The organism is Streptomyces beigongshangae (genome assembly GCF_019710745.1).
GTDB lineage: Bacteria > Actinomycetota > Actinomycetes > Streptomycetales > Streptomycetaceae > Streptomyces > Streptomyces beigongshangae.
Genome location: NZ_JAHKJW010000004.1, coordinates 171,004 through 227,958, shown reverse-complemented (window position 1 = coordinate 227,958; position 56,955 = coordinate 171,004). Strand labels below are relative to the sequence as shown.

Here is a 56,955-nt window from a genome sequence, read left to right as displayed (position 1 = left end):
TTCCAGTGCAAGCCGCGGTTCCTGCTGCCGGCGTTCCCGCTGCTGCTGCCCCTGGCGTGCGCGCTGGCGCGGACGGCGAGAGCCCGGCCGTGGCACGCGACCCTGGTGGTCGGCGCCCTGGCCGGGCTCTCGTTCGCGTACGGGGCGTACCTGGTCGTGCTCGCCGACAGGCCGCTGTGAGGACTGCTGACTACTGGACTACTGGACTACTGGTCCTCTTCGGGCTTCTCGGTCCCGTCGATCTCCTGCTCCAGGCCGAGCTGCTCGACGAGCCACTTGTCGAACTCGATGGCGGCCCGCACCCAGCTCACCGTCGACGACACGAAGTGCTCCAGGCTCACGCCCGTGCCGATCAGCATCTGCGCCTCGCCGATCAGGCGGACGGTGCCGTCGTCGTGCGTGTGGCTGTAGACCTTGGGCCACAGCGTGCGCCGGTTCCAGTCGTCGATCGATTCGAGGATCTGCTGCTTCTCCTCGATCTGGTGCGGCCGGTCGTAGAACGTCCGCACCGAGAAGACCTGCTGGTCACCCTCGCCACGGAACATGAAGTACGTACGGAACTGCTCCCACGGCGCCGCGAGGTCACCCTCGTCGTCGACGACGTACTTCAGCTCCATCTGGTCCAGGAGCTGCTTCACAAGGTCCTGGTCCGGGACGACGGGGCCGGCCGGTCCGCCGGGGTTCGGCTCTGGCTGGCCCCCGAAGTTCGGAATCGAGGACGGGTCGATGCTCACCGTGATTTTCCCTTCGTACGGATTCCGCCATCCTCTCCCATGCGGGGCGGGGGCCCGCAACCCCCGCCCCGGCCGGTGACGGAATTCCGCTCAGAGCGTCTTGCCCGGCGCCGGGCCGGTCACCGGGCCTTCCTGCGGTTCCGCGCCCGGGGCCGTCGCCGGGCCGACGATCAGGTCCGTGCCGAACGCGTCCACGCGGACCGTGTCGCCGTCCTTGACCTCGCCCGCCAGGATCTCCTTGGCGAGGCGGTCGCCGATGGCGGTCTGGACGAGGCGGCGCAGGGGCCGGGCCCCGTACGCCGGGTCGTTGCCCTCCAGCGCCAGCCAGGCCAGCGCCGCGTCCGTGACCTCCAGGGTGAGCCGGCGCTCGGCGAGCCGCTTGGCGAGGCGGCCGACCTGGAGCTTCGCGATGCGCTCCAGTTCCGGTCCGGTCAGGGCCGAGAAGACCACGAGGTCGTCGAGCCGGTTGAGGAACTCCGGCTTGAAGGAGGCCCTGACCACCTCCAGGACCTGTTCCTTCTTCTGCTCCTCGCTCGTCAGGGGGTCGATCAGGAACTGGCTGCCCAGGTTGGAGGTGAGGACCAGGATGGTGTTGCGGAAGTCGACCGTGCGGCCCTGCCCGTCGGTGAGGCGGCCGTCGTCCAGGACCTGGAGCAGGACGTCGAAGACCTCCGGGTGGGCCTTCTCGACCTCGTCCAGGAGGACGACGCTGTACGGGCGCCGGCGGACCGCCTCGGTGAGCTGGCCGCCCTCCTCGTAGCCGACGTAGCCGGGGGGCGCGCCGACCAGGCGGGCCACGCTGTGCTTCTCGCCGTACTCCGACATGTCGATGCGGATCATGGCCCGCTCGTCGTCGAAGAGGAAGTCCGCGAGGGCCTTGGCCAGCTCGGTCTTGCCGACGCCGGTGGGGCCGAGGAAGAGGAACGAGCCGGTCGGGCGGTCCGGGTCGGCGATGCCGGCGCGGGTGCGGCGCACGGCGTCGGAGACGGCCTGCACGGCCTCGTTCTGGCCGATCAGGCGGCGGCCCAGCTCCTCCTCCATGCGCAGCAGCTTCTGCGTCTCGCCCTCCAGGAGGCGGCCGGCGGGGATGCCGGTCCAGGAGCCGACCACGTCCGCGATGTCGTCCGGGCCGACCTCCTCCTTGACCATGAGTTCCTGTACGGCGGCCTCCTCCTCGGCCTCGGAGGCCGCCTCCAGGTCCCGCTCCAGGGCGGGGATCTCGCCGTAGAGGAGCTTGGAGGCCGTGTCGAAGTCGCCGTCGCGCTGGGCGCGCTCGGCCTGGCCGCGCAGTCCGTCGAGCTTCTCCTTCAGCTCGCCGACGCGGTTGAGGGACTTCTTCTCCTTCTCCCAGCGGGCGGTGAGGCCGCGCAGCTCCTCCTCCTTGTCGGCGAGGTCGCGGCGCAGCTTCTCCAGGCGCTGCTTGGAGGCCGGGTCGGTCTCCTTGTCGAGCGCGAGCTCCTCCATGCGCAGCCGGTCGACGACGCGCTGGAGCTCGTCGATCTCGACGGGCGAGGAGTCGATCTCCATGCGGAGCCGGGAGGCGGCCTCGTCGACGAGGTCGATGGCCTTGTCGGGCAGGAAGCGCGAGGTGATGTACCGGTCGGAGAGGGTGGCCGCGGCGACGAGCGAGCTGTCCGCGATCACGACCTTGTGGTGGGCCTCGTAGCGGCCCTTGAGGCCGCGCAGGATGGCGATGGTGTCCTCGACGCTCGGCTCGGCGACCAGCACCTGCTGGAAGCGGCGCTCCAGCGCCGGGTCCTTCTCGATGCGCTCGCGGTACTCGTCGAGGGTGGTGGCGCCGACCATGCGCAGTTCGCCGCGGGCGAGCATGGGCTTCAGCATGTTCCCGGCGTCCATGGCCGAGTCCCCGCCGGCGCCCGCGCCCACGACGGTGTGCAGTTCGTCGATGAAGGTGATGATCTGCCCGTCGGAGTCCTTGATCTCCGCGAGCACGGTCTTGAGCCGTTCCTCGAACTCGCCGCGGTACTTGGCGCCGGCGACCATCGCGCCGAGGTCGAGCGAGACGAGCCGCTTGTCCTTGAGGGACTCGGGCACGTCGCCCTTGACGATGCGCTGGGCGAGCCCTTCCACGACGGCGGTCTTGCCGACGCCGGGTTCCCCGATGAGGACCGGGTTGTTCTTGGTGCGCCGGGACAGGACCTGTACGACGCGGCGGATCTCCTGGTCGCGGCCGATGACGGGGTCGAGCTTGCCCTCCCGTGCGGCGGCGGTGAAGTCGGTACCGAACTTTTCGAGTGCCTTGTACTGGCCCTCGGGATCCGGGGTGGTCACCCGGCGCCCTCCCCTGCTCTTCTCGAACGCTTCCAGCAGCTTCTCGGCGCTGGCCCCTTGCCGCGAGAGTACGTCTCCGGCGGCGCCGCCCTTGGCGGCGATGCCGATGAGCATGTGCTCGGTGGAGAGGTACTCGTCGCCCAGGTCCCTGGCCCGCTCCGACGCGTCGGCGATGACCGCCAGCAGCTCGCGGTTGGGCTGCGGCGGGGCGACGGTGGAGCCGGTCACGCTGGGCAGCGCGCCCAGGACGCGCTCGGTGCCGGTGCGGACGGCGGCCAGGTCGGCCTCGACCGCGACCAGCAGGTCGGTGATGTTCTCGTTGTCCTGCCCGGCCAGCAGCGCGAGCAGCAGGTGCGCGGGGGTGAGGTCCGGGTGGCCCTCGGACACGGCCCTGCTGCTGGCCGCGTTGATCGCGTCCCGGCTCCTGTTCGTCAGCTCGGCGTCCACGTTCGCGTTCTCCTCCTCGTACCCGTGCCTGCACTCGTGTCGCGTGCACCCGTGCCGTTGTACCCGTGCCGTAGCGCCTGTGCCCCGGGGTGGCGTACCCGGCGGTGTCGGCTGACCCGAACAACGTACACAAAGTTGAGTCTATTCCACTCAAGGGGGTTGCGGGAGGCGTACGGTTCCGCCCATGGCCTCGTACCCCGTGAACCCGCGCGATCCCGGCGACCCGTATCTCGGCTTCTGGCGGGAACGCCACCTGTGCACCCTGACCACCCTCCGCCGCGACGGCACCCCGCACGTGGTGCCGGTCGGGGTCACCTACGATCCGGAGGCCGCCCTGGCCCGGGTGATCGCGAACAGGTCCAGCAGGAAGGTGCGGAACGTGCGTGCCGCCGGGCCCGGCGGCACCACGGTGGCCGTCTGCCAGGTGGACGGGCGGCGGTGGGCGACGCTGGAGGGGCGTGCGACGGTCTCCGGGGACCCCGGACGGGTCGCGGAGGCGGTGCGCCGCTACGCCGAGCGCTACGGCAGGACGCCCGCGCCCAACCCGGACCGGGTGGTCGTCGAGATCGCCCTGACCTCGGCGATGGGGAACGTCTGACCAGGGCGGAGTCCACGGGAAGGGGCCCGCGACGGGGTCCCCGGGAGCGGGAGGCCGGTTTTTTCCCTTGCGCGGAACGGGCGCAGGCTGAAACATGCCTGGAGTTGAAGCATGCCTGGAAACTACAGCGGCGTCACCGTGTTCAGGTCACGGTGACGCCGCTGCGGGGGGAAGCGCCTGAGCGATTTACAACGACGGGGGAATCGCTTCAGGCACTGCGGGGGGTGGCTGAGATGGTTCGTACGGCCGGGGCCGCGGGCTCGGGCAGCCGATGGTCGCGCTGATCGAGGTTCACAAAGATCATTCCGTACCGGATGGCACACCGCACCGGCTGCGGCGCCCCCCGGGGCCGTCGCAGGCAGCGGTACGCCCGTACGTCGTCGTCGTCGTTCCGGGTCACCACGACCGGCTCCCCGAAGACGGTCACCATCAACGAGTCACCGCTGTGGGGGATGGCGGTGGCCAGGTCGATGAAGTGCCAGCCGGAGCGGTAGGCGGTGGCCATCTCCCTGCGGAAGGAACGGTCGTCGGGAGGAGTCGTCATGTCAGCCCCCGACACCGTCGTCCGCACCGATGGGAGGTGCGGGCCAGGTGCTGTCACCGGGCGACTTGGCCGCGGACGGCCACGTACTGTCACCGGGCGACTTGGCGGCCGACGGCCACGTGCTGTCCGCCTGCGCATGACTGCCACCCTCCGTGCCGGAAAGGCCACTCAGAGCACCGAAGGCCAAGGCGGCGGAGAAGGCGGCGACAAGCACCGAGCGAAGCATTTTCTTACCCATAATCGGCTTCGTCCTCACTTGAAGGTCCCCTCTTCCCCCGTCGGATACGACGATGGCTCATTCGGGCACGTCATGACCACATAATCGATGCATCATGTTCCTGCATGTTCAGGACCCTGGGGGGTGGAGATTTGGCAACGAATCAGACTAATGAGACACATCCCCATCCGGTGACCGAACTGTGCGCGGAAGGTGGCCGCCTCTACGCGAACGCTCTCCGCTCGGGACGTATCGCCCGCGCGGACGTGCAGCCGGCTCCGTGCCTGATGGAGTTCGCCCTCCTTCATCCCGATCCCGACGACCCGGACTGGCTGCGTCCCGTGCCGCCGACGGTCGCCCTGGCCCAGCGACTCAACCCCATAGAGCACGAGATCCTCGAACGCAGACGGCGGTCGATCGAACTGGCCGACGCTTTCGAGCCGTTCATGGCCCTCAGCGCCCAGTCCACGGAATCCACACATTCGATCACCGTGCTGGAGGGCGGCGACCGGATCAACGCGGCCCTCAACGCGGCCACCGCCCAGTGCCGCACCGAGATGCTCACGGTCCAGCCGAGCAACCGCCTCTCCGAGCGCCAGCTCCTCCAGGGACTGGAACGCGACCGGCCGCTGACCGAGCGCGGGGTGCGGATCCGCACCCTCTACCAGCACACCGCCCGCTACAGTCCCGAGAAACTCGCCTACGTGGCGCAGCTGTCCGACGGCAAGGTGGAGTACCGCACCATCGACGAGCTGGTGGAGCGGCTGATCATCTGCGACGAGACCGTCGCGTTCATCCCCACCCGCGACGACCAGCAGGTCGCCCTGGAACTGAGGCACCCGGGCCTCGTGCGCTACCTGATCAAGGTGTTCGAGTTCATGTGGGGCCGCGCGGTCCCGCTGAGCGCGGGCGCCCCGTACGAGACCGCCCCCGACGGCATCACCGACATCCAGCACTCCATCGCCAAGCTCCTCGTGGAGGGCCACGTCGACGAGGCGATAGCCCGCCGCCTCGGCATGAACGTACGGACCTGCCGCGCCCACATAGCGAAGCTGGCCACGGCCCTGGGCAGCGGGAGCCGGGCCCAGCTCGGCTACCTGATCGCCAAGTCGGGTCTCCTCAGGCAGGACGGACCCGCGGAGTGAGGGCTCCACACTCCCCGCACGACGTGGAGGAACTGTGCGCGGCGGGAGCCGAGCTGTACGAGCGGGCCCTGCGCGAGGGGCGGGTGCCCGCCGCCGAGGCCGAGGAGGCGCCCTGCCTCGTCGACTTCGGGATGCTCCACCCCGCCGTCGACGACCCGGGCGTGCTGGAACCCGTCGCGCCGGTCGTCGCCCTCCAGCGGCTGCTGCGGATGTCCGGAAAACGCATCGCGGACGAACGGCGGCGCGAGGACCGGCTGACCGCGGTGTTCGAGCCGCTGATGCGGATCGACGGCTGGCGGACGGGAACGGCGGACGTCCCGTCGATCACGCTCCTCAGCGGTACGGACCGGATCAACCGGGCCATCACCGAGGCCATGGACGACGTGACCCGTGAGGTCCTGTCCATCCAGACCAACGCCGGGCACACGGGCGACCGCCACCCGGTGTCGGAGGTCGTCGCCCTGGCCCGCGACCAGGCCCTGCTGGACCGCGGTGGCCGTATCCGCGTCCTCTACCAGCACACGCTGCGCCACTCGCCCACCGTCCTGTCGCGTTACGAGCGGCTGCGGGGCGACGTCGAGGCCCGCTCCCTCGACGAACTCACCGACCGCCTCTTCGTCATGGACGGCGTGGTCGCCTTCCTCCCCGCGAACAAGGACGGCACCCTCGCCCTGGAGGTCCGTCACCCCGCCCTGGTCGGGTACTTCGCCACCACCTTCGACCGGTTCTGGCGCCTCGCCACCCCCATGTACCCCGACGCCGTACAGCCTCCGTCCCCCGACGGCGTCACCCCGCGCCAGCGCGCCATCGCGGGGCTCCTCGTCGAGGGGCACACCGACGCGGTCATCGCCGAGCGGCTCGGGCTGAACATCCGTACCGCCCGCGTCCACATAGCGAAACTCGCCGAGATCCTCGGCAGCGAGAGCCGCGCCCAGCTCGGCTACCTCATCGGGCGCTCGGGGATTCTCGACGATCCGGAGCCGTGACCGGCGCCAGTTCCGGGGCGCCCGGAGGGCCGTCCAGGCCCGCCTGCGCGATGCGGACGCCCAGCTGGGTGCGGCTCGCGGCGCCCAGCGTCTCCGACAGGCGGGCGATGTGGGCGCGGCACGTGCGGACGCTGATGCCCAGGCGCTCCGCGACCACCGCGTCCTGGTGCCCCTCCGCGAGCAGCGCCGCGATGGAGCGTTCGCGGTGCGTGATGCCCTCGATGCCGGTGTCCGGGAGGGGCGCGGCGAGGGGAACCGCCAGGCGCCAGAGCCGTTCGAAGACGGTGACCAGGTAGTCCACCAGCGCCGGGTGCCGCAGCTCCAGCGCGATCGTGCGGTCGGGGCTGGCGGGGATGAACGCGACCGTCCGGTCGAAGACGATGAGCCGCTCGGTGACCTCGTCGAGGGTGCGGGCCTCGGCCGAGTCGCCCATCATCTCCATGTAGTTGCGCAGGCCCTGGCCGTGCCGGGCCACGTGCGTGTACAGGTCGCGCATGCGCACGCCCCGGCGGCGCAGCGCCAGCGCCCGGTGCAGGCCCTCGGTGAGTTCGTCCTCGCGGCGGATGCCGCCCGGCTGCACGGCCAGCACCTCGGACGCGCAGGCGTCGGTCGCCTCGTCCATCGCGGCACGGATGCGGGGCAGGCCGTCCAGCACCCGCAGCGCGGTCCCCTCCGCGGGGGAGGGCGCGTTGCCGCCCAGGGCCGCGTACCACTCGAAGGCGGACACCGCCTCGCCCATGCGCGACTGCGTCGTGACGACGTGCTCGTGCATCTCCCGCAGCAGGCGCGTCATGACCTCCTGCGGCGAGGTCGGCACCAGCCAGCCCATGTCGTCGGGGTCGGGGTGCAGCAGCGCCAGTTCGACCAGGCAGGGCACGGACTCGGCGTCCTTGCGGGACACCCGGCCGCGCCGGACCGCCCGGGAGTAGACCCGGTCCCCGGCGTCGCACAGGCGGTCAGCACCGTGCGGATGCGCTTCCGTCCTGTGCCCGGCCATCTCCCCAACCCCCGGTCCCAGCTTCTTCGCGACGCAACTATGCGCGGCGTCCCCCGGCTCCGCAACACGGCTCCGCTGTTCGCATGCCCTCTATCGCACCACTTGATCCTCCTTTGGGCACGCCTCCGCATGACTCGTTGCAGCGAGCGGAAAGCGGTGGCGGCGCGCTGCCGCGCCGGCTGCCGGGAACCGCCGGGCGGCCGACGGGCGGCCGACGGGCGGCGGGCCGCGTCCGACGTCAGGTCGTGGGGGGATGGCATGAGGAGTGACGTGGTGTTCGGGGCAGGGGCCAGGACACGGGGGCGGTCCGGTGGGGCCGCGACCGCCCGACGGGCCGCGCCGCGCGCGCCACGGGCGACGGAACCGGCCGAAGTTCGGTTCGGCCGGTTCGGCGGCCGGGAACAGGGACGCGGCCGGGGCGCGGGCTACTCGATGCCGAGGGAGGCGCACGCCGCCTTGTACTTGGCCGTGCAGATCTCCTCCGCCGAGTAGATGCCGTCCTGGACGACCGTCGACTCGATGGTGCTGCGGGTCAGGGGCGAGACCTGGACGAGGCTGGCCGGGATGTCCTTGTGGGTGGGGCTGGAGACCCTGTCGGGTGTCAGCGAGTCGAACTCGATGCCGAAGCCGCGGACGACGGCCACGGCCACCTCGGCGGCCTTCTCGGCCTCCTCCGGGTACGGCTTGTAGACGCTCATGAACTGCTCGCCGGCGAGGATGCGCTGCACCGCGTCCAGCTCCGCGTCCTGGCCCGTGACCGGCGGCAGCTTGGTGACGCCCGCGGCCTTGAGCGCCTCGATGACACCGCCCGCCATGCCGTCGTTGGCGGAGTACACCCCGGCGATGTTGTCGGCGCCGAGGGACGAGATGGCCGCCATCATGTTGGCCCGGGCGTTCGCCGGCTTCCACTCCTCGGTGTCGTACGTCTTGGCGACGGTCACCTTGCTCTTGAGCTCCTGGAGGGCGCCCGCCTTGAACTGGGCGGCGTTGGGGTCCGTCACCGCGCCGTTCATCATGACGATCTTCTGGGTCCTGTCGCCGTCCAGCCGGTCGGCGAGGGCCCGCCCCTGCACCTGGCCGACCGCCTCGTTGTCGAACGAGATGTACGCGTCGATGGGCCCCTCGGCCAGCCGGTCGTACGCGATGACGGGAATGTCCGCGGCCTTGGCCTTCTTCACACCGGCGGCAATGGCCTGTGAATCCACGGCGTCCACCAGCAGTACGTCGACTTCGTCGGCCACCATTTTCGCGAGCTGCCGTTCCTGGACACCGGCGTCCTGCTCCGCGTTGGCGTAGACGACCCTCCCCTTGCCGTTGGTGAGTTCGCCGATCTTCTCCTTGATGATGGGGTGGTCGAACTTCTCGTAGCGGGAGTTGGACTTCTCCGGCAGCAGCAGGCCCACCGTGATGTCGTCGCCCTTCGTCGGGCTCGCTTCGGCGCCGTCGTCACCGCTGCCGCAGGCGGCGAGGCTCAGAGTGACGGTGGAGGCGGCGAGGACAAGGGCGGTACGACGTATGGCGCTGTTCACTTCGGGTGCCTTCCGGACGAGGGCGACAGTGCGGGCCCAGGTGACAAAAAGCCAACGCGGGGGCCCGCGGGGCGTCAAGAAGCAACTGCTAACGACATCGCAACAGAAACCTGTGAAGAGACCGGGGCGAAGTCGGGCGGATCCACTGCGTGACGGTCCACGGCGCCTTTGCACCCCGTGCGCCTCCGCGCGGGGTCGCGGCGCGGGCCGGCCGTGACACGGCGACGCGCCGGCGGCGGTCACGGCGGCGGTCATGGCGGCGGTCACGGCGGCGCGGTGACACCGACGGCGGCGGTGGCGAGGGCGGTGGCGAGGGCTGCGGCACCCGGGGCGAACAGCCGGAGGACGCCCCCTGAATTCTTCCCCTCCACACCCTCCCGAATTTGACAGAACGGGCGGCGGCATGAACACACACCACTGAATTCAATTCCGCGATTGCTCACGCTTCGGGCCGTTCGTCAAGCGCGACAATTCCCACACCAAGGGAATGCAAATTCCTGTCCCGCCGGTCTCCCGCAGGACGAGACCACTGCTACCTTTGATTTTCGTCCCGAGGTGCGCAGGCATGCCGTACCGGCGGCCCCGCCTCGGATTGCACAACGGGTGTACTCGTTCGACGACGACCGGCGCGCCCCGCCCCGTCTCACCCCACCGCACCTTTCGTTTCATCTCTTTTGGAGTCCCTCCATGTCTGCGGACAGCACCGCTGTCATCCCTCCCGCGCGCCCGCACGCCGGCGGCTCCGGGGACGCCTCCGGCGGCCGGCCCGCCGGCCGCCACCTCGGCCTCGCCCTGGTGGTGATCGCGGCCGCCCAGTTGATGGTCGTCCTGGACGCCACGATCACCAACATCGCGCTGCCCGCCATCCAGACCGACCTGGGCGTCACCGACTCCGGCCTGGCCTGGATCGTCAACTCGTACGCGCTGGCCTTCGGCGGGCTGCTCCTGCTCGGCGGCAAGGCGGGCGACCTCTTCGGCCGCCGCCGGATGTTCCAGGTGGGCATCGCCGTCTTCACCCTGGCCTCCCTGCTGGGCGGCCTGGCCCCGAACGAGGGCCTGCTGATCGGCGCCCGCGTCCTCCAGGGCGTCGGCGCCGCGTTCGCCGCGCCCAGCGCGCTGGCACTGATCACCACGACCTTCCCCGCGGGCAAGCCCCGGAACACGGCGATGGGCGTGTACGCGGCCATGGGCGGTGTCGGCGCCACCGTCGGCCTCCTGCTCGGCGGCACGCTCACCGACCTGCTGGACTGGCGCTGGGTGTTCTTCGTCAACGTCCCCATCGGCCTGGCCGTCCTCGCCGGTACCCGCACCCTCGTCGAGGGCGAGCGCCACGAGGGCCGGCTCGACGTCCCCGGCGCCGTCACCGGCACCGGCGGTCTGATCACCCTCGTCTACGGCATCACCCGCGGCGGCGAGCACGGCTGGACGGACGGCCTGACCCTGGCCTCCTTCGCCGCGGCGGTCGTGCTCCTGGCCGTCTTCCTCGTCCTCCAGGCACGGTCCACGCATCCGATGATGCCGCTGCGGCTGTTCCGCGACCGCAACCGCACCGGTTCGTACGCCACGATGCTGTTCATCGGCGCGGGCATGTTCGCCACGTTCTACTTCCTGACCCTGTACATGCAGCTCATCCAGGGATTCAGCCCGGTGAAGACCGGCTTCGCCTTCCTGCCGTTCAGTTTCGGCATGGCCGTCGCCGCGGGCGTCAGCTCGAAGCTGATCGCGCGCGTCGCCCCGCGGCTGCTCGCGGGCCCGGGGCTGCTGGTCGCCGCGGCGGGCATGCTGCTCTTCGCGACGCTGGAGCACGACTCCTCGTACGCCGCCCACGTGATGCCGGCGATGTTCGTCACCGCGCTCGGTCTCGGGATGAGCTTCGTGCCGATGACGCTGGGCGCGGTCAGCGGTGTCGACCACCTGGACACCGGTATCGCCTCCGCGCTGCTCAACACCGCCCAGCAGATCGGCGGTGCGCTGGGGCTCGCCTTCCTGTCGACGATCTCGACCTCGACCGCCGACGACAGGCTGCCCGACGCCGCCTCCCACCTCCACCGGGGGCTGGCCACCGGGGACTCCGGTCTCGTGGCGAAGGCCGGGGAGGCGTTGACCGACGGTTACACGATGGCGTTCGCCGCCGCTTCCGTGATGTTCCTCGCGGGTCTCGTGGTCACCGCGTTCGCCGTCAACGCGGGCAGGCAGGAGCACGCCGGGGGCGCTCCCGCGGCCCACATGGGCTGAGCGCACACAGGGGCTGAGCCCCACAAGGACCGAGCCCCACACGGGCTGAGCGGACCGAAACGCGTCGGCGCGCCCGTACCGCGCTCCCTCAACCCCCGTCGCCCGGGGGGCCTTCGTGGCCCCGCGGGCGTTCGGGGAAGGGGAGGAGAGGGGCCGTGGGGCGGGGGTCCCGGCCCACCGGGTGCCCCTGGCCCGTCGGGTGCCCCTGGCCCGTCGGATGCTCCCGGTCGCCGCACGCGCGGGCGTGTTCCTCCCAGCCCGCGCGGAACCAGCTCAGCTGGTGCCGCTGGAGCTCCTCCTCGGTGAGGACGCGCACGGCGTCCGGGCCCGCCGAGCGGACCCTGTCGGCCAGTGCGCCGAGGAGTTCGCCCACGAGCCCGGCGACGCGCCGCTCCTCGGTGCCGCGGTACCTTCCTGCATCACCCATGCCGTACTCCGATCCCTTCCGCCCGATCCCTTCCGCCGTCAGGCGCCCTCCGGCAGGAACTGCCGGGCCACCTTGGCGAACAGCTCCCGCAGTTCGGGCGCGACACCCATGCGGCGGGCCGCGTCCTCCGGACTGAGCCGCACCTGGTCCCCGCCGTCCGCGGACCGGCCGCCGTCGGTGAGCGGCAGGTCCTCCTCGGTCAGCCGTCCCGAGCGGATGAGCATGTCCCGCAGGGGCACGCCGAGCACGGCCGCGATGCGGCGCATCGTCTCCAGGTCGGGCATGGACTGCCGCTGGAGCAGCCGGCTCACGGCGGCCCGGTGCACCCCGGCGTCGTCGGCGAGCTTCGAACGGCCGCCGCCGCGCGGGCTGTCGATGTCGTAGCCCCGGGCGCGCAGCAGTTCCTCGATCCACCCGGCGAACTCGCCGAGTCCCGTGGCCCGTCGGTCCTGGTCCGCACGGGTCCCGGCCCGCGAAGTCGAAGCCATGTGTCCGCTCTCCCCTCGTCGCGAGGGCAGCGTATCGAGCGCGCCCGCGCGTAACGGTGGAGATTCGACAACTCTGCGTCACGCGAGAGTGTTTGAGACCTCGTCATCACACACGATCCTCACGGATCGTGATCACTTGCGTACGCGCTCGCAACATGTGACCCTGTCCGCTCGCCTGTATCCATCGAACACATGTTCCCATAATCGAGAGGAAGATGATGCCCGATGACGACGACCGAGACGGACGAGGTCCTCCTGGAACTGGAACGTCTGCGGCGTTCGGTCGACGTCGGCTTCGCCACCACCCGGGGCGATCTCGCGCTCCTGCTCCAGCGGGCCGACCAGACCGACAAGACGCTGGACGAGCACGAGACCCGTATCGAGGCACTGGAACGCACCCGCTGGCCCCTGCCCTCCCTGGCCGCGGCCACGTCGTGCCTGGCCCTGGCGCTCACGGTCTGGCAGACGCTGGGCCGGTGACCCGGACGGGCCGGCGGATCACAGCCGCGTGGCCGTGCGGACCAGTGCGGCGAGGGCGCGCGAGCGGCTGTGGGCCGGCCAGGCGATGTGGGTGACGACGGGCGGGGCGTCGGTCAGGGGCACGGCGGTGTGCTCGGCCCACAGCCAGGCGCGGGCGGATTCGGGGAAGACGGCCACGGTCCGTCCGAGGGCGATCAGCTGGGCCAGTTGCGTCTGGTCGTTGATCTCGGGGCCCGGGCCGGGCGGGAACACGCCGTTCCGGGGCCAGCGGGCGAGCGGAAGACCGGGGATGTCGCCGACGTCGGCCATGCGCAGGGTTTCGCGCGCGGCGGGGATGGGTGCAGGACCCGACGATGCTCGACCTGGACATGGTCCGCAGGGTCGTGGAGACCAACGTCCTCGGTGTCATCCGGGTGACCAACGCGGTGCTGCCGCTGCTGCGGCGCTCGCCGTCGCCGCGCATCGTCAACCTCTCCAGCAGCGTCGCCTCCCTGACCCACCAGGCGGCCTCCGCCCCCGAGGCCGGCCCGGTCATGGCGGCGTACGCGCCGTCGAAGACGTTCCTCAACGCCGTCACCGTGCAGTACGCGCGGGCGTTCGCCGGTACGGACATCCTGGTCAACGTCGCCTGCCCGGGGCTGGTCGCGACCGACTTCACCGGTTTCCAGGGACCCCGCACCCCCGAACAGGGCGCCGCCACGGCGATCCGCCTCGCCACGCTGCCCGACGGCGGCCCGACGGGCTCGTTCTTCGAGGACGAGGGCGTGATCCCCTGGTGACGCGCGGCGCCGGGGAGTTCGGGGTGGGTGGACTCAGTCGAAGGACTGCTGTCCCGGCACGGTCAGGAAGTCGAATGACGCCTTGGTCCCCATCGACGTATCGTTGGCCCCGGAAGCACACTCCGTGAAGGACTCTCTGGCCCTCATCCAGCACGTCCTCTCACCCTCCAGGGAGACGCGGATGCAAGAACTCCACTGGCAGAAGTCGTCCTTCAGCGGCGGCCCGCAGGGCGCGTGCCTCCACGTAGCCATCACCCCCGACGGCACCCTGCGGCTCCGCGAGAGCGACACCCCCGACACCGTCCTCGGCACCGACCCGGCGGCCCTCGACGGGCTCCTGCACCACGTCCGCGTGCAGGAACGGTGACCGACGAGAACTTCGCGCACCCCCGCCTCGCCGCGATCTACGACCCGCTGGACCCCGACCGGCGCGACCTCGACGCGTACGTGCGGATCGCGGAGGAGTTCGGGGCGCGGCGCGTGCTCGACATCGGGTGCGGGACCGGGGTGTTCGCGTTGCTGCTCGCCGGGCACGGGGTCGAGGTCGTCGGGGTCGATCCGGCGCTCGCGTCGCTCGACGTGGCCCGCGGCAAACCCGGCGGCGAGCGGGTGCGCTGGATCCACGGTGACGCCACCGCCCTCCCGCCCCTGCGCGTCGACCTCGCGACCATGACGGCGAACGCCGCCCAGCAGATCGTCGACGACCGGGCGTGGGAGAAGACCCTGCGGGGTGCCCGCGCAGCGCTGCGGCCCGGCGGGCACCTGGTCTTCGAGACCCGGGACCCGGCCCGGCGCGCCTGGGAGGAGTGGAACCGGGCCGCCTCGTACGGCGTGACGGAGATTCCGGGGGTCGGGGCCGTCGAGACCTGGCTCGACCTGACCGGGGTCGACGGACAGTTGGTGTCCTTCCGGCAGACCTATGTGTTCGCCGCGGACAGGCGGGTGCTGGTCTCGGACTCGACGCTCAGGTTCCGCGGGCGTGACGAGATCGAGGCGGGCCTGGTCGCGCAGGGGTACGAGGTGCGGGACGTCCGCGACGCCCCCGACCGCCCCGGCCGGGAGTTCGTCTTCGTCGCGCGACGGCGCTGAGGACACCCTGCTCCCTGTGGACGTCGGCGGTGGAGACCAAGTGGCTCGACGTTCCGCGGAACGGTTTCGGAGCGGACCCCGCGCCCACCGCATCGCGGGGTGACGCCTCCGGTGAGCACAGCGAGGAATCGACGCGGGTCGCAAGGGCGGGCGTCGCGCTCGATCCGTACGGGCCGGCTAGGAGCGGTTTCGCTCGTCGCTGGCGAAGAAGAAACCGAAGGCGGCGCTCGCGAGAGCGACCACCGGAGTGAACACCAAACTCAGTTCACGGTACGCCTCGGTGCTGAAATGGGTCCAGCGGGCCAGAACCAGGGCGAGCGTGGGCAGTACCGCGATCACTGCGACAAGCGACAGCATGCCGACCGCCAGCGTCCGGCGGGTCTCGTCGAGGATCTTCTTGGGTTTGCCCTCACGTACGGCGGCACGGGAACCGGGCGCGGGTGTCTCGTCCTCCACGAACTCGCGCTGCGCGGTTCCGGGAGAGAGCTCTTCCCCGGACGGGGTCACAGGCTGCAGGACCGCGTCCGCGACGGTCCGAGCGGCGCCGGGGGTCCTCAGAATGAGGATGGCATCGTTGGAGGGCGGCTCGTCCTCCGAAAGCGTGTCCACCTGTTACTCGTCCTCCTCATGGGTGTGGACTATCGGGATCGCGGGTCCGACGCGCAGGAAGCCGTTGTCCGTGGAAGGGATCTCGTCTTCCCACAGGCTGGAGGGCGCCGGCGCCGGCGCTTCCGCGTCCCCGGTCACTCGTGCTCACCCCGCTCGCACATGCAGATCCGCACCGGCCGAGCGGCACCGAACCCGCAGGTCTCCGTATGCGTGAGGGGCAGCAGTTCCTCCTGGAACTCGTTCAGCAGACGTCGCTGCCGCCTGGCGAGTACCGCCGTCCCGCGGTTGGTCCTCGCCGGTTCCCCGTCGTGAGCGGCGCGTCCGGGCACGCGGGCCAACGCCCGTTCGTTGTGCCATTCCTGAAACGGGGTGACGAACCGCCAGGCACCGTAGTGCAGCACCTCGTACTCAGGGTTCTGATCGTTTGCCATGTAGGGGCGTCCCCTCCGGGTGGTCGCCGGGACGGCGCTGGGCTGGCCGTACATCTCAGAGACACCCAAGCGGCGCTTGGGCGAGAGAGTACCACACGCTATGTGATCTTTTTCAACATCAGATGTTGATCTCATGCACATCGGATACGCATAGCAAGTGTATCCGAGGCACATTGCGTGGTGATTTGCTTGACACTGGTCGCACATCGGGGCACCATGTCAGTAATACGAGCACCGCCGGGTCCGCTCAAGGAGAGACAACGATGGGTCATTTACACGCCCCACGAGCTCTGACTGGCTGACCGGTCGGCGCGAGCGCCGACACCGCACCCTCGTGGGGGAACCACGCATGAACGAGGCCGGTTGGTTGCTTCGGTCACACGTGCGGTAAGGCGCCGACTCGATTGCACGAAGCCGCTTGGGAGTCTCCGGCGACGGGCCGGGAGACAGAAACCCGGGCGTTGTCGTGTCCGGGTCGCTCTCGTGCGACATCTTCGATTTCAAGGAGCCTTCTGATGCCCGAGCACTCGACCGATACACCTGTGTCGGGGACGACGACTGAACCCCAGATCACCCGGCTCAGCGTGAACATCAACGAAGACACGGCCGCGAAGCTCCGTTGGTACAAGGAACACAAGGGCATCTCGATCACCGAGACGGTCCGGCGCGCGGTCGCGCTTCTGGAGCTGGTGGAACGAGAGACAGTGGACGGCAACGAAGTCCTGCTCAAGTCGCGTGACAGCAAGTCCGTCCGGCAGCTCTGGCTGATCTGATGGGCGGGGCACCCCGCGGAAGCGGGCGCCCACAGTCCACGGCGGCTCCTCCTGGCCGGCGATCGACCGGTAACGCAGGCCGGAGAACCGTCGGGTCGCGTGGAACCTGTCTCTCGCCCGGACCCTGCCTGCCGTCCGTCACCGATCGCGGGGCGGTCCCGGGCCTGCCGGTGCGATGAAGCCGAGATCCTCGTGGCCGTCCTGTGCAGGACATGCGTACCGGTCCGTTCCATGAGGAGCATCCAGGAACAGGCGACAGGACAGTCGTCGTACTGGCTGTGCCCATGGTGAAGAGCCGACGCGGCGAGTCGTTCCCGCCCGCGGTGGGAGCGATGGGGAAGAGACCAGGGCGCCCTGACTTTCACCCGGCCTCTTCCCGGAGAACCTCATCGGAGCCCTCTGCGCGTCCGATCCTCCTGCGTGCAGGTCGCGGGCCGACAGGAACCAGCGGAGCGTTCCCCACCTCACGTTCTCGCCCTTGCACGGAACCGGTGTCCGGACACGGCCTATGAGTGCGGCCCCGGCACCGGATCCCGGTGCCCGACGGTCGGGTGCATCCGTCCCGTCGTCGACGCGCATGACAGACACCGCCGGAACCGGAACGTCAGCCAAGCGAACCGGAACCCGCCGGAGAGCACGAAGGGGTGGGGAGGTTCGATGAACCTCCCCACCCCTTCGGACGTACCTGTGCGGGACAGCGCGCCCGTCAGTCCGCGTCCCGGCGCTTGGGGCGCCACACCACCAGCGCGCTCGTCTGCTGGACCTCCTGGTACGGGACCAGGTCGCGGCGGTACGAGGCGTGGACCGCGGCCTCGCGCTGCTGCATGGCGCTGGCCGCGCCGTCCAGGGCCGACTGCAGTTCCGCCACGCGGGACTGGAGCGCGGCGACCTGGTTCTCCAGTTCGATGATGCGCTTGATGCCGGCGAGGTTGATGCCCTCGTCCTGGGACAACTGCTGGACCGTGCGCAGCAGCTCGATGTCGCGGGCCGAGTAGCGGCGGCCGCGTCCGGCCGTGCGGTCCGGGGAGACCAGGCCGAGGCGGTCGTACTGACGCAACGTCTGCGGGTGCAGACCGGAGAGCTGGGCCGCGACCGAGATGACGTACACCGGTGTTTCTTCCGTCAGTTCGTAGGCCGCCCTGCCGGTGAATGCGTTCTGCCGACGGCGTCCGGTTGCGTCCATCGTCTCCTCATGCTCCCTTCGCGGCCTGGAACAGCTCCGCCCGCGGATCCTCCTCCGCGGTCGCCTCGCGATACGCCTCCAGCGCGTCACGAGCCTTCCCCGTCACGTCCGCCGGGACACTCACCTCGACGGTGACCAGCAGGTCCCCGCGGGTGCCGTCCTTGCGGACCGCGCCCTTGCCGCGGGCGCGCATCGTCCGTCCGTTGGGGGTGCCCGGGGGCAGCTTCAGGGTGACCGGGGGTCCCCCGAGCGTGGGCACGCGGATCTCGCCGCCGAGCGCCGCCTCCGTGAAACTGACGGGCACGGTGACGGTGAGGTTGTCGCCCTTGCGGCCGAAGACCGGGTGCGCGTCCACGTGCACGATGACGTACAGGTCACCGGCCGGGCCGCCCCGTTCGCCCGGTGCGCCCTTGCCGCGCAGGCGGATGCGCTGTTTGTCCGACACCCCGGCCGGGATGCGGACCTGCATGGTGCGGGACGACTTGGCGCGTCCCGAGCCGCCGCACACCGCGCACGCGTGCTCCGCGATCAGGCCGCGGCCCTTGCAGTCAGGGCACGGGTCGGTCAGCGAGAAGCCGCCGCCCGAACCGCGCGCGACCTGGCCGGTGCCGACGCAGGTCGAGCAGACGCGCGGGGTGCCGTTCTTGTCGCCGGTGCCCGAGCACGCCTTGCAGGGCGACTGCGAGGTCATCCGGAGCGGGACGGTCGCGCCGTCCACCGCCTCCGTGAAGCTGAGGGTGACCTCGGTGTCGATGTCCTGGCCGCGGCGCGGCTGCGTCCGGGCACCGGGACCCGGGCCGCCGCTGCGGTTGAAGAGACCTCCGAAGACGTCGCCTATGCCGCCGCCGAAGCCCCCGGCACCGCCGGCCCCGCCCGCTCCGCCCTGCGCGCCCCCGAAGAGGTCGCCCAGGTCGAAGTTGAAGGAGCCGCCGGACGCGCCGGGGCCGGGCCGGAAGCCGCCGTTGCCGAAGAGGGCGCGGGCCTCGTCGTACTCCTTGCGCTTCTTGGGGTCCCCGAGGACGTCGTTCGCCTCGGAGATCTCCTTGAAGCGCTCCTCGGCCTTCGTGTTCCCCTTGTTGGCGTCCGGGTGGAACTCGCGGGCGAGCTTCCGGTACGCCTTCTTGATCTCGGCCTCGGTGGCGTCCTTGGGGACGCCGAGGACCTTGTAGTAGTCCTTCTCGATGAAGTCCTTGGTGCTCATCCTCGACGCCCCTCCTTCCGTACGTCACTCTCACGTACGCGCTCGGCTTGCTCCGTGCGTGCGGACGCGCGTACGGCCTGTGTCACGTCAGCCCTCGTCCGGGCCACCGTTCTCCTTGTCGTCGGCCGCCGTGTCCGCCGTGTCCGTCTCGTCGCCCTTGGCGGGCTGCGCACCCGGCTGCGGCTCGGCCACCGCCACCCGCGCGGGGCGGATGGTGCGCTCGCCGAACCGGTACCCCGGCTGCAGAATCGCCACGCACGTCGTCTCCGTGACGTCGGGCGCGTACGAGTGCATCAGGGCCTCGTGGATCATCGGGTCGAAGGGCTCGCCCTCCTTGCCGAACTGCTGCAGGCCCATCTTCGCCGCGACGGTCTCCAGCGACTCGGCCACCGACTTGAAGCCGCCGACCAGTTCGCCGTGCTCCCGCGCGCGGCCGATGTCGTCGAGCACGGGGAGGAGCTCGGTCAGGAGGTTCGCCACGGCGAGCTCCTTGACCGCGGCCCGGTCGCGCTCGACCCGGCGGCGGTAGTTCTGGTACTCGGCCTGGAGCCGCTGGACGTCCGCCGTGCGCTCGTTGAGCGCCGTGCGGACCTGGTCCAGCTGGGCCGTCAGACCTGCCGTCTGAGCTGCTGTCTGGGCTGCTGCTGCCGCGTCCCCGGCCTGGGCCGCCCCTTCCTCCGAGGAGGAGGGGGCCGGCTTCGGCTCGGCGTCTTCAGGGGTGGCGCCGGAGGGAACGTCGGGCTGCTCGTCGAAGCCCGGGGTCTCCTCCGTCACGCGGCACCGTCCTTGCGGTCGCGGTCCTCGTCGACGATCTCGGCGTCCACCACGTCGTCGTCGGCGGCCTTGGCACCGGCACCCGCGTCCGGACCGGCGCCCGGGGCGTCGGCACCCGCGCCGGCCTGCGCGGCCTGGGCGTCGGCGTACATCGCCTGGCCCAGCTTCTGGGAGACGGCGGCGACCTTCTCGGTGGCCGTACGGATCTCGGCGGTGTCCTCGCCCTTGAGCGCGGTCTTCAGCTCCTCGACGCCCGCCTCGACCTCGGTCTTGACGTCGCCCGGGACCTTGTCCTCGTTGTCCTTGAGGAACTTCTCCGTCTGGTAGACGAGCTGCTCGCCCTGGTTGCGGGCCTCGGCGGCCTCGCGGCGGCGGTGGTCCTCGTCCGCGTACTGCTCGGCCTCCTGGCGCATGCGGTCGACCTCGTCCTTCGGCAGCGAGGAGCCGCCGGTGACGGTCATCTTCTGCTCCTTGCCCGTGCCCAGGTCCTTCGCGGTCACGTGCATGATGCCGTTGGCGTCGATGTCGAAGGCGACCTCGATCTGCGGGACACCGCGCGGGGCCGGCGGCAGACCGGTCAGCTCGAACATCCCGAGCTTCTTGTTGTACGCCGCGATCTCGCGCTCGCCCTGGTAGACCTGGATCTGGACGGACGGCTGGTTGTCCTCGGCCGTCGTGAAGATCTCGGACCGCTTGGTCGGGATCGTGGTGTTGCGCTCGATGAGCTTGGTCATGATCCCTCCCTTGGTCTCGATGCCGAGGGACAGCGGGGTCACGTCGAGGAGCAGGACGTCCTTGACCTCGCCCTTGAGGACACCGGCCTGGAGGGCGGCGCCGATGGCGACGACCTCGTCCGGGTTGACGCCCTTGTTGGCGTCCTGGCCGCCGGTCAGCTCCTTGACGAGCTCGGCCACGGCGGGCATACGGGTGGAGCCGCCGACGAGGACGACGTGGTCGATCTCGCTCAGCTGGATGCCGGCGTCCTTGATGACGTTGTGGAACGGCGTCTTGCAGCGCTCCAGGAGGTCGGCCGTCAGCTGCTGGAACTGGGCGCGGGTGAGCTTCTCGTCCAGGTGCAGCGGGCCCTCGGCGGACGCCGTGATGTAGGGCAGGTTGATCGAGGTCTCCGTGGAGGAGGACAGCTCGATCTTGGCCTTCTCGGCGGCCTCGCGCAGGCGCTGGAGGGCCATCTTGTCCTTGGCCAGGTCCACGCCGTGACCGGACTTGAACTGCTGCACCAGGTAGTCGACGACGCGCTGGTCCCAGTCGTCACCACCGAGGTGGTTGTCGCCGTTGGTGGCCTTCACCTCGACGACGCCGTCACCGATCTCCAGGAGGGACACGTCGAAGGTGCCGCCGCCGAGGTCGAAGACGAGGATCGTCTGGTCGTCCTTGTCGAGGCCGTAGGCCAGGGCGGCGGCCGTCGGCTCGTTCACGATGCGCAGGACGTTCAGGCCCGCGATCTCGCCGGCCTCCTTCGTCGCCTGGCGCTCGGAGTCGTTGAAGTACGCCGGGACGGTGATGACCGCGTCGGCCACCTTCTCGCCCAGGTACGCCTCGGCGTCGCGCTTCAGCTTCTGCAGGATGAAGGCGCTCATCTGCTGCGGGTTGAAGTGCTTGCCGTCGAGCTCGATCTTCCAGTCCGTGCCCATGTGACGCTTCACGGAACGAATCGTCCGGTCCACGTTCGTGACCGCCTGGCGCTTCGCGACCTCGCCGACGAGCACCTCGCCGTTCTTGGCGAAGGCGACGACGGACGGCGTGGTCCTGGCGCCCTCGGCGTTGGTGATGACGGTGGGCTCACCGCCCTCCAGAACGCTGACGACGGAGTTAGTCGTGCCCAGGTCGATGCCGACCGCACGTGCCATTTCAATTCCTCCAGCAATGACTTGAGTGGAACGGACTCAAGTGTGCACGACGCCCGCCGCTTGGTCAACAGAGATGAGCCGCAGAGGCTCAACTTTATCTCTTACCTACGCGCATATTGAGGGCTGACCTGCAGGAGCATCGTCCACTGCGGCCGAGTGGGGGCTTGTCGCGCGGTTCCCCGCGCCCCTGACGGGACGCGCGTACCCAGGGGAGCCTCAGCGACGCAGATCACCGCGTCGCTGACTACAGTGCGGACACAGGAATGGGTAGTCTCGTAGGACTGCGTAAGCTACCGCTCAGTAATGAAACCTCGCAGGCCCGAGGAGCCCCGAAATGCAACTCGCCGCGATCATCGTGTCGCTGGTCCTGGCCGTGGTCGGCGTCGCGCTGCTCGCACGCGCCGTGGGCCAGTTCGTCCGGCACTTCAAGCTCGGCCAGCCCGTACCCGCAGGGAGCCGCACCGACGACCCGTACCGGCGCAGCGTGACGCTGGTGAAGGAGTTCCTCGGCCATACGCGGATGAACCGGTGGGGCATCGTCGGTGTCGCCCACTGGTTCGTGGCCGTCGGCTTCCTGACGCTGCCGCCGACCCTCGTCCAGGCATTCGGCCAGCTCTTCGAGGCCGACTGGGTGCTGCCCGTCATCGGCGGGTTCCTGCCGTTCGAGCTCTACATCGAGTTCATCGGCGTCATGACGGTGCTCGGCATCGGCGTGCTCATCGTCATCCGGCTGCTGAGCCTGCCCTCGCGGGCCGGCCGCAAGTCCCGCTTCGCGGGTTCCAGGTCGGGTCAGGCGTACTTCGTCGAGTACGTCATCCTCACCATCGGCCTGGCCATCTACGTGCTGCGCGGCCTGGAGGGCGCCCTGCACCACGTGGACCACTACGAGGCCGCCTACTTCGCCTCGTACCCGCTGGTCACGGTCTTCGACGGGCTCGGCACGAGCACGCTGCAGAACCTGGTCTACCTGGTCGCGACGATCAAGATCGGCACGTCCTTCGTGTGGATGATCGTCGTCTCGCTCAACACGGACATGGGTGTGGCCTGGCACCGCTTCCTGGCCTTCCCGAACATCTGGTTCAAGCGCGAGGCGAGCGGCGCCACCGCGCTGGGCGCGCTCCAGCCGATGACCAGCGGCGGCAGGCCGATCGACTTCACCGACCCCGGTGACGACGACGTCTTCGGCGTCTCCCAGGTCGAGCAGTTCTCCTGGAAGGGCCTGCTGGACTTCTCCACCTGCACCGAGTGCGGGCGCTGCCAGTCGCAGTGCCCCGCCTGGAACACCGGCAAGCCGCTCTCCCCCAAGCTGCTGATCACGTCCCTGCGCGACCACGCCCACGCCAAGGCCCCCTACCTGCTCGCGGGTGGCGGCAAGACCATGGAGGGCGAGGAGAAGGCGAGCGCCGAGCAGCTCGAGGACGTGCCCGCCGCCGCGCTGGCGGAGGCCGAGCGGCCGCTGATCGGGACGCTGGAGGAGAACGGGGTCATCGACCCCGACGTCCTGTGGTCCTGCACCACCTGCGGTGCCTGCGTCGAGCAGTGCCCCGTCGACATCGAGCACATCGACCACATCGTCGACATGCGCCGCTACCAGGTGATGATCGAGAGCGCCTTCCCGTCCGAGGCGGGCACGATGCTCAAGAACCTGGAGAAGAAGGGCAACCCCTGGGGCCTGGCCAAGAAGCAGCGGCTCGAGTGGACCAAGGAGGTCGACTTCGAGATCCCGGTCGTCGGCCGCGACATCGAGGACCTCACCGAGGTCGAGTACCTGTACTGGGTCGGCTGCGCGGGCGCCCTGGAGGACCGGGCGAAGAAGACCACCAAGGCATTCGCCGAGCTGCTGCACATGGCGGGCGTCAAGTTCGCGATCATGGGCGGCGATGAGAAGTGCACCGGTGACTCCGCCCGGCGTCTCGGCAACGAGCCCCTGTTCCAGGAGCTCGGCACGGAGAACGTCATGGCGCTGAACATGGCCTTCGGCGAGGAGACGGACGACGACGGCAAGGTCCTCCCGGAGTCCGCGAAGCCCAAGTCGGCCAAGAAGATCGTCGCGACCTGCCCGCACTGCCTCAACACCCTGGGCAACGAGTACCCGCAGCTCGGCGGCGACTACGAGGTCATCCACCACACCCAGCTGCTCCAGCACCTCATCGACGAGGGCAAGCTGGTCCCGGTCACCCCGGTCGAGGGCCTCATCACCTACCACGACCCCTGCTACCTGGGCCGGCACAACAAGATCTACACGCCCCCGCGCGAGATCATGACCGCCGTCCCCGGCCTGCGCCAGCAGGAGATGCACCGCCACAAGGAGCGGGGCTTCTGCTGCGGCGCCGGTGGCGCGCGGATGTGGATGGAGGAGCGGATCGGCAAGCGCATCAACAACGAGCGCGTGGACGAGGCTCTCAGCCTCGACCCCGACATCGTCTCCACCGCCTGCCCGTTCTGCCTGGTCATGCTGACCGACTCGGTCAACGGCAAGAAGAACGACGGCAAGGCCAAGGAGTCCGTGCAGGTCGTGGACGTGGCCCAGCTGCTGCTCGACTCCGTCAGGACCCCCGCGGACGAGCCCCCGGCGGGCACGGCGGAGGCGGAGAGCGAACCGCAGCCGGAGCCGGTCAAGTAGCGGTCGGAAGCGAGCGGCCCCCCGCCGGGAAACGGCGGGGGGCCGCTCGCTTCGTTTCGGCCGGCCGCCGGTGGGGGCCGTTCGCGCAGTTCCCCGCGCCCCTGAAAAGCGCGCCGCCGCTCAGACGTGGTCGAACGGTTCCGCGTACCGGAACGTGCCGCGCAGCGTCGGCTCGTACGAGGTCAGGGTGCGCACCTGGAAGTGCTCGCCCCACGCGGGGTCGGGCGGGAGGACGCCCAGTCCGGAGCCCGCCCGGAAGCCGAAGCGGCCGTAGTAGGCGGGGCTGCCGAGCAGGGCGACGAGCGGTTCGCCGAGGGCGTCGGCCGCGCCCAGCACCGCGTGCACCAGGGCGAGACCGGTGCCGCGCCGCTGGTGGCCGGGGCGCACGCCGATCGGGCCGAGGCCGAGGACCGGGGTGCCGTCGACGTGTCCGCGCGTACAGACGACGTACCCGACGACCTCGTCCTTGTCGTCCTTGTCGTCCTTGTCGTCCTCGTCGTCCTCGTCGACCGCGACGAGCGACAGTTCCGGGAGCCAGCCGTCGCAGGTCCGCAACGCGTCCAGCAGGGTGGCCTCCACCGGGTCCCGGTCCGGGGTGGCCGAGGTCGCCGGGGTGGCGAAGGCCGCCGCGATCACGGCACGCGCGGCGGGTATGTCGGCGGGGGTCTCACGTCGTATCAGCACCGGCTCAGTGTGGGCGCCGGGGAAGTGTGCCCGCAAAGCGATATCCGTCCCCTCCCGGCGTCCGGCATCCTCGTCGGGCGTCCCGTCGTCGGGCGTCCCGTCGTCAGGCGTCCCGTCGTCAGGCGTCCCGTCGTCGGCCGAGCGCGGTCGGCAGGTCGGTGCGGCGGCGGATGCCCAGCTTCCGGTAGGTGCTGGTCAGGTGGGTCTCGACCGTGCGGCGGGCCAGGTGCAGCAGTTCAGCGATCTCCGTGTTCGTCCGGCCGTCGGCGGCCAGCTCCGCGATACGGCGCTCGCTGCCGGTGAGCGCGTCCGAGCCGGTGAGCGCCGTCGTCGTACGGCGGCCCCCGCCCTCGCGCAGCGCCTCCTCGGCGGCGGCCCTCAGCCGTACGGCGCCCAGGCGTTCGGCGCGTTCGGCCGCCTCCCGGAGGCAGTCGCGGGCGCGGGCCCGCTCCCCCGCGGCAGTGAGCTGGCGCCCCTGCGCGATCAGCGCGGGGATCAGCTCCGTCTCCACGGAGGCGTCCCGCAGCACCTGTACGGCCCGGTCCGCGAGGTCCAGGCCGCGGCGGCCGCCGGTCGCCGTGCCGAGCACCCGCAGGGCACGCCCCACCGTGCGCGGGGTGTCCCACACCCGGGCCAGCCGCAGCTCCTCCTCGGCCAGTTCCAGGGCCTCCCGGGGGCGGCCGAGCGTCAGGCTGCACTCCGCCGCGGCCGTCCGCCAGGGGGTGACGACCGGGCTCACCACCTCGCGGGCCGACTGGCGGCGCCCGCATTCGAGGAAGTCGTCGAGCGCGCCCGCCGGGTCCCCGGCGGCGGCCCGCAGCACCCCTCGCGCGTACAGGAAGCGGTTCAGCTCCCAGGAGTCCGGCGTCTCGCGCAGGTCGAAGGCGCCCGCGAGACGGCCGGCCTCCGGCACCCGGCCGGTCTCGACCAGCGCGAGCACCGCGTGGGCCTGCCCGTTGGCCGGGCTCGGCCGGGTCCCCGCCGACCGCCGGGCGTCGGGCCCGCCGAGCAGCCGCGCGTAGTCGCCACGGGCCGCGGCGATGTCGGCCCGTACGTTCAGCAGCGCACGGTGCATCGGGTGCAGCAGCGAAGGGCGCTGCCGGGCGAGGCCGCGCTCGACGAGCCGCTCGGCCTCTTCGAGCTCGTCGGCCCACTGGGCGACGGCGGCGGCCGTGCCCAGCAGGTACGGCTCCGCGAGCGGGTCGACGGGCTCCGCGAGCAGGGCCCGTACGCGTTCCATGGCGGCGTCCGCCGAGAGCAGGCCGGCCGTCGCCTCGTGCCGTACGAGCAGTGCCTGGCCCGCGGGGCCGACCAGGTCCGGCGAGCGGACGGCGGTCTCGCGCAGCCGGCGGTAGGTCTCCTGGCGGATCTCCTGGTCGTGGTCGGCGAGCAGCACCGAGGCGATGTGCACGGTGCGGGCCAGGCCGGGGTGGTCGGTCAGCTGGGGGTCGAGGGAGCGCAGTACGTCGATCGCGGCACGTGCCTCGCCCCGGCCGGCCAGCGCGGTGCCCAGGGCCACCGCCGCGCGCACCCGGTCCTGCGGGACGCCCGGCAGCCGGACCGCCTCGGCGAGGCGGGGTATGCCGGCGGAGGAGCGCACGGTGGCGTACTCCAGGGAGCCCAGCTCGGTCAGGAGCCGCTGCCGGTGGTCGTCGGCCAGCGGCTCGTCGAGGGCCCGGCGCAGGTAGGGCAGGGCGTCGTCGGTCCGGCCGGCGTGGAGGGTGAGGGCGGCGGCCTCCAGGAGGACGTCGGTGGCCCATTCCTCGCCGACCGGGTCGGTCCGCAGCAGCCGGGCGGCCACGGCCTCGGCGCGGTCGCCGCGCCGCAGCATCAGGTCGGCGGCCGTCCGGTGCGCCGCCCGCCGCCGGGTGACGGGCCAGCCGCTCATCACCGCGTCCCGCAGCAGGGGGTGGGCGTAGCGGGGCCGCCCGTCGGCGCCGGTCCGCAGGAACCCGAGCCGGGTCATGGCGGTGAACCACCCGGCCACCCGCACGGGGTCGGCACCGGCCACACCGCCGACCAGCTCGGCGAACTCGTCCGAGACCGGGTCGCCCGGGACCGGATCGCCCGGGACCGGGTGGTTCCCGGGCGCGGCCCGCCCCTGTGCGACCACGTCGCCTTTGTGGTCTTCCTGGCCCCCGTGGTCTTCCTGGCCCCCGTGGTCCTTCTGGCCCCCGTGGTCCTTCTGGCCCTCGTCGCTGCCGGGGCGGCTCCGGGGAGCGCCCGGCCGAACGGCTTCCCGCCGGTCCGGCGCAAAGCCGGTGGTGCCGTCCGGGTCGGGCGGCGGCGTGCGGGAGTAATCGTTCGGTATGCCGGACGGCGTCCGGGCAGGACGTGCCGGTGCGTCGTCCTCCAGCGTCGCCAGCGCCCGGGCCACCTCCGCCGTCGCGGGTCCCGCGTTGTCCAGCCACCACGACACGGCCGCCTGGTACGCGCCCGGATACAGTGCGGCGGACACCTTCGGCACCGTGGCGGGCAGGGTGCCGCGCAGGTCGTCCAGGAGGGCGCGCAGCAGCAGCGGGTTGCCCGCACTCGCCCCTACGCAGTCCTCCACCCATGCCTGCGGGACCGCGCCGAAGTCCGAACGGACCAGCTCGGTCGTGGAGTCCACGCCCAGCGGGGCGAGCGTGAGGGTGCGTACCAGCGCGGGGGACAACCCGCGGGCGAGACCGGCCGGCGGCGTGTCGACGTCGTACTGGCCACGCTCGGTCACCACCAGCAGAAGGGGTAATCGGTCCACCCGCCGTGCGACGTCGACGAGCCAGCGCCGCGAGGGCTCGTCCGCGAGGTGGACGTCGTCCACCGCGACGAAGAGCGGGGGCCCCGCCGCGAACGACCGCAGCAGCCGCCACAGCCAGGCTCCGCGAGCCCGTTCGTCCAGCACCCCGGGCATGACGGACACCTCACGCGCCTCGCGTACCTCGCCTGCCTCGCGCGTCCCGGCCGCCCGGGGCACCTCGGACGTGTCCGCGCACTCCGTCTCGGCTCCGAGGAGCTGGCGTACCGCGGCGAAGGGCAGCCCGGTGTCGTCGGGGGAGCAGCGGGCCCGCAGCACCCGCATCCCGGCCCGCGCCGCCTGCTCGGCGGCGGCTTCGAGGAGCGCGGTGCGGCCCGTGCCGGTGGCGCCCCGCAGCAGCACCAGCCGGCCGGTCCCGGCGCGGGCGCGCCCGGCCTCGGCGGCGACCAGTTCCAGGGCCCCCTGGCGCTCAAGCAGCGGTACGTACATCCCTGTCTCCCTCGCGGCCGTGGCGCGGCCCCCCTGTGTGGGACGGCGGAACAGGTGCTCCCGTTGAGTGACATGACCCACTGTCACATAGGCAACGAGGGTACCGATCTCGTGGTGTTCCTCGTGGTGCTCCACGATTGCGCCGACCCCGTGGACCACAGAAGTGTGGTGACCGCATGCCTGTCACGGACGCCACAGAGGTGACAGGCCGGTGACCATAGGGGAGTCCGTTGCGCAGCTCGTTCGGGACCGCGGCTCCGGGTACGGCAGAGCCCGAGTCGCACATACCGGTGGTGGTCCACGCCTCGGACCCGATCACCCGGGAGGGAGCGCTCAGCCAGTTGCGCCGGCACCCGGCGATCGACCTCCGCGAGGAGACCGGTGCCGGATCCGGCACCGTCGCCCTGCTGATCAGCGAGACCCTGGACGAGACCACGCTCTCCCGGCTGCGCAGACTCGTGCGCAGCGAGGGCGTCCGCGCCGTCCTCGTGGTCAGCGCGATCCGCGAGACCGAACTCCTCGATGTCATCGAGTGCGGTGTCGGCGCCATCGTGTGGCGCCACGAGGCCACCGCGCACCGGCTGGTGCAGGCCGTCGTCGCGGCCTCCCGCGGGGACGGCGACCTGCCCGCCGACCTGCTGGGTCGGCTCTTCAGCCAGGTGGGGTCGCTGCACCGCACGGCGAGCAGCCACCCCGGGGCCCCCGCCTCGGGGCTCGCGCCGCGCGAGGTGGATGTGCTGAGGCTCGTCGCCGAGGGGCTCGACACCGGGGAGATCGCCGGCAAGCTGTCCTACTCCGAGCGCACCGTGAAGAACGTCATGCACGGGCTCACCACCCGGCTGCACCTGCGCAACCGGGCCCACGCCGTGGCCCACGCGCTGCGCGAGGGCTACATCTGACCGGACGGGCAGCACGGGACGCGCGCGCGGGCAGCACGGTCTGCCCGGCGGTCGTCCCCGGCGTGCCTGCGGAGGCGCGGGCCCCGGAAGGCACGATCGGTCACGGCAGACAGCGGCAGACAGCGGCAGACGGCAACAGACGGCAACAGACAGCGGCGGTCCGGCACGGCAGCACACCACACGGCACGGCATTGCACGGCACGGCACGGCACACAGGGCACGCACAGCACGGCAGGGCGGGAGCACGACGGTGATCCACGAGGTGGACGATGTCCTCAAACGGCTGCTCGGGGGTGGTGCGCTGGCCGGTTCGGGCATCGACGTGTCCTTCGAGGCCCCGACCCGCGACTGGGCGGCCCGGCGCAACGCGCCGTCCGTCAACGTCTATCTGTACGACATCCGCGAGGACGTCTCCCGGCGCCAGCGTGGCCACGTCGCCGTCCGCAACGAGCAGGACATCGTCGTGCGCCGCCGTCAGCCGCCCCGCTGGTTCCGGCTGTCGTACCTGGTCACCGCCTGGACCAAACAGCCGCAGGACGAACACCGGCTGCTGTCGGCGGTGCTGGCGACCCTGCTGCCCCGTGAGCTGCTGCCGCCCAGCGAACTGCCGGGTGCGCTCGGCGCGCTGGACCTGTCGGTCCCGCTCACGGTGGCCGGGCTGCACACCGAGTCCCGCTCCCTCGCCGAGATCTGGTCCGCCCTGGGCGGCGAACTCAAGCCGTCCCTGGACCTCGTGGTCACCGTGCCCTTCCCGGCCTTCCCCGAGTACGACGCCGGTCCCCCGGTCACGGAGGGTGCGGGCGTCCGTGTCCGCGGTATGGACGGCACGCTGGAGGGTTCGCAGGAGCGCAGGCACCGGCCGCGGCACCTGAAGTCCTCGCCGACCGCACCGGCCCCCGCGGATCAGCGGACGACCGACAGCCGGAAGACGGCGGCGGACCGGAAGAACACCGGGGACCGGCAGACGTGACCACCCACGCTCCCCCCGTGCCCGTGCCCGACACGCTCCTCCCACGACTGGCCCGACTGCGCGACCGCATCGCGGAGACGGTCGACGAGCGCGGCGCCGACGACCCCACCGCGGGCGATCCGCTGCGCGGCCTGTACCTCTCCGAGGAGGCCGTACGGTATCTGCTGGCGCCCGCGGCGGCCCCGTACGCCTCCGTGTTCGAGGACTCCGGACACTCCGGGGACTCAGGGGACTCAGGGGACTCAGGGGACTCCGAGCACTTCGGGGACGAGAAGGAAACCGACCGGCTGGGGCTGCTCGCCGCGCGGCTCGGGCTCACCGAGCTGGACGTCCGGATCCTGCTCATCGCCCTCGCCCCCGACCTGGACCGCTCCTTCGAGCCGCTGTACGGGTACCTCAACGACGACGTCGGCAGGCGCCGGGCCACCACGGGGCTCGCCCTCGACCTGTGCGGACTGCCCGCGCACTTCGCGGCGGGGCGGGCCCGGTTCCACCCCTCGGCGCCGCTGACCGCGCTCGGCCTGCTGGTCGTCGAGGAACCCGAGCGCCCCTTCCTCAGCCGGTCGTTGCGCGTGCCCGACCGGCTCGTCGCCCATCTGCTCGGCGACGACACCCCGGACCCCGCGCTCGCCGGTCACGTCCACGCGCTCACGGCGGCGCCGGCCGCGTACGACGGCGAGTTCGCCGCCAAGCTCGCCGCCCGGCTCACCGCCGGGCCCCTCACCGTCTACCTGCGCGAGCACCGCGAGGGCGACGGACTCGCGGCCGCCGCGGCGGCCCTGCGCGCCGCCGGGTACGAGGCCCTGCACTACACGGGCCCCGAGGACCGCGTGCCCGAACTCCTCCGGGAGGCCGGGCTGCGCGGCGCCGCGGTCGTCGCGTCCGCCCTGCCGGACCAGCCCGCCGCGCTCGTACGGGCGCTGGCGCACTCCGGGGGCGTACCCGTGCTGCTCACCGGCCCGCGGCCGTACGACCCCCAGTGGTGCGAGCGCGACCCGCTGGTCCTGGACGCGCCCCGGCAGCGGGCGGGAGCGGTGGACGCCTGGTCGGCCGCCCTGCGGCAGGAGCCCGGCTTCGACCTCGCCGCCACCGTCGCCCCCTACCGGCTCGGCGGCGACCGCATCCTGCGCGCCGCGCACGCCGCCCAGGACCTCGCCGGTTTCGACGGCACCCCCGTGACCGCCGCCCACCTGCGGCTCGCCGCCCGGCAGCAGTCCGCCTCGGGGCTGGAGCGGCACGCCCGCCGGATCCGGCCCGAGGTCGGCTGGGACGACCTCGTCCTGCCCGCCGGGCCCCTCGCGCAGCTCCACGAACTGGCCCTGCGCGCCCGCCACCGCGACCAGGTCCTCGGCGACTGGCGGCTCAGCGCCGGAGGCGGCCGGGGCCACGGTGTCCTCGGCCTCTTCGCGGGCGAGTCCGGCACCGGCAAGACCCTGTCGGCGGAGGTCGTCGCCGCCGAACTCGGCCTCGACCTCTACGTGGTGCAGCTCTCCTCGATCGTCGACAAGTACGTGGGCGAGACCGAGAAGAACCTGGAGCGGATCTTCACCGAGGCCGACCGGACGGACGCCGTCCTGCTCTTCGACGAGGCGGACGCGGTCTTCGGCAAGCGCTCCGAGGTCAAGGACTCGCACGACAAGCACGCCAACATGGAGAGCGCCTACCTGCTCCAGCGCCTGGAGTCCTTCGACGGCATCGCGCTGCTCACCACCAACCTGCGGGCCAACATCGACGAGGCGTTCACCCGGCGCCTGGACCTGGTGGTCGACTTCCCGTTCCCCGACGCCGAGCAGCGCCTGGCCCTGTGGCGGCACAGTCTGGCCGCGGTGCCGTGCGAGGACGGCACCGACCCCTCGGCGGTCGCCGACGCCTTCGAACTGGCCGGCGGCTCGATCCGCAGCGCGGTCGTCACCGCCGCCTACGCCGCCGCCGGACGCGGCGCCCCGGTCACGACGCAGGACCTGCGCGAGGGCGCCGAGCGGGAGTACCGCAAGGCGGGCCGCCTGGTCCCGGGAGAGGGCAACTGGTAGCCGGCGGGGACACGGGGCCGCGCCCCGAAGGGGCGCGGGGAACCGCGCGACCGGCCCCCACGCACCCGCGGCCGGCAACCGGCGTCCGTCAACTGGCATCCGTCAACTGGCAACCGACGTCCGGCGTGCCGGACGCCGGTGTCAGACCGTGAACTTCACCGCCTCCAGCCAGCGTTCGTTCTCCAGCGAGCCGCCGAAGGTGAAGTGCTCCCCGGCCTTGGGGTCGTCGCATCCCATGCCAAGCCACCCCGTGTCGCGGACGTGCGCGGTCTGGCAGACCGCCCCGCCCCCCTGGTCGACGTTGATGGTGAAGCCCAGCATGTTCGGGGCGTCCTTCTTGGTGCTGCCGACGTAGTTGTCGATGCCGTCGGCGGCACCCGACCACGGCGCGACGTAGTGCCCGCGGCCGTCCGTCGACCCGGGGTCGTGGACGAGGGCGGCACCGGCCGTGCCCCTGGCGCCGGACACGGCGATGTTGAGGGCCTTGAGCGGTTTGGTCTCGCCCACCGTGCCGGCCGTCTCGCCGTCGCAGACGGCGTCCGTCCAGCCCTCGCCCGCCACGTAGACCCGGTAGCAGATGTGCCGGCCGCCCGGGTCCTCCGCGGCCAGTTGCTGGACGGCGGTCGCCGCGGTCCGCTCCGGGGCCTTGGTCTCCTTCTCCTCACCGCCGCCGGCGCCGCCCGCACCCGCCGCCGCGCCGGCGTCGCCGGCGGGCGGTGACGCGGCGGGGACCGGGGGCGACGGGACGGCGGCGCTGGGAGAGGGCGGCGGAGACGGCGAGGCGGTGGGGCCGCTGGGCGGCAGCGTGCTGATGCCGGCCTCCTGCATCTTCTCCTTGGCCTCGCTGCGGAGCTGCGGCTTGTAGGCGATCCACAGCATCACGAACGTGATCGCGAGCGCCATGAAGACGCCGAGGAAGGTGGCCAGCCAGCGCGGCAGGAACCCCCGCTGCACATAGGTGCCCGCCACGTCCAGCGGCGTCACGCCCGACCGCTGCACCGCCAGGGTGTAGGGCCGGTCCTCCTTCGAACCGAACCAGATGATCTGCCGCGGCTTCAGCGTCGTGTTCACGAACGCCGCGCGCCCCGGCTCGATCTGCACATTGCTGGGATGGATGTCGTACGACAACTGGTCGCCGTTGTCGCTGCCGCTCACCGACGCCGTCAGCCTCGTGTTGCCCAGGTTGTCCAGGGCCAGCTTGGGGCGCCCGCGGAAACGGCCCTTCACCGTCGGCGGCACCAGCTCGGCGCGCACCTCCGTGAACGGCGTGATCGTGAGGTTGCCCTCCGGGACCGTCGTGGCCTCCGGGTGCTCCGTGGGCGTGATCCGCACCGCGTACGGGTTCGGGCCGGCCGTCGCGTCGGGCGTGCGCGGCGGGGCGAAGGTCAGGTCCACCGAACCCGTCGTCCCCGGGTACAGCCGCAGCGTCTGCGGTTCCACCGTCGTCCACGGGGCGATGGGTCCCACCGCCTCGAAGCGGTACTCGTCCACCACGTCGCCGGTGTTGCGCAGCCGCAGCCGCACCGTCGTACTGCCACCCGGGTCCACGGTCGCGGAGGCGGGCTCGAGGGAAGTCCAAAGGCTCACTCTCGGACGTTAAACGCGGCACCGGTGCCGGGTCAGGAAGCCCCGGGGCACGATGCCTGCCCGAAGAGGCGGCACGGCTGCCCCGCCCCCCAGCCGGGGGGCGGGGCAGCCGTGATGACCGTCAGGACCGTCAGCCCCTGGGGATCGGTGACCCGGTCGCCGTCATCACGAAGTGCGCGTAGGAGTCGGCGTTCATCAGCGCGCGCCGTCCCATGGCGTACCAGTTCTCCTGCCGCAGCGGACGCGCCGTCCCGTTCTGGCCCGTGTAGGTGGCCGGGTCGCGCGCGACGCGCCTGCCGAGCATCTCGGCGTCCTGGTCGGCCACGGCGGCCTGGCCCAGGGCCCCCGCCAGGCCGGCCTGCGCGGCGTCCTCCTGGAGCTCGTGGTCGTACGAGCTGTACTGGTAGTCGAGCGTGCCGGCGAACCGGTGCGTGGCCTCGTGGATGACGTACCAGGCCACCTCGCCGTCCTCGCGCAGGTTGATCGGGCCGCCGCGCCCCGGGTCCATGGAGGGGAGGTCCTCGCTCTTCATGTGGTTCGGGTTCAGCCGGGCCATCAGGTCCTGTGCGCTGGGGTCGACCCAGCCGGCCACACCGGCGTCGCCCGCTCCCCTCGCCCCCAGGTCGAACGCCGACGTCTGCCCGACCAGGGCGATCTGCGCGCCCTGCGAGTCCAGGCCCGTCCGGACCCGCCTCAGCACCTCGGCGATCCGCGGCAGGAACTGGCCGATCTGCTGCGGGGGCACCGTCCGGAACAGCGGGAACGCGGACCTGAGCGCCTGGAGCAGCGCACCGCTGGGCGTGCCGCCCGACGAGTTCAGCATGGCCGGCGCGGCCGACATCTTCTGCGGGCGGACCCGGGCCTGATCGTGAGTGGCCTGATCGGCCCGGGTTTCCTGCGCGCGCATGACGTTCCCTCCACAGCTGGTCCCAGCCCTACCCGACGGGGCCGGGCGACGGGAGGACGGGAGGGGCAGCCTCCCGGGCAGATCCCGGGGGCGGGAGGACACCCGACGGCACAAGGGTGCCCTTGTGGGCAGGTGATGTGCCCCCGATCAGGTACCGGAGGACGTTTCAACGAACGCGCCGCGCGCGTGAAGGTCGTACGAGACCCGTCTTGTACCCCGAGGAGCGCAGAGCATGCCGTCCTACCTGTCACCCGGCGTATACGTCGAGGAGGTGGCCAGCGGCTCGCGTCCCATCGAGGGAGTGGGCACGTCGGTGGCGGCCTTCGTCGGGCTCGCCCCGACCGGCCCGCTGAACCAGCCGACCCTGGTGACCAACTGGTCCCAGTACGTCGCGGCCTTCGGCGCCTTCACCGACGGTTTCCACCTCGCGCACTCCGTGTACGGGTTCTTCAACAACGGCGGCAGTGCCGCGTACGTCGTACGGGTCGGCGGTGACGCCGGGGGCGCCCCGGCGAACGGCGCCCTCTCGAACGGCGCCCCGGCCGCCGTCACCGGCTCCGCGGCCCCGGCCGCGCTCCCGGCGGGCGAGCCGAAGCAGCTCGGCACCTTCAGCGTGACCGCCGTCGCGGGCGACTCGCTCAGCGTCGAGGTCGCCGATCCCGAGGGCGAGGGCCCCGCCGAGCGCTTCAAGCTGATCGTCAAGGACGGCGGCAAGCCGGTCGAGACCTTCGACGTGACCGCCAAGAAGGGCGGCCGCAACTACGTCGTCACGCAGGTGAAGGAGCGCTCCAAGCTCATCACCGTGCAGGAGGCGGCGCCCGCCGCGCAACTGGTGCGGCCCGAGAACCAGACGGTGGCCCTGGCCGCCCCCGCGGCCCCGGCGGCCCCCGCCGTCCCCGCCGGGTCGGACGACGCCCACCCCGGCCCGGCCCAGTACCTCGGCGACTCCGCCGACCGCACCGGCTTCGGCGGCCTGGAGGCCGTGGACGAGATCTCCATGGTCGCCGTCCCCGACCTGATGGCCGCCTACCAGCGCGGCGCGATCGACCTGGAGGCCGTGAAGGCCGTCCAGCTCGGCCTGATCGCGCACTGCGAGCTGATGGGCGACCGCGTCGCCGTCATCGACCCGCCGCCGAGCCTCAACGCCCGGGAGATCCGCGTCTGGCGCCAGGAGACCGCGGGCTACGACTCCAAGTACGCGGCCCTGTACTACCCCTGGATCAAGGTCTTCGACCCGGCGACCGGCCAGTCCCGGCTGACCCCGCCGAGCGGCCACGTCGCCGGCATCTGGGCCCGCAACGACTTCGAGCGCGGTGTGCACAAGGCGCCCGCCAACGAGGTCGTGCGCGGTGCGGTGGACCTGGAGCTCCAGATCACCCGCGGCGAGCAGGACCTGCTCAACCCCGTCGGCGTCAACTGCATCCGCGCCTTCCCGGGCCGCGGCATCCGCGTCTGGGGCGCCCGCACCATGTCCTCGGACCCGGCCTGGCGCTACCTGAACGTCCGCCGGTACTTCAACTACCTGGAGGAGTCGATCCTGCTCGGCACCCAGTGGGTGGTGTTCGAGCCGAACGACCACAACCTGTGGGCGCGGATCCGGCGCAACGTCTCGGCGTTCCTCGTCAACGAGTGGCGCAGCGGCGCGCTCTTCGGCCAGCGGCCGGAGGAGGCGTTCTACGTCAAGTGCGACGAGGAGACCAACACCCCGGAGTCGGTCGACCTCGGGCGCGTCATCTGCGAGATCGGCATCGCGCCGGTCAAGCCCGCCGAGTTCGTCATCTTCCGGCTGGCGCAGTTCTCCAGCGGCAGCGGCGAGCTGGAGGAGTAGGCCCCGGCCCGCTCCCCGCGCACGTCGTAACCGAATGACCGAGATCCCCCAGCAGGATCCCCCGCAGGACCTCCAGCAGGACCTCCAGCAGGACCTCCAGCAAGAACCCTCAGAAGGACAGAGAACAGATGAGTCTCAGCCCGGGTGACGCCCTCACTTCACATAATTTCGGTCTCCAGATCGACGGCGTGATGGTCGAGTACCTCGCCGAGGTCAACGGCCTCAGCATCGAACAGGACGTCATCAAGCACCTGTCGAACTCGGCGCAGGGCCGCCCCGAGGTCAGCCTCATGCCCGGCGTCCAGAAGGACGGGCAGTGCACCGTGGTGCGCGGCATGACCCAGTCCCCGGCCTTCACGACCTGGATCAACGACTCGATCACGGGCCAGATGAGCACGGCCCGCAAGAACGCGTCGATCATCATGATGGACTACCAGAACAACCCGGTGAAGCGGTACAACATGCGCAACGCCTGGTGCAGCAAGATCGACGCCAGCGCCCTGAAGGCCGGCGAGGCCGCCGCGCTCACCGAGACCGTGACCATCGTCTTCGAAGAACTGGTCATCGAGTAATGCGCCGTACGGCTGCCAGGGCGGGCGCGAACCCGATAGCGCACGCACCGGCGCCGGAACCGGTGGCGGCGCCGGAGCAGAACCCTGCTCCGGCGCCCGCCGCCGCTCCGGCTCCGGCTCCGGCCCCGAACCCGGCCCCCGCGCCGGTCGCACAGCCGCTGCGCACGGAGTTCCCCTTCGAGTTGCCGCGCGGCTACGTGGACGACTCGGGGACGGTGCACAGGGACGGTGTGATGCGTCTCGCCACCGCGCGGGACGAGCTGATCCCGCTGCGGGACGTCCGCGTCCAGGAGAACCCCGCCTATCTGTCGGTGGTCCTGCTGGGCCGGGTCATCACCCGCCTCGGCACGCTGGCGATGGTGCACGACGGGATCGTGGAGAACATGTTCGCCTCCGATCTCGCCTTCCTGCAGGACTTCTACCGGCAGGTCAACGCCGAGGGCCACACCCGCGCCGCCGTGGAGTGCCCGCACTGCTCGGAGCCCTTCGAGGTCGAACTCGGCGGGAGCCGCCTGGGGGAATCGTGACGTACGCGACCGACCGGCTGCACGAGGAGATCGCGTACGTCGCCTACCACTTCCACTGGAGCCTGGAGACGATCCTGGACCTCGAACACCAGGACCGCCGCCGCTACACGGAACAGATCGCGTCCCTGGTGACCCGGGGCGGGGCGGAGGGCTGATCGGTGGGGTTCTTCGACCGACTGAGGGGCGGGACGGCGGCCCCGACTTCGGCGGCGGCGTCTTCGGCGGCGTCTTCGGCGGCGGCGTCTTCGGCGGCGGCGTCTTCGCCGACTCCGGGACCGGGGCCGGAACCGGGGCCGGAACCGACGCCGACGCCGGGGCCGGTGGCCGTGGTCGGCTGGGCGGGGCTGCCGCCGATCCAGCGGGCCGCCACGGGACGGCCCGGTGTCGCGGACTCCGGGTTCGGCGGACGGCTGAGCACCTGGCAGAACCCGTCCCTCACCGGGACCCTGTCCCACGCCGTGCTCGACGGCGCGCCGGGCGGGCTGATCAGGAACGCGCTCACCACGTCGGCGGGGCCCGTCCCGGGACTCGAACCGCCCGCGCGCGTACTGCCGGTGGCGTCGGCCGACTCCGCCGAGACGGTCCCGGGCACCGCGTCCGGCGACGCGCCGCACGCTCTCCCGGTGCAGCGCGCGTCCCGCCCGACCGGCCCCCGGGTGACGGCGGTGCCGCCCCCCGCACCCCACCGGCGGAACCCACTGACCAGGGCGACCGCCACGCCCGCGGCACCGCAGCGGGTTCTGCCGGTGGCCCGACGCCTGGCGGCGCCGAGTGCCGGTGGGGCTTCGGGTTCCGGTGGGGCTTCGGGTTCCGGTGGGGCGCCAGGGGCAGGCGGGGCGATTACGCCACCGGGTCCTATGACGCCGGGTCCGTCGGCGCCCGGCCCTGTGACCTCGGGTCCTACGACGCCAGGGCCCACGGCGCCGGGTCCTGCCAAACCCGGTCCGCCGGCCTCGGGCCCCACGACGCCGAGCCCTACGACGCCGAGGCCCGCGACGCCCGGCCCCACCACGCCGGGTTCGGTCCGTCCTGGGGCGGGTGAACGCATGGGCACGCCCTCTCCGGGGGCGGCAGCCAAGGTCCAGCGAGCCCCGGCGGGCAGTCCGGGCGCTCCGGTCGGTCCGAGCGCGACAGCGTCCGCCCCGGGCAGCCCCGATCCGAGCGGTCCGAACCGTCCGAGCGGACCGAGCGGCCCGGCTCCGGCCGGTCCCGTCAGGTCTGCGCCGGGCGGCGGTACGGCGACCGGTCCGAGCCGCCGTGCTGCCGCGGCCGACGGTACGGGGACCGGCTCCGGCAACGCGGTGTCCCGTTCCGGCGGAGCGGGGGTCAACGTCCAGCGGGCGGTGCCCCGTTCCGGTGCCGCGGGCGCGGCGACCGGCGGCGACAGCGACGCCGCGCCCCGTGGAAGCGCGGCTGCGGCTACGACCACGGCTGCGGTCGGTGCGGCGGCCCGGTCCGCCGACAAGGCGGCCGGTCCCACCGGAACCGCGTCCGCCCCCGGCGAAGCGGCAGCCACCGTCCAGCGCGCGGCGGCCGAGTCCCGCGACGCGGCCCCCGCGCGGGCCGCGACGGCCGGTGCGCCCGCCCCCACGACATCCGGTCCTGCCGTACCGCCTACCGTCACCACCACGACCACCGGTGCCGGTGCCGGTGACACACCGGTCCGCGCCCGCAAGGCGCCGACCGCGTCCGCCGTCCAGCGCTCGGCGGTCGAGCCCGGCCGTGCGGCAGCGGCGCGCGCCGATGCCCCTGCCGCAACCGCGAGTGTTCCCAGCGGGACCGCGGACGGTACGCGTGGCACGGCGGCACCCCGTCCCGGCGCCGCCGCGGTCGACGTCCAGCGGGCGACCCCGGGTTCGGGTTCCGGCAGGACGACGCCCGCATCCACCGGGACCACGCCTCCCGCGTCCAGGCCCGCGGAAGCAGCGGTTGCGCCGACCAGCCCTTCCGTCAGGGCGACCGGGACCACGTCCTCACCCGGCGGGGCGGCGGCCGCCGTCCAGCGCGCTACGACCGGCTCCGGCCACCTGGCCGCTCCGGCCTCCGCGTCCGGAACCGCCGCCGCCACCGGCTCCCCCGTTCCCGGGACTCCCGGAATCCCCGGCCCAAGTGGGGCAGGCCCCGCCACCCCGTCCCGCACCGGCGCGTACCCCGTACAGCGGAGCGCCTCTCCCGGGACACGGCGCATGTGTCTGGGCGCGCCGACCCCGGGGCACCTGCCCCCCACCGGCCCGTCAGCCGCGCGCCCCACCACCCCGGCCACCCCGCCCGCTCCGGCCATCCCGACCGCAACCCCCGCAACCCCCACGACCCCCGTGGCCCCGCCGGTCACCCGGGCCGCCCCCTCGCTCCCCACGCCCTCTGCGCCCCCTGCGCCACCCGCCCCCACGGCGCACCGGCCCACCGCCGCGGCCGTACCTCCGGCGTCCCCGGCCACTCCTCCGATCGCGCCCTCGCCCGCCCCGCGGCAGCGTCCCCTGCTCGGCGCTCCCCGCGCCGCCCCGCCCGCGGACGCACAACCCCTCTCCGGGCGTACCGCGGCATCCGGTGGCGGTACGAGCCCCGCAGGCCCGCCGCCCGTCCAGCGCGCGACAACGGCACGCCGGACACCGGCACCGACTCGTACACCCGCTCCGGCACCGGCACCCCAACGCCTCCCCGCCGTACCCCTGTCGGCCCCGGCCGCCCACACCCTCGCCGTGCAGAACCCCACGCCGAACCCCGTCGGCGCGAACGCCAGGACAGCGGGCGGCGGGCGCCCGCCCACGGTGCAGCGCGCCGTCACACGCACGTCCGCGGTCACGCAGCCACCCACAGCCACCCGCCCGCCCGCAGTCGCACATCCGTCCGCGACCGTGCCCACGGCCGCTGCCCCCGTACGGGGACTGACCCCCGCCCGCGCACTCACCCCGGCCCTGGCACCCACCACGCCCAGCACTCCCGCCGCGCCCCCCGCCGCCGTCCCGCTGCGCCGCCCGGCGCCGGTGCTCAGCCCTTCCGGACCGGCGGTACAGCGTGCCGTCGCCCCCGGCGCTCCCGCCGCCCGAGCCGTGCCCCTCCTCGCGGCCGCCAGGCCCGCTTCCGGCACCACCCCGCCCGCCGCGGCCACCAGGACGGCCCCGCAGCCGCAGAGGCTGTCCCGACCGAGTGCCCCTCCCGCACTGCCGGCCGTCCAGCGACAGTCCTTCTCCGCCCCCACCAACCAGGCCGTCCCCACCACCACCACGACCACCACCACGGCACCCACCCCGTCGCCCTCCACCCCCGTACAGCGGACACCGTCCGTACAACGCGCACCGTCCGTACAACACGCACCGAGCGGGCCGCCCCAGCCGGCGTCCGCCACGACCACCACCGCCGTCTCCCCGGTCACGGTCGGCGGCACGACATCACGCGGGCCGTCCGGACCCGGAGCCGTGTCCGCACCCGTGTCCGTGTCAGCGAGCGCCGCGCCGCCCCCGTACACCCCCGGTGAACCGCCGCCGGAGTACACCGCCGTCGACGAGGGCCGGTTCGACCCCCGTTCCCTCACCGACTTCCAGCTCGACGAGCTGACGCACCGGCTGATCGGCCGGATCACCCGGCTGATCCGTACCGAACTGCGGCTCGACCGGGAGCGGATCGGCAAGCTCCGCGATCCCCGCCGCTGACCGCCCGCACCACGCGCCCGTACCCGCACCCGCACCCGCACCCGCACCCGCACCGAGAAGTACGACCCGCACGACCGACGTCCGCAGAAAGGCCGCCCCCGATGCCCCGCGATCTCGACCCGGGCTCCACCATCTTCTTCACCCTGACCATCGACGGCGAGAGCCTCGGGTACTTCAACGGGTGCGAGGGGCTCTCGTCCGCGGTGGAGGTCGAGCACCGCCAGGAGGGCGGCAACAACGGGTTCGTCTGGCAGCTGCCGTCCCGCGTCACGTTCTCCAACATCCGCCTGACCCGGCCGCTGACCCCCGACACCACCAAGGTCGCGGCCTGGATCTCCTCCGTGGCCACCGGCATCAAGCGGCCGACCGCGCAGATCGCCGCGCTGCGCGCGGACGGTTCGGAGGTGGCGCACTGGGGGCTGATCGACGTGCTGCCGGTGAGCTGGCAGGGCCCCACCCTGGACCCGGCCAACCCGAGCGTGGCCACCGAGGTCCTGGAGATCACGCACCACGGATTCACGGACTGAGGGGGCGGACACCACATGGCCAAGGGAAGCAAGGGCGGTGCGGGCAAGAGCCTCGTGCGCGCCACGCTCGCCATCCACGAACCGCCCGTCGGCTCCAGCACCACGCCGGGCGGTCTGATCAAGACGTTCAACTTCGACTTCAACCCGGCGCAGCTCCAGCTGACCCGGCGCGCCACGTGGAAGTCCACGCCGGCCGCGGCCGTGCGCAACGGCACGGTCCCGGAGTTCATGGGGCCCGAGCCGCGCCGGATGACGGTCGAGATCTTCCTCGACACGTCCACCAAGCCGACCAGCAACGTGGTGCTGAAGAACGTGGAGTCCCTGCTGGACTGCTGCGAGGTGACGGCCAAGAGCATCGCCGCGAAGCAGCCCTCGCCGCCCTGGGTGGTGTTCCAGTGGGGCTCGTTCTCCACGGCCCGCTTCACCGCGTACGTGAGTTCCGTGGACGTGACGTACTCGCTGTTCGGCACGACCGGTGTGCCGATCCGCGCCACCTGCCAGGTGGCGCTGCACGAGATCCCCAGTACGACCAAGGGCCAGAACCCCACCTCCGGCGCCCTCACCGCGCAGCGGGTGCACCGGGTCGTCGCGGGGGACTCCCTGCAGTCGCTGGCCTGGCGCGAGTACGGCAACGCGGCGGCCTGGCGCGCGATCGCCGAGACCAACGGCATCGACGACCCCGCACGCCTGCCCACCGGCATCGAGCTCGTCCTCCCCGCCGCCGAGGAGGTACGTCCCTGATGGCGAAGCCGTCCTACTCCAACATCGTCCACGTCACCATCGACGGCAGGAAGATCCCGCCCGACTACATCACTTTGCTCGTCGGCGGCTGGGCCGACCTCGGGGCCGGGGTGCCCGGCGAGTTCCGGCTCACCTTCCGCGACCCGGACCGCGAGGTGCTCGGCAAGCTGAACATCAGGTTCGGCTCCCAGGTGGTCATCGCCCCCGTCGCCGACGGCCGGGGCGCCGGCACCCCGCTGCTGACCGGCGAGGTCACCGGCATGGAGACCGACTACGACGGCACGGGCACGTTCACCGTCGTCCGCGGGTACGACCCGGGCCACCGGCTGATGCGGGTGCGCCGGGTCGCCGCGTACCGCAACCAGACCGCCTCGGACATCGCGCGCAAGCTGGCCGCGATGAACGGCGTCGCCATCGGGAGGATCGGGTCGACCAGGACGGTCTACGAGTTCATCAGCCAGTCCAACGTGACGGACTGGGACTTCCTCGCGCGGCTCGCCGACGAGAACGAGATGGTGATGTCCCTGGACGCCAGGGGGAAGTTCGAGTTCGCCGAACCGGACCCGGCCTCCAAGGCTCCCCCGTCGACCTCGCCCGAGGACCCGAACCCCCGGGTGCTGCGCGGCCGGGTCGACGTACTGCGCTGCCGGGCCGCCGTCACCGCCGCCGACCAGGTCGACAAGGTCGAGGCGCGCGGCTGGGACGTACCGACCAAGAAGAAGATCGTCGAGCTCACGAAGGCCGGCACCAGCCCCGCCTTCGCCATCGGGACCACCCCGCAGAAGGCGGCGAACGCCTTCAAGGCCGCCAAGCTGGTCGAGACCGACACGCCGTACGACCGCCGGCCCGAGGTGAAGTTCGCCGCCGCCTCCCTCGCGGACGACCTCACCTCGTCGTTCGCCGAGCTGGAGGTCACCGTGCACGGCAACCCCGTCCTGCGGCCCGGTGTGGCCGTCGCGCTCACCGACGTGGGCGTCCCCTTCGAGGGCAAGTACACGGTCACCTCCGTACGGCACACCTTCGGCGCGGGCAGTCACTACGAGACGCTGGTGACCGTGAGCGGCCGGCAGTGGCGCTCGCTGTTCGGCCTGACGTCCGGCGGGGCCGCGGCGGCACCCCGGCTGCCGAGCGTGGCCAACGCGCTCGTCACGGACGTGCAGGACCCACTCAAGCAGGGCAGGGTGAAGCTCCAGTTCCCGTGGCTGGACGACGCGTACGTCAGCGACTGGACGCGCACCGTGCAGCTGGGCGGCAAGGCGGGCGGCGGGATCTTCCCGCTGGACGTGGGCGACGAGGTGCTGGTCGCCTTCGACCGGGGCGCCCTCGACCACCCCTTCGTCATCGGCGGCCTGTACAACGGCGTCGACAAGCCGACCGTCGTGAAGGACGTGTGGCTGCACGACCCGGTCAAGAAGAAGGCGATCCGGCACACCGTGTCCGACCGGGACGGCAACCGGATGGACCTGCTCAGCCAGCAGACCGGCCAGCGCAAGCAGGGCGTCCGGCTGGCCAGCGGCAACGACAAGCTGATCATCAACCTGGACCGCACCAAGACCGAGATCACCGTGGACAGCAAGGGCGCCGTCAGCATCACGGGCGGCACCTCGGTGTCCGTAGAGGCGGGCACCGACCTCACGCTGAGCGCCAGGCGCAGCGTGAGCATCAGGAGCGGCGGGCCCGTCAACATCCAGGGCCGCGGGATCGTCAGCCTCAAGTCGCTCGGCGGCGCCGTGTCCGTGGACGCGGTGGGCGCCCTCAACCTCAAGGCGGCCGGTGCCGCGACGCTCAACGCGGCCGGGACCGTGCAGATCAACTCCGTCGGCCAGGTGGGCATCCGGGCCGTCAACGTCGACCTCATGGGCCTCGTGACGGTCAACAGGAAGCCGTACCCGATCCCGTGACCGCCGTACCCGATCCCGTGACCGCCGCACCCGACCCCGTGACCGCCATGAGCTGTGCGGGCCCCGTGCCCCCGAGGACCACGACCGTGAGAAGCAGGACCATGACGAGCAGGACCGTGAGACACAGCGGCGGGACGACCACGACCGTGACGAACAGGCCCGTGAGACGCGACAGCGGGACGAGCGGACCGGCGACGAGAAGGCGGGTGGCTCCCTGATGGCCGAGCAGTTCGTCGGTTCCGGCTGGGCGTTCCCGCTGCGCATCGGCCCCACCGGGGGCATCGCCCTGGTCAGCGGGGAGCGCGAGATCGAGGAGGCCATCCGGCTCGTCCTGGCCACCGCGCCGGGCGAGCGGCCGATGCGTCCCGAGTTCGGCTGCGCCATCCACGACCTGGTGTTCGCCCCGGTCAACGAGGCCACCGCGGGCCGCATCCAGCACGAGGTCTACACGAGCCTGGACCGCTGGGAGCCGCGCATCGAGGTGAGCGACGTCGAGGTGACCGCCGGCGGCGAGACCGAGCAGGGCGTGCTCTTCATCGACGTCCGCTACTCGATCCGCGGCACCAACAACCCGCGCAGCCTCGTCTTCCCGTTCTACGTCATCCCCTCCCACGAGGAGCCCGACGCCCCCGGCGCGGGCCCCTCCCCTGAAAGCGACCGCTGATGGCCCTGCCCTCCCCGAACCTCGACGACCGCCGCTTCCAGCAGTTCGTCGACGACGCCAAGCGCTACATCCAGCAGCGCGCCCCGGAGTGGACCGACCACAACGTCTCCGACCCGGGTGTCACCCTCGTGGAGACGGTCGCCCACATGGCCGACCAGATCGTCTACCGGCTCAACCGGGTGCCGGAGAAGAACCACCTGGCGTTCCTGGACCTGGTGGGCATCACGCTCTTCCCGCCCTCCGCCGCCCGTACGGACGTCACGTTCTGGCTGTCGGCGCCGCAGGAGGAGCCGGTGCTGCTGCCGGTGGGCACGGAGGTCGCCACCCTGCGCACCGAGAGCGAGGAGGCGGCGGTCTTCGCCACGGAGCGCGAACTGACGGTCGTACCCAGCGAGTTGCGCCACCTCGTGGTCCAGCGCAGCGGTGGGCCCGGCCGGGACAGGACCGCCGACCTCGCCGAGGGCAAGGACCTGATGTGCTTCACCGAGGCACCGCGGCCCGGCGACTGCATGCTGCTGGGCCTGAGCGCCGCCGTGCCGCACTGCGCGGTCGGGATGGAGCTGGACAGCCGGGTCGACGGTGTCGGCGTGGACCCGCGGCAGCCCCCGCTGGTGTGGGAGGCGTGGACCGAGGACGGCTGGACGGCCTGCGAGGTCGACCGGGACGGCACGGGCGGTCTGAACCGGCCGGGCGAGGTCGTCCTGCACGTGCCCGGCACCCACACCCTGTCCCGCACCGGCGGCCAGGAGGCCGGCTGGCTGCGCTGCCGGGTCACCGAGCCGCTGCCCGGCCAGCCCTTCTACACGACCTCGCCGACCGTGCGGTCCGTGGAGGCGTTCACGCTCGGCGGCACGACCTCGGCCGTGCACGCCGAGACGGTGTACGACGAGGCGCTCGGCGAGTCGAGCGGCCTCCCCGGCCAGCGCCTGCGGCTGGCCCACGCGCCCGTGGTGGGCGACACCCCGCCGGTGCTGCTGCAGACCGCCGAGCACGAGGGCTGGGTGGACTGGGAGGTCGTCCCGTCGTTCGCCGCGTCCACCCCGTACGACCGGCACATCACCCTGGACGCCGCCACCGGCGACATCGCCTTCGGCCCGGCGGTACGGGAGCCCGACGGCACCCTGCGCCAGTACGGGGCGGTGGCCCCCAAGGGCGCCGTCGTCCGCGCGCTGCGCTACCGCACCGGCGGGGGCCGGGCGGGCAACGTCGCGCGCGGCGCCGTCCGGGTGCTGCGCACGTCCGTCCCGTACGTCTCCGAGGTCGTCAACCGCGAGGCGGCCCGCGGCGGGGTCGACGGCGAGACGGTGGAGGAGGCCAAGACCCGGGCGCCCATCACGCTGCGTGCGCAGGAGCGGGCGGTGACCCTGCGCGACTACGAGGAGCTGGCCCGCCGGGCCGCCCCCGAGACGGCCCGGATCACCTGCCTGGAGGGCGACGAGGGCGAGCACGGGGCGTACGCGGTACGGGTGCTGGTGGTCCCCCAGGCCGTCCCCGACCCCGGTGGCCGCCTGCGCTTCGAGCAGCTGGTGCCCGGCGACAGCCTGCTGCGCCGCATCACCCGCCACCTGGACGAACGGCGCCTGATCGGCACGCGGCTGGCGGTGGGCCCGCCCTTCTACCAGGGCATCACGGTGGTCGCGACGGTGCACGCGTTCCGCGGCACGGACACGGACCGGGTCCGCCGCCAGGCGCACGACGCGCTGTACCGGCACCTCGACCCGCTGACCGGCGGCGCCGACGGCCGGGGCTGGTCCTTCGGCCGCCCCGTGCAGTCCGGCGAGGTCTTCGCCGTCCTCCAGCGCGTCCCCGGCGTCGAACTGGTCGACGAGGTCCAGCTGCACCCCGCCGACCCGCTGACCGGCAAGCGGGGTGACCCGACCGACCGCATCGACCTGGACCCGCCGTCCCTGGTCTTCTCCTTCGACCACCGGGTCCGAGTGATCGGGGACCGCACGTGAGGGGCTCGATCGACGGGCTGGGGTCCTCCTCGCCCATCGGGAGGGCGCTGCCCGCCGTGTTCGCCGACGACGACCTGGCCCAGCGGTTCGTCGGCGGGCTCGACGACGTGCTCGCGCCGATCCTGGCGGTCCTCGACAACCTGGACTCCTACTTCACGCCCGGCCTCGCACCGGTGGACTTCACCCGGTGGCTGGCCGGCTGGGTCGGCGCCGAGACCGACGGCAGCGAGCCCGAGGAGCGGCTGCGCGCCGCCGTCGCCGCCGCCGCGTTCCTGCACCGGGTACGGGGCACCGGCCGCGGCCTGTCCGAGGCGGTGCGCCTGGTCTTCGGCGTGGCCCCGGAGATCACCGAGAGCGGCGGCGCCGCCTGGGACGCCCGGCCGCTCGGCCCGGTGCCCGGCGACCGCCGCCCGCGCCTGCACGTCGCCCTGCGCCTGCCCGACCCGACCCCCGCGGACGAACACCGCCTCGACAGCCTCGTGGCGGCGGCCCGGCCCGCCCACATGCCCTACACGGTCCAGGTGACCGCCGCCGAAAGGACCCCCGAGAGATGACCAGCCAGACCTCCGGCACGGGACGGGAGCCGGCGCGCAGCTGTGCCGAGTGCGGCACCCGCGCGGAGCCCGGCCAGTCCTTCTGCGACTCCTGCGGGGCGGTACTCGGCTGGTCCGGGAACACGGACCGGTCCCCCGCGGCCCCCGCGGCCCCCGCGGCCCCCGCGTCGGCGGATCCGGCCCCCGAGTCCGCGGCTCCGGTGCCGGCAGGGGCCGCCGCCGGTGGTACGGGTACGGGCCGCGCGGACCGGGACGCCTCCGCGGCGGCGGCCACGGCGGCCACGACGGGTGGGGCGGTCGGCCGCTCCGCCGACACCGGGGGCGCCGGGGCCGGTGCCGGTGCCGGGGGCGGCTCCGGCCACGCTTCCGGAGGAACTCGGCAGCCGGACACCCCGTCCGCCCAGCCACAGGCACAAGGACAAGCACAGGCACAGCCACAAGCACAGGCACAGCCACAGGCCGCGGACCCGCTGGCGTACCCCGAGCCCGCGGGCTTCGGCAGCACCCCGTCGTCCGCGTCCCCGGACACGGCCGCGTCCGGGGCGGGCACGGCCGCACCCGGGCGGCGGGACGCGACGGCCGCGGCGGCAGGCACCTCCCCGTCCGCCGACGTCTTCTCCGCCCTCTCCCCCGGAGCCCCGCACGGCGGTACGCCCGACACCGGCCACGGCGGCACGGCCGGTGACACGGACGGCCCCTACCCGCCCGACGCCGACACCGCCCCGAACGCGAGCCTCGGCCGCGGCGTCCCGCGTTCCCCCGCCGCCGGCACCACCGGTGACCCCACCGGCGATGCCACGGGCGACACCGCCGGCGACCGCGCCAGGTCCCTCCTCATCCCCGTGGACGACCCCCGGCCCCGGACCGCCGCCGCGCCCGCCGTCGCCCCCGTCCTCCCGGGCCGCCCGGTCGCCGACCGCCCCCAGGTCCGCGCCCCGGGCCCCGTGTCCGGCCCGGAGAACGGCCCGCCGTGCCCCTGGTGCGCCACCCCCAACCGCCCCGACCGCCACTTCTGCGGGCGCTGCGCCATGCCGATGGAGGGCGGCCCGCGCCCGCCCGAGCGGCAGACCTGGTGGCGCCGCCTGCTCGACCTCCGCAGCAGGGAGACCCCGTGGGCGGGCGACCGCCCCCGCCTGCGCCGCGGCTTCGGACGCCTCATGAACTGGATCGTCGGCGCCGTCGTACTGGGCCTGATCATCACCCTCGTCGTCCACGTCGACGACGGCGTCGATGCGACCCGCGACCACTTCGCCAAGCGCGCACCGGTCGGCCCGACCAGCGTCAGGGCGTCCCGCTCCTACCCCGGCCACAGCGCGCAGCTCGCCTTCGACAAGCTCAGCAACACCTGGTGGGGCCCGGGGATCTCGCAGGCCGGTGAGGGCGAGTGGGTGGAGGCCCGCTTCGACCGGCCGACCCGCCTGCTGGACCTGATCATCACCTCCGGCACCTCGACCAAGGTGGACCAGCTCCAGAAGTCGGCCCTCCCGCACCGCATCGAGGCGCAGATCACCGGCGCCGACGGGAAGAAGAGCACCCGGACCATCAACCTCGACCAGAGCGCGGGTGGCCAGCGCCGCAAGTTCCGGGTGGGAGAGGTCGTCGCGGTGCGGTTCGTCCTGCGCTCGGCCTACGCCGCCGACGCCAAGAAGCAGGTGGCCATCGCGGAGATCGAGTTCTTCGGCCGTTCGAACAGCAACACCTCGTGACGGGGGCGGCGCACCGGCGGGGGCGCCGCCCCACCCGCGAACGTCCCGACGGACACAAGACGGCCACCTCTGATGACTTATGACCTCTTCCCGGCGCATCATGTGCAGGTTGTTGTCTCACGATGCGGTCGGGGTTGACGTGGCCATGGGGACCATGGGGAAGAGCGGGATACGGCTGGCGGGCGCCGTGGCCGGCTGCGCCGTGCTGCTCGCCGGCTGCGGCGGACCGGGCGGCGGGGACGGGGGCGGCGCCGACACCGCACGGCGCAAGCCCGTCACGGCCGCCAAGGCCCCCGCCCGCCTCCCCGTACCGTCGGGCCGGGGCAGCGAGGTCGACAGCGACTTCAACGGCGACGGCCACCGCGACCTCGTACTCAACGACCTCGTGAAGCGCGACGACCACGGGGACGACGCCGGTATCGGCATCGTGTACGGCTCTGACCGCGGACTCGTCCCCGGCGCCCGGCAGCTGCTGAGCACCGCCCGGCACGCCGCCCCCACCGAGGGCGAACTCCCCGCCGTCTTCGACGCGGAGACGAGCTGCGACCTGGACGGGGACGGCTTCACCGACCTCGTCGTCTCGACCGATCCGCCGTACGACGGGCAGGGCCGGCCGCCGGTGCCGCTGCAGATCCTCTTCGGCTCGTCCCGGGGGCTCACCGGCAAGGCGGTCAAGCTGGCGATCCCCCCGCAGGCACGTTTCGGCAACGACTGGCCGGACCAGCCGGTGTGCGGCGACTTCAACGGCGACGAGGCCGACGACCTGGTCGTACACGCCTCCGACGGCCAACTCAGCTACCTGCGCGGCCCCTTCACCCGAAAAGGAGCCCCGAAGGCGGCCGGTGCCCCGCTCGCCTCGCCGGGCAACGTCCCCACTCCCCCCGCCGTGGACGTCGACGGCGACGGGTACGACGACCTGCTCGTACGGGACTCCGAGGGGCCCGGCGCCTCCGGCTCCTCCCTCGTCCCGGGCGGACCGGCCGGCCCCGCCGGAACCGCGGTCGCCCTCCCGGACGGTGTCGACGTGGCCTTCGGCCGGTTCGACGAGGGCAGGGCGCTCGACGCGGCGATCGGCACGATGCGCGGCACGGCGCTGCGGTACGACGTGCCCGGCACCCGGCGCGCCGCACTCGACGTCGCCGGTACGGTCCTGGACTCCGGGGACTTCGACGGCGACGGGATGAGCGAACTCGTCTCCAGCGGCTCGCGGCTGAGGCTCCTCAAGGGGCATACGGACGGACTGTCCGCGACCGGGACGGTGACCGTGCAACCACCCGCCCGCGGAACCACCCGGGTGGTGGCGGTGGCCGACTTCGACGGCGACGGACGGGCGGACCTGGTGGTACGCAGCCACCGCGGCGACACCGAGGACACCGTCGCCGTCCACCCGGGCGCGAAGAAGGGCCTGGTCGCCCGGGAGCCCGCACTCACCTTCTCCACCTCCGCGTTCCTGAGCGCGGAGGACTGAGACGGCCACGACGGCGCCGTCCACGCCCTGCGCCCCGCCGCGGACGGCTCCCTGTCCACGGTCGGCTCTCCGCCTCGGGCACCCCGTTCCCCGGCGCCGACTTCGCCGACCGACCCGTCACCCCCGCCCCTTCCTCAGGGCAGACGGAGATGACGTATGAGGGCGGCGAGCCCGGCACCGGTGGCCTCCAGCACGGTGCCGGGCTCGTCGCTCTCGCGCAGCAGGATGCTGCCGATGTCCTTTCGGACGGCGACCTCCATGCAGTTGGGCGCGTCCTCCCCTTGGGAGAACGACGACTTCTGCCATGGGACGACGGGTGTCATTGCAGGTCTCCTCAAACGTGCTGCGCGAGCCGGTGAATGAAGTCCCTCGACTCTACGAGCCCCAGCGCAGCGCTCTGCACGGAGTGCATCACCCGGCGGTACAGGCGCAACTGCGCCTCCGCATCCATGAACGTCCCGGCGTGAAGAGAGTCCAGCATGACGGTGTCCAACTGAGGCACAGGGCCGCCCGCCAGGAGCATGAGGGTACCGATCTGCGTGAAGCCGTCCACATCGAACGGCACGGCGCACAACCCCGCGCGTACTCCGGGTGTCACACAGGTGAACCGAACAGAACCACCCCGAACCACCCCGTGCGACCCCTTGTTCGGAGTGATGTCCGCACCCTCAAAGCCTCCTGGAGCCCCCGTGCGCATACGGACGTACGCCGCCGCCCTCGCCACCGCCGTCGCCGCCGCGGCGGCCATGGCCCTGCCCCTCGCCCCCACGTCGGCGGCCGCGGCCGTGACCGCGGCCGAACCCTCCCCCTCCACCAGCGACTTCAACGGTGACGGCCACGCCGACCTGGCCGTCGGGGTACCGGACGCCGCCGTCGGCGGCAAGGCGAGAGCCGGGTACGTCAACCTCCTGTGGGGCGGCCCGAAGGGGCTCGGCTCCCACGGCGGCATCCGGATCACCCAGTCCACCCCGGAGCTGCCCGGCACCCCGGAGGCGGGCGACCGCTTCGGCGCCTCCGCGGTCCTGGAGGACCTCAACGGCGACGGCATCGCGGAACTCCTCGTCGGCGTCCCCGGCGAGGACGTCACCGGCCGCGGCACGGACGCGGGCCTGGTCAGCGTCGTGGGCGGCGCGAAGGGCGGTCCGGGTCCCGGCTCCAACGTCGTCACCGGCCCCGCGGCCTCGGCGGCGTACGGGCTGTCGGTCGCCGCCGCCGACCTGACCGGCGACGGCAGCAGGGACATCGTGACGGGCGGCCGGGACAAGGTCGTCCTGCGCACCGCCGACGGCCTCGCCGCCACCGTCGTCACCGCCCCCATGGGCGGCCGCGCCCCGGTCCTCACCACCGGCGACTTCACCGGCGACGGCGCGGCGGACCTGGCGGTGGGGTACTGGACGAACGACCCCTTCACCCAGTCGCACGTACGGATCTGGGCGTGGGAGACGGCGGAGCAGGCCCTGGCCAACGTGTGGAACACCGACAACGCCGGGGTCTCCGCCCTCGCCGCCGGCGACTTCGACGGCGACGGCCACGACGACCTCGTGCTCGGCGAGTGCCGGGAGATCGCCGACGAGAACATCGACGACCCGTGCGGTCCGCAGGAGTACGCGTACGGCGGCGGCCTGCACATCCACTACGGCGCCGGTGCGGACGGCTCCTTCGGATTCCGCAGGCAGACCCTCAACCAGGACACGGTCGGCGTACCGGGCCGCGCCGAGTCCGGCGACCGCTTCGGCGCCTCCCTCGCCGTCGCGGACCTGAACGGCGACGGCCGCGACGACCTCGTCGCGGGCGCCCCCGGCGAGGCGATCGGCACCCGGGCGGGCGCGGGCTCGGCGACCCTGCTGTTCGGCACGGAGCACGGCCTGGTCGACGCGTTCGGCGAGGGTCACTCCGTCGTGTACAACCAGGGCACCCCGCGGGTCCCGGGCGCCGCGGAGGCGGGGGACGCCTTCGGCGCCGCCGTCGCGGCCGGCGACCACGACCACGACGGCGCGCCGGACCTGGCGGTCGGCTCCCCCGGCGAGAACGAGAGGTCCGGCGGCGTGTGGGCCTTCCCGCACGCGAGGCCCGACGGCTCCCGCGCCCTCACCCCCGCCGGACTGGGCCTGCCCGACCCGAAGAGCGCACTCACCTACGGCACGACCCTGAGCAGCCATTAGGAAACGCGGGGCCGGCCCCTTAGGGGATGTCACAGGTCGGCCGCAAAGCCGGGCCCGATGCCCCGGGCCCGGCCCGTGACTCCGCTGGAGCGGGTACGTTCGATGACGTGGCTGGATTCAGGATCGGACGCGGCCGGGACAACCGCACGCAGCAGGCGCCTCCCCAACGACAGCGGCAGCAGCCGTACGGACAGCAGGCCCCACAGGGCGGCCCGTCGTACGGCTACCCTCCCGCGCCCGGGGCCCACCCGCAGCAGCCCCCGTACGGTGGCGGCGGCAACAGCCCGCAGCAGTGGCCCCAAGGGCGGCCCCAGGGGAACGGACACGGTGAGCCGGAGTACTTCGGCGACCACGGCCACCAGGGCCACCACCCCCGGAACCCGGACCCGTACGCCGCCAACCAGCCGGGGCACACCACGGCGTTCTCCATCGGCGAGGACCCCTACAGCCAGGGCGAGACCTACCGCGCGGGCAACACCCCTGAGCCCCCGGCCGGCCCGCCGCTGCACTGGAAGGAACTGCTGAGCGGCGTCGTCATGCGCCCGAACCAGACCTTCCTGCGGATGCGCGACTACACGATGTGGCGTCCGGCCCTCATCGTGACGTTCCTCTACGGCCTGCTGGCCGTCTTCGGCTTCGACGGCGCCCGCGCGGACGCCATCAACGCGACGCTCTCCAACGCGGTCCCCATCGTCCTGACGACGGCGGTCGCGATCGTGCTGAGCGCCTTCATCCTGGGCGTCGTCACCCACACCCTCGCCCGCCAGCTGGGCGGCAACGGCGCCTGGCAGCCCACGGTCGGCCTCTCCATGCTGATCATGTCGCTCACGGACGCGCCGCGCCTGGTCGTCGCCATGTTCGCGAGCGGCGACGCGCCGTTCGTGCGGATCCTCGGCTGGCTGACCTGGGTGGCGGCCGGCGCGCTGTTCACGCTCATGGTCGGCAAGTCGCACGACCTGCCGTGGCCCAAGGCTCTGGGAGCATCGGCGATCCAGCTGGCCGCCCTGCTGTCGATCATCAAGCTGGGCACGTTCTAGCGGCGGACCACGTTCCAGGGACCGGCGGAGCCCGGTCCCTCTCCTCTCCCTTCCCCTCCCCTCCCCTCCCTTCTCTCTCTTTTCTCTCTTCTCCACCCGACCGAACCGGGCACGGGATGTCGGGTCCGGCGGGGTGCGGCCTTCCTAACGTGGTGGGCACACAGGAAGGAGACCGGGGTGGCCGAGATGCTGGAGCGACTGAACGAGGCCCTGGAGCACATCGAGTCGCGTCTCGACCAGCCGATCGAGGTGGCCGGGCTGGCGCGGATCGCGATGACGTCGGAGTACCACTTCCGGCGGATGTTCTCCGCCCTGGCGGGACTCCCGCTGTCCGAGTACATCCGCCGCAGACGGCTCACCGTCGCGGGCGCCGAGGTACTCGCAGGCCGGCGGACGCTGCTGGAGATCGCGGTGCGGTACGGCTACGGCTCGGGAGAGGCATTCGCGCGGGCGTTCCGCGCCGTGCACGGTGTGGGACCGGGCGAGGCCCGGCGGACCGGGGCCGCCCTGAACTCGCAGCCCCGGCTGTCCTTCCGTCTCGTCGTCGAAGGGAACAGCAGCATGCGATACCGGATCGTGGAGAAGGAACAGTTCCGTGTGGTGGGCAGGAAGGTCCGTGTCCCCCTCGTCCACGAGGGGGTGAACCCGGAGATCGCGCGGTTCATCCGGGGCATCGACCAGGAGACGCTGCGGCGCGTCGAAGCGCTCTCCGACCAGGAGCCGAAGGGGATCGTGGGGGTGAGCGACAACCTCGACCCGAGCCGGGCGGAGGGAACCGAACTCGACTACTACCACGGCGTGGTGACGGGGGCGGCCACGCCGGAGGACCTGGACGAGTTGGCCGTCCCGGCGGGAACCTGGGCGGTCTTCGACAACTCGGGCCCCTTCCCACAGGCTCTCCAGCACCTGTGGAGGGACGTGTTCACCCAGTGGTTCCCGTCCAACCCGTACCGGAGCCGCCCGGGCCCCGAGATCCTGAGCGTCCGCCTCTCCCCGGACGCCGCACAGGCGGACGCACAGTTGTGGATACCGGTGGAAAGGGAGGGGATCTGAGGGACCCGGCACGAGAACACCCGTGCACCGTGTCGTCGGCGCCGGTGTCGGCGCCGAGGCCGACCTGTGCACGGGCGGCAGAACACTCCACGGGAAATTGATCCAGCCATCGGTTCAGCCTTCTTCCACACGTGCCTAAGACCTGTCCCGCAACTGGCGGTGCCCCGTCTCGGAAAGGCTCAGCCGATGCCGTTGAGGGCGAGCGAGTGCTGAGCGACAAAACCAGGTCGACGTAGGTCAGCGCGGTAGCCGATCATGCGTTCATGCCCCGGAGAGAGACCCTTGCCCGAATCGACGCAGACCTGGCCGCCGGCCGGGTTCCCGTCGCGCGCCAGCGTTTGCGCGGTCTCATCTCGTCCTTCCCGCACGATCCGGTGCTCCGCCGTCGTCTGGCCGAGGTGTACCGGCTCTACGGTGACGCCGCCGAGGCTGGACGCTGGATGTTTCTCGAAGAGGACCGGAACGCCGACGAGACTGCCGCCTTCGAGGCGCGGTACGGGTCTCCCGGGCGGCGGATGAAGGCCCTTGCCTGGCAGGGCCCTGAGACGAAGGCCGCCACCGCCTTCGCGGAGGGGCAACTGGTCGCGGTGAGGACCGGCTGCGCCGAGGAACTGGGGCATCCCGTGGACTGGGACGATCCCGCCTCCTACCAGGACGGCCTGGAAGGGGACTACGAGGCGCCCTCCGGACCGTGGACGGTCGGCGGTGTGCTGGCGGGCGTCGGTTGCCTGGTGGTGGCTCTTGCGTTCCTCGCGATCTGGGTGAATGGACTCGTTGCCCTCTTCGACTGACTCAGGTCACCGGGGTCAGTCGAGGAGGGCCGCTCAAGATCCGGCGGGGCCGTCCAGGACCGCCGTGAACGGGACACCTGGTGACGAGGGAAATGATCTCCTGGTGTCTGGTGTGATCACGGGCCGGCAGCCGCCCGGCAACCGCAACGACTGCAAGGCGTGGGAGGAATCCGGCGCCAAGGCCACCGTCGGCACGACCATTCCATCCATCGAGTGAATGACCAAGCTCTGACCAATGCCCATGTCTGGGGCGTCAACGCGTACGGCGCGCCTGTCCGGCACCTCCGCCGCACAGAGGGCGGGTCCATGTCCAACACCTACGCCGAGTCGTTCGATGCCCTCTGGTCGACGGCTCAGGGGGTAACCAGTGGGACGGACTGAGTACTACGACGATCCTTCGGCACCCGAGCCCAACAGTTTGGTTGTAGCGGCCTCTGCAGTGGTGACCGACGACAAGGGACGCATTCTTCTCCAGAAGCGCTCGGACAGCGGCCTGTGGGCCCTACCGGGCGGCGGCATGGAGATTAGTGACAGCCTGTCTGGAACTGCCGTTCGGGAGGTCGCACCGACGGAATCTCGGATGAGTCGCTGGAGCCGCGATGGGTGGCCCCTGAGGACCTGGAGAGCCTTCCCGTGCATCACGCGCAGCGGCTCCGGTTGCGGCACGCGACCGAGGGGCGGAAGGCTCCACACCCGGGATGAACAGTGCCAGCCGACACGCCCGAGCCCGAATCTCTCCAGACACACAGGAGCCCTCGCCGGATGGCAGGGGCCTACTGCTGTGACCTGCGCTCATGCATCCAGGACGGTGGTGTGCTTCCTGGCGACGGGCGGCTCAACCGACCATGGGAAATTAATCCAGACCGAGTCGTCGGTGCGCTTCCACACGTACTCGCACTTCACCAGGGAGTGCGACTTCTCGTAGATGACGGCGGAGCGGACCTCGGCGACGGTGTCGACGCAGAAGTCGTGCACGAGCTTCAGCGTCTTGCCGGTGTCGGCCACGTCGTCCGTGATCAGCACCTTCTTGTCGGAGAAGTCGATGGCGTTGGGGACGGGCGCCA

51 protein-coding genes and 4 pseudogenes (2 of these 55 cut by a window edge) are annotated in these 56,955 nt (G+C 72.2%); 33 read left to right on the top strand and 22 right to left on the bottom strand.

The genetic code is table 11. The features are described from left to right. Positions 1–180 carry the final stretch of a hypothetical protein gene (locus KM933_RS05035; RefSeq protein WP_430727279.1) on the top strand. The gene continues 1,020 nt to the left of window position 1, outside the view, so 180 of the gene's 1,200 nt are visible here — the last part of the coding sequence; its start codon lies off the left edge, out of view; the stop codon is at positions 178–180. Positions 181–206: 26 nt separating this feature from the next. Here the strand turns inward: KM933_RS05035 and KM933_RS05030 are convergent, their stop codons facing one another. Together KM933_RS05030 and clpB are read right to left on the bottom strand one after the other, a co-directional pair. Beyond that, positions 207–734 carry a YbjN domain-containing protein gene (locus KM933_RS05030; RefSeq protein WP_221348554.1) on the bottom strand — a complete coding sequence of 176 codons (528 nt, stop codon included), beginning with the start codon at positions 732–734 and terminating at the stop codon, positions 207–209. A 90-nt stretch (positions 735–824) separates the two neighbouring features. Beyond that, complete coding sequence (gene clpB / locus KM933_RS05025) at positions 825–3,473, bottom strand: ATP-dependent chaperone ClpB (RefSeq protein WP_221348553.1); 2,649 nt, start codon at positions 3,471–3,473, stop codon at positions 825–827. A gap of 184 nt (positions 3,474–3,657) precedes the next feature. Here clpB and KM933_RS05020 point away from each other — a divergent pair, with 184 nt between their 5' ends. Continuing rightward, positions 3,658–4,071, top strand: a complete 414-nt coding sequence (locus KM933_RS05020) for a pyridoxamine 5'-phosphate oxidase family protein (RefSeq protein WP_221348552.1) — start codon at positions 3,658–3,660, stop codon at positions 4,069–4,071. Positions 4,072–4,279: 208 nt separating this feature from the next. On the opposite strand, the gene KM933_RS05015 is transcribed toward KM933_RS05020, so the two are convergent. After that, entirely contained in the window at positions 4,280–4,615 is a 336-nt protein-coding gene (locus tag KM933_RS05015; protein WP_221348551.1) for a Rieske (2Fe-2S) protein, read from the bottom strand. Between the two features lie 342 nt (positions 4,616–4,957). On the opposite strand from KM933_RS05015, the gene KM933_RS05010 reads away from it, so the two are divergent. Together KM933_RS05010 and KM933_RS05005 are read left to right on the top strand one after the other, a co-directional pair. Next, positions 4,958–5,977: a helix-turn-helix domain-containing protein gene (locus KM933_RS05010; protein WP_260333042.1), complete on the top strand. Its 1,020-nt coding sequence runs from the start codon at positions 4,958–4,960 to the stop codon at positions 5,975–5,977. Next, positions 5,974–6,963, top strand: coding sequence for a helix-turn-helix transcriptional regulator (locus tag KM933_RS05005; RefSeq protein ID WP_221348549.1), 990 nt, complete (start codon positions 5,974–5,976; stop codon positions 6,961–6,963). The genes KM933_RS05010 and KM933_RS05005 overlap by 4 nt, the downstream gene beginning before the upstream one ends. On the opposite strand, the gene KM933_RS05000 is transcribed toward KM933_RS05005, so the two are convergent. After that, positions 6,923–7,960: a helix-turn-helix transcriptional regulator gene (locus KM933_RS05000; protein WP_221348548.1), complete on the bottom strand. Its 1,038-nt coding sequence runs from the start codon at positions 7,958–7,960 to the stop codon at positions 6,923–6,925. The genes KM933_RS05005 and KM933_RS05000 overlap by 41 nt on opposite strands. Before the next feature lie 425 nt (positions 7,961–8,385). Then, positions 8,386–9,489: a substrate-binding domain-containing protein gene (locus KM933_RS04995; RefSeq protein WP_308013261.1), complete on the bottom strand. Its 1,104-nt coding sequence runs from the start codon at positions 9,487–9,489 to the stop codon at positions 8,386–8,388. Between the two features lie 687 nt (positions 9,490–10,176). Between KM933_RS04995 and KM933_RS04990 the strand changes: the two genes are divergently transcribed. Beyond that, positions 10,177–11,724 (top strand): MFS transporter, encoded by a 1,548-nt coding sequence (locus tag KM933_RS04990; RefSeq protein WP_221348547.1) that lies wholly within the window; start codon positions 10,177–10,179, stop codon positions 11,722–11,724. 88 nt (positions 11,725–11,812) lie between these two features. Here KM933_RS04990 and KM933_RS04985 read toward each other — a convergent pair whose 3' ends face one another. Then, on the bottom strand, positions 11,813–12,151 hold the full coding sequence (locus tag KM933_RS04985; protein ID WP_221348546.1) for a hypothetical protein: 339 nt from the start codon (positions 12,149–12,151) through the stop codon (positions 11,813–11,815). 38 nt (positions 12,152–12,189) lie between these two features. After that, complete coding sequence (locus KM933_RS04980) at positions 12,190–12,639, bottom strand: helix-turn-helix transcriptional regulator (RefSeq protein ID WP_221348545.1); 450 nt, start codon at positions 12,637–12,639, stop codon at positions 12,190–12,192. 225 nt (positions 12,640–12,864) lie between these two features. Between KM933_RS04980 and KM933_RS04975 the strand changes: the two genes are divergently transcribed. After that, a complete protein-coding gene (locus tag KM933_RS04975; protein ID WP_221348544.1) occupies positions 12,865–13,119 on the top strand; it encodes a hypothetical protein in 255 nt (84 codons plus the stop codon). 18 nt (positions 13,120–13,137) lie between these two features. Here the strand turns inward: KM933_RS04975 and KM933_RS04970 are convergent. Next, positions 13,138–13,464 (bottom strand): annotated as a pseudogene (locus tag KM933_RS04970) (LysR substrate-binding domain-containing protein); the annotation flags it as partial. Between KM933_RS04970 and KM933_RS04965 the strand changes: the two are divergent. The 3 genes and pseudogenes from KM933_RS04965 to KM933_RS04955 all read left to right on the top strand — a co-directional run. Then, positions 13,452–13,898 (top strand): annotated as a pseudogene (locus KM933_RS04965) (SDR family NAD(P)-dependent oxidoreductase); the annotation flags it as partial. The pseudogenes KM933_RS04970 and KM933_RS04965 overlap by 13 nt on opposite strands. Positions 13,899–14,079: 181 nt before the next feature. Beyond that, positions 14,080–14,265, top strand: a complete 186-nt coding sequence (locus KM933_RS04960; RefSeq protein WP_221348543.1) for a DUF397 domain-containing protein — start codon at positions 14,080–14,082, stop codon at positions 14,263–14,265. Then, complete coding sequence (locus KM933_RS04955; protein WP_221348542.1) at positions 14,262–14,987, top strand: class I SAM-dependent methyltransferase; 726 nt, start codon at positions 14,262–14,264, stop codon at positions 14,985–14,987. Before KM933_RS04960 ends, KM933_RS04955 begins: the two co-directional genes overlap by 4 nt. A 177-nt stretch (positions 14,988–15,164) precedes the next feature. Here KM933_RS04955 and KM933_RS04950 read toward each other — a convergent pair whose 3' ends face one another. Together KM933_RS04950 and KM933_RS04945 are read right to left on the bottom strand one after the other, a co-directional pair. Continuing rightward, positions 15,165–15,596, bottom strand: coding sequence for a hypothetical protein (locus KM933_RS04950; RefSeq protein ID WP_221348541.1), 432 nt, complete (start codon positions 15,594–15,596; stop codon positions 15,165–15,167). A 134-nt stretch (positions 15,597–15,730) separates the two neighbouring features. Continuing rightward, a complete protein-coding gene (locus KM933_RS04945) occupies positions 15,731–16,027 on the bottom strand; it encodes a hypothetical protein (RefSeq protein ID WP_221348540.1) in 297 nt (98 codons plus the stop codon). 515 nt (positions 16,028–16,542) lie between these two features. Between KM933_RS04945 and KM933_RS04940 the strand changes: the two genes are divergently transcribed. Beyond that, on the top strand, positions 16,543–16,800 hold the full coding sequence (locus KM933_RS04940) for a ribbon-helix-helix domain-containing protein (protein WP_221348539.1): 258 nt from the start codon (positions 16,543–16,545) through the stop codon (positions 16,798–16,800). A 706-nt stretch (positions 16,801–17,506) separates the two neighbouring features. Here KM933_RS04940 and KM933_RS04935 read toward each other — a convergent pair. The 4 genes from KM933_RS04935 to dnaK form a co-directional block, all read right to left on the bottom strand. Then, positions 17,507–17,983, bottom strand: a complete 477-nt coding sequence (locus KM933_RS04935; protein WP_260333041.1) for a heat shock protein transcriptional repressor HspR — start codon at positions 17,981–17,983, stop codon at positions 17,507–17,509. Between the two features lie 7 nt (positions 17,984–17,990). Next, a complete protein-coding gene (dnaJ, locus tag KM933_RS04930) occupies positions 17,991–19,184 on the bottom strand; it encodes a molecular chaperone DnaJ (RefSeq protein WP_221348538.1) in 1,194 nt (397 codons plus the stop codon). An 87-nt stretch (positions 19,185–19,271) separates the two neighbouring features. Beyond that, complete coding sequence (gene grpE / locus KM933_RS04925; protein WP_221348537.1) at positions 19,272–19,958, bottom strand: nucleotide exchange factor GrpE; 687 nt, start codon at positions 19,956–19,958, stop codon at positions 19,272–19,274. Continuing rightward, the gene (dnaK, locus tag KM933_RS04920) at positions 19,955–21,826 is read right to left on the bottom strand and encodes a molecular chaperone DnaK (RefSeq protein WP_221348536.1); all 1,872 of its coding nucleotides are present in this window, start codon (positions 21,824–21,826) and stop codon (positions 19,955–19,957) included. Before dnaK ends, grpE begins: the two co-directional genes overlap by 4 nt. Before the next feature lie 334 nt (positions 21,827–22,160). Here dnaK and KM933_RS04915 point away from each other — a divergent pair, with 334 nt between their 5' ends. Beyond that, positions 22,161–24,449 carry a (Fe-S)-binding protein gene (locus tag KM933_RS04915; protein ID WP_221348535.1) on the top strand — a complete coding sequence of 763 codons (2,289 nt, stop codon included), beginning with the start codon at positions 22,161–22,163 and terminating at the stop codon, positions 24,447–24,449. A gap of 120 nt (positions 24,450–24,569) precedes the next feature. On the opposite strand, the gene KM933_RS04910 is transcribed toward KM933_RS04915, so the two are convergent. Further along, the gene (locus tag KM933_RS04910) at positions 24,570–25,133 is read right to left on the bottom strand and encodes a GNAT family N-acetyltransferase (protein ID WP_221348534.1); all 564 of its coding nucleotides are present in this window, start codon (positions 25,131–25,133) and stop codon (positions 24,570–24,572) included. 118 nt (positions 25,134–25,251) lie between these two features. Continuing rightward, positions 25,252–28,359, bottom strand: coding sequence for a helix-turn-helix transcriptional regulator (locus KM933_RS04905; protein WP_221348533.1), 3,108 nt, complete (start codon positions 28,357–28,359; stop codon positions 25,252–25,254). Positions 28,360–28,589: 230 nt separating this feature from the next. Here KM933_RS04905 and KM933_RS04900 point away from each other — a divergent pair, with 230 nt between their 5' ends. The 3 genes from KM933_RS04900 to KM933_RS04890 all read left to right on the top strand — a co-directional run bounded on the left by KM933_RS04900 (position 28,590) and on the right by KM933_RS04890 (position 32,258). After that, entirely contained in the window at positions 28,590–29,258 is a 669-nt protein-coding gene (locus KM933_RS04900) for a helix-turn-helix transcriptional regulator (RefSeq protein ID WP_221348532.1), read from the top strand. Between the two features lie 250 nt (positions 29,259–29,508). Further along, on the top strand, positions 29,509–30,228 hold the full coding sequence (locus KM933_RS04895; RefSeq protein WP_308013259.1) for a Pvc16 family protein: 720 nt from the start codon (positions 29,509–29,511) through the stop codon (positions 30,226–30,228). A 17-nt stretch (positions 30,229–30,245) separates the two neighbouring features. Next, positions 30,246–32,258: an ATP-binding protein gene (locus KM933_RS04890; protein WP_308013258.1), complete on the top strand. Its 2,013-nt coding sequence runs from the start codon at positions 30,246–30,248 to the stop codon at positions 32,256–32,258. A 141-nt stretch (positions 32,259–32,399) separates the two neighbouring features. Here the strand turns inward: KM933_RS04890 and KM933_RS04885 are convergent, their stop codons facing one another. Together KM933_RS04885 and KM933_RS04880 are read right to left on the bottom strand one after the other, a co-directional pair. Beyond that, positions 32,400–33,845 (bottom strand): hydrolase, encoded by a 1,446-nt coding sequence (locus KM933_RS04885; RefSeq protein ID WP_221348530.1) that lies wholly within the window; start codon positions 33,843–33,845, stop codon positions 32,400–32,402. Between the two features lie 130 nt (positions 33,846–33,975). Then, positions 33,976–34,752, bottom strand: coding sequence for a hypothetical protein (locus tag KM933_RS04880; protein ID WP_221348529.1), 777 nt, complete (start codon positions 34,750–34,752; stop codon positions 33,976–33,978). A gap of 232 nt (positions 34,753–34,984) precedes the next feature. Here KM933_RS04880 and KM933_RS04875 point away from each other — a divergent pair, with 232 nt between their 5' ends. The 4 genes from KM933_RS04875 to KM933_RS04860 all read left to right on the top strand — a co-directional run bounded on the left by KM933_RS04875 (position 34,985) and on the right by KM933_RS04860 (position 37,834). After that, on the top strand, positions 34,985–36,580 hold the full coding sequence (locus KM933_RS04875; RefSeq protein WP_221348528.1) for a phage tail sheath subtilisin-like domain-containing protein: 1,596 nt from the start codon (positions 34,985–34,987) through the stop codon (positions 36,578–36,580). 128 nt (positions 36,581–36,708) lie between these two features. After that, positions 36,709–37,152, top strand: coding sequence for a phage tail protein (locus KM933_RS04870; protein WP_221348527.1), 444 nt, complete (start codon positions 36,709–36,711; stop codon positions 37,150–37,152). Then, the gene (locus KM933_RS04865) at positions 37,152–37,679 is read left to right on the top strand and encodes a hypothetical protein (protein WP_221348526.1); all 528 of its coding nucleotides are present in this window, start codon (positions 37,152–37,154) and stop codon (positions 37,677–37,679) included. The genes KM933_RS04870 and KM933_RS04865 overlap by 1 nt, the downstream gene beginning before the upstream one ends. Beyond that, positions 37,676–37,834: a DUF6760 family protein gene (locus KM933_RS04860; RefSeq protein WP_188114298.1), complete on the top strand. Its 159-nt coding sequence runs from the start codon at positions 37,676–37,678 to the stop codon at positions 37,832–37,834. Before KM933_RS04865 ends, KM933_RS04860 begins: the two co-directional genes overlap by 4 nt. Here KM933_RS04860 and KM933_RS04855 read toward each other — a convergent pair. After that, positions 37,783–38,397: a hypothetical protein gene (locus KM933_RS04855; RefSeq protein ID WP_221348525.1), complete on the bottom strand. Its 615-nt coding sequence runs from the start codon at positions 38,395–38,397 to the stop codon at positions 37,783–37,785. The two genes, KM933_RS04860 and KM933_RS04855, sit on opposite strands and share 52 nt — an antisense overlap. Before the next feature lie 2,137 nt (positions 38,398–40,534). Between KM933_RS04855 and KM933_RS04850 the strand changes: the two genes are divergently transcribed. The 9 genes from KM933_RS04850 (at position 40,535) to KM933_RS04810 (ending at position 50,848) form a co-directional block, all read left to right on the top strand. Then, complete coding sequence (locus tag KM933_RS04850; RefSeq protein ID WP_221348524.1) at positions 40,535–41,329, top strand: extensin; 795 nt, start codon at positions 40,535–40,537, stop codon at positions 41,327–41,329. A 101-nt stretch (positions 41,330–41,430) separates the two neighbouring features. Beyond that, positions 41,431–41,856, top strand: a complete 426-nt coding sequence (locus KM933_RS04845) for a phage tail protein (RefSeq protein WP_221348523.1) — start codon at positions 41,431–41,433, stop codon at positions 41,854–41,856. A 15-nt stretch (positions 41,857–41,871) separates the two neighbouring features. Beyond that, positions 41,872–42,597, top strand: coding sequence for a CIS tube protein (locus KM933_RS04840; RefSeq protein WP_221348522.1), 726 nt, complete (start codon positions 41,872–41,874; stop codon positions 42,595–42,597). Further along, the gene (locus KM933_RS04835; protein ID WP_221348521.1) at positions 42,597–44,498 is read left to right on the top strand and encodes a VgrG-related protein; all 1,902 of its coding nucleotides are present in this window, start codon (positions 42,597–42,599) and stop codon (positions 44,496–44,498) included. The genes KM933_RS04840 and KM933_RS04835 overlap by 1 nt, the downstream gene beginning before the upstream one ends. 217 nt (positions 44,499–44,715) lie before the next feature. Beyond that, a complete protein-coding gene (locus KM933_RS04830; protein WP_221348520.1) occupies positions 44,716–45,162 on the top strand; it encodes a GPW/gp25 family protein in 447 nt (148 codons plus the stop codon). Further along, complete coding sequence (locus tag KM933_RS04825) at positions 45,162–47,120, top strand: putative baseplate assembly protein (RefSeq protein ID WP_221348519.1); 1,959 nt, start codon at positions 45,162–45,164, stop codon at positions 47,118–47,120. The genes KM933_RS04830 and KM933_RS04825 overlap by 1 nt, the downstream gene beginning before the upstream one ends. Beyond that, positions 47,117–47,674: a phage tail protein gene (locus KM933_RS04820; RefSeq protein ID WP_221348518.1), complete on the top strand. Its 558-nt coding sequence runs from the start codon at positions 47,117–47,119 to the stop codon at positions 47,672–47,674. The genes KM933_RS04825 and KM933_RS04820 overlap by 4 nt, the downstream gene beginning before the upstream one ends. After that, positions 47,671–49,380: an NADase-type glycan-binding domain-containing protein gene (locus KM933_RS04815; RefSeq protein ID WP_221348517.1), complete on the top strand. Its 1,710-nt coding sequence runs from the start codon at positions 47,671–47,673 to the stop codon at positions 49,378–49,380. Before KM933_RS04820 ends, KM933_RS04815 begins: the two co-directional genes overlap by 4 nt. 145 nt (positions 49,381–49,525) lie before the next feature. Next, on the top strand, positions 49,526–50,848 hold the full coding sequence (locus tag KM933_RS04810; RefSeq protein WP_430727278.1) for an FG-GAP repeat domain-containing protein: 1,323 nt from the start codon (positions 49,526–49,528) through the stop codon (positions 50,846–50,848). Between the two features lie 134 nt (positions 50,849–50,982). Here KM933_RS04810 and KM933_RS04805 read toward each other — a convergent pair whose 3' ends face one another. Together KM933_RS04805 and KM933_RS04800 are read right to left on the bottom strand one after the other, a co-directional pair. Further along, the gene (locus KM933_RS04805) at positions 50,983–51,171 is read right to left on the bottom strand and encodes a DUF397 domain-containing protein (protein WP_221348516.1); all 189 of its coding nucleotides are present in this window, start codon (positions 51,169–51,171) and stop codon (positions 50,983–50,985) included. An 11-nt stretch (positions 51,172–51,182) separates the two neighbouring features. Further along, the gene (locus KM933_RS04800) at positions 51,183–51,413 is read right to left on the bottom strand and encodes a Scr1 family TA system antitoxin-like transcriptional regulator (protein WP_221348515.1); all 231 of its coding nucleotides are present in this window, start codon (positions 51,411–51,413) and stop codon (positions 51,183–51,185) included. A gap of 124 nt (positions 51,414–51,537) precedes the next feature. Here KM933_RS04800 and KM933_RS04795 point away from each other — a divergent pair, with 124 nt between their 5' ends. The 6 genes and pseudogenes from KM933_RS04795 (at position 51,538) to KM933_RS04775 (ending at position 56,593) form a co-directional block, all read left to right on the top strand. Next, a complete protein-coding gene (locus tag KM933_RS04795) occupies positions 51,538–53,010 on the top strand; it encodes an FG-GAP and VCBS repeat-containing protein (RefSeq protein ID WP_308013257.1) in 1,473 nt (490 codons plus the stop codon). Between the two features lie 26 nt (positions 53,011–53,036). Next, on the top strand, positions 53,037–54,047 hold the full coding sequence (locus KM933_RS04790) for a Yip1 family protein (RefSeq protein WP_221348513.1): 1,011 nt from the start codon (positions 53,037–53,039) through the stop codon (positions 54,045–54,047). A 186-nt stretch (positions 54,048–54,233) separates the two neighbouring features. Next, positions 54,234–55,100: an AraC family transcriptional regulator gene (locus tag KM933_RS04785; RefSeq protein WP_221348585.1), complete on the top strand. Its 867-nt coding sequence runs from the start codon at positions 54,234–54,236 to the stop codon at positions 55,098–55,100. A gap of 263 nt (positions 55,101–55,363) precedes the next feature. Beyond that, positions 55,364–55,891, top strand: a complete 528-nt coding sequence (locus tag KM933_RS04780; protein ID WP_221348512.1) for a DUF6584 family protein — start codon at positions 55,364–55,366, stop codon at positions 55,889–55,891. A gap of 112 nt (positions 55,892–56,003) precedes the next feature. After that, positions 56,004–56,093 (top strand): annotated as a pseudogene (locus KM933_RS40535) (IS5/IS1182 family transposase); the annotation flags it as partial. A 165-nt stretch (positions 56,094–56,258) separates the two neighbouring features. Continuing rightward, positions 56,259–56,593: pseudogene (locus tag KM933_RS04775) on the top strand (NUDIX domain-containing protein). Between the two features lie 90 nt (positions 56,594–56,683). Here the strand turns inward: KM933_RS04775 and KM933_RS04770 are convergent. Then, positions 56,684–56,955 carry the 3' portion of a phosphoribosyltransferase gene (locus KM933_RS04770; protein ID WP_221348584.1) on the bottom strand. Its footprint extends 232 nt past the window's final position, so only the last 272 of its 504 coding nucleotides appear in the window; its start codon lies beyond the right edge, outside the window; the stop codon is at positions 56,684–56,686.

Bases quoted from the DNA above. Each gene is read 5' to 3' on its own strand.
- KM933_RS04975 (WP_221348544.1), top strand. From the start codon at position 12,865: ATGACGACGACCGAGACGGACGAGGTCCTCCTGGAACTGGAACGTCTG.
- KM933_RS05000 (WP_221348548.1), bottom strand. From the start codon at position 7,960: ATGGCCGGGCACAGGACGGAAGCGCATCCGCACGGTGCTGACCGCCTG.
- dnaK (WP_221348536.1), bottom strand. From the start codon at position 21,826: ATGGCACGTGCGGTCGGCATCGACCTGGGCACGACTAACTCCGTCGTC.
- KM933_RS04815 (WP_221348517.1), top strand. From the start codon at position 47,671: ATGACCAGCCAGACCTCCGGCACGGGACGGGAGCCGGCGCGCAGCTGT.
- KM933_RS04870 (WP_221348527.1), top strand. From the start codon at position 36,709: ATGAGTCTCAGCCCGGGTGACGCCCTCACTTCACATAATTTCGGTCTC.
- KM933_RS04810 (WP_430727278.1), top strand. From the start codon at position 49,526: ATGGGGACCATGGGGAAGAGCGGGATACGGCTGGCGGGCGCCGTGGCC.
- KM933_RS04825 (WP_221348519.1), top strand. From the start codon at position 45,162: ATGGCCCTGCCCTCCCCGAACCTCGACGACCGCCGCTTCCAGCAGTTC.
- KM933_RS05010 (WP_260333042.1), top strand. From the start codon at position 4,958: ATGTTCAGGACCCTGGGGGGTGGAGATTTGGCAACGAATCAGACTAAT.
- KM933_RS04805 (WP_221348516.1), bottom strand. From the start codon at position 51,171: ATGACACCCGTCGTCCCATGGCAGAAGTCGTCGTTCTCCCAAGGGGAG.
- KM933_RS04835 (WP_221348521.1), top strand. From the start codon at position 42,597: ATGGCGAAGCCGTCCTACTCCAACATCGTCCACGTCACCATCGACGGC.
- KM933_RS04980 (WP_221348545.1), bottom strand. From the start codon at position 12,639: ATGGCTTCGACTTCGCGGGCCGGGACCCGTGCGGACCAGGACCGACGG.
- KM933_RS04780 (WP_221348512.1), top strand. From the start codon at position 55,364: ATGCCCCGGAGAGAGACCCTTGCCCGAATCGACGCAGACCTGGCCGCC.
- KM933_RS04790 (WP_221348513.1), top strand. From the start codon at position 53,037: ATGTCACAGGTCGGCCGCAAAGCCGGGCCCGATGCCCCGGGCCCGGCC.
- KM933_RS04990 (WP_221348547.1), top strand. From the start codon at position 10,177: ATGTCTGCGGACAGCACCGCTGTCATCCCTCCCGCGCGCCCGCACGCC.
- KM933_RS04985 (WP_221348546.1), bottom strand. From the start codon at position 12,151: ATGGGTGATGCAGGAAGGTACCGCGGCACCGAGGAGCGGCGCGTCGCC.
- KM933_RS04845 (WP_221348523.1), top strand. From the start codon at position 41,431: ATGCCCCGCGATCTCGACCCGGGCTCCACCATCTTCTTCACCCTGACC.
- KM933_RS04865 (WP_221348526.1), top strand. From the start codon at position 37,152: ATGCGCCGTACGGCTGCCAGGGCGGGCGCGAACCCGATAGCGCACGCA.
- KM933_RS05020 (WP_221348552.1), top strand. From the start codon at position 3,658: ATGGCCTCGTACCCCGTGAACCCGCGCGATCCCGGCGACCCGTATCTC.
- KM933_RS05015 (WP_221348551.1), bottom strand. From the start codon at position 4,615: ATGACGACTCCTCCCGACGACCGTTCCTTCCGCAGGGAGATGGCCACC.
- dnaJ (WP_221348538.1), bottom strand. From the start codon at position 19,184: ATGAGCACCAAGGACTTCATCGAGAAGGACTACTACAAGGTCCTCGGC.
- KM933_RS04960 (WP_221348543.1), top strand. From the start codon at position 14,080: ATGCAAGAACTCCACTGGCAGAAGTCGTCCTTCAGCGGCGGCCCGCAG.
- KM933_RS04880 (WP_221348529.1), bottom strand. From the start codon at position 34,752: ATGCGCGCGCAGGAAACCCGGGCCGATCAGGCCACTCACGATCAGGCC.
- KM933_RS04840 (WP_221348522.1), top strand. From the start codon at position 41,872: ATGGCCAAGGGAAGCAAGGGCGGTGCGGGCAAGAGCCTCGTGCGCGCC.
- KM933_RS04785 (WP_221348585.1), top strand. From the start codon at position 54,234: ATGCTGGAGCGACTGAACGAGGCCCTGGAGCACATCGAGTCGCGTCTC.
- KM933_RS04875 (WP_221348528.1), top strand. From the start codon at position 34,985: ATGCCGTCCTACCTGTCACCCGGCGTATACGTCGAGGAGGTGGCCAGC.
- KM933_RS04915 (WP_221348535.1), top strand. From the start codon at position 22,161: ATGCAACTCGCCGCGATCATCGTGTCGCTGGTCCTGGCCGTGGTCGGC.
- KM933_RS04940 (WP_221348539.1), top strand. From the start codon at position 16,543: ATGCCCGAGCACTCGACCGATACACCTGTGTCGGGGACGACGACTGAA.
- KM933_RS04905 (WP_221348533.1), bottom strand. From the start codon at position 28,359: ATGTACGTACCGCTGCTTGAGCGCCAGGGGGCCCTGGAACTGGTCGCC.
- KM933_RS04830 (WP_221348520.1), top strand. From the start codon at position 44,716: ATGGCCGAGCAGTTCGTCGGTTCCGGCTGGGCGTTCCCGCTGCGCATC.
- KM933_RS04945 (WP_221348540.1), bottom strand. From the start codon at position 16,027: ATGGCAAACGATCAGAACCCTGAGTACGAGGTGCTGCACTACGGTGCC.
- KM933_RS04935 (WP_260333041.1), bottom strand. From the start codon at position 17,983: ATGGACGCAACCGGACGCCGTCGGCAGAACGCATTCACCGGCAGGGCG.